This window comes from Emticicia sp. TH156 (assembly GCF_002855535.1).
Taxonomy (GTDB): Bacteria; Bacteroidota; Bacteroidia; order Cytophagales; family Spirosomataceae; genus Emticicia; species Emticicia fluvialis.
Window position 1 is genome coordinate 230,687 of record NZ_PKRS01000008.1, and the last position, 55,756, is coordinate 286,442.

General features: G+C 40.5%; 63 protein-coding genes (2 of these 63 cut by a window edge). 45 read left to right on the plus strand and 18 right to left on the minus strand.

Annotation, left to right across the window (positions count from 1 at the left end; genetic code table 11):
* Both C0V77_RS16220 and C0V77_RS16225 read left to right on the plus strand, forming a co-directional pair.
* A protein-coding gene (locus C0V77_RS16220) for a PVC-type heme-binding CxxCH protein (protein ID WP_101727392.1) crosses the window boundary here: on the plus strand, positions 1–269 show its 3' end. The gene continues 2,638 nt to the left of window position 1, outside the view; only the last 269 of its 2,907 coding nucleotides appear in the window; its start codon lies off the left edge, out of view; the stop codon is at positions 267–269.
* Positions 270–296: 27 nt separating this feature from the next.
* Positions 297–1,481 carry a VCBS repeat-containing protein gene (locus C0V77_RS16225; RefSeq protein ID WP_101727393.1) on the plus strand — a complete coding sequence of 395 codons (1,185 nt, stop codon included), beginning with the start codon at positions 297–299 and terminating at the stop codon, positions 1,479–1,481.
* 59 nt (positions 1,482–1,540) lie between these two features.
* Here the strand turns inward: C0V77_RS16225 and C0V77_RS16230 are convergent, their stop codons facing one another.
* From C0V77_RS16230 to C0V77_RS16245, 4 genes are read right to left on the minus strand one after another with little or no spacing between them, the layout of a single operon-like run.
* Positions 1,541–1,972, minus strand: coding sequence for a lasso peptide biosynthesis B2 protein (locus C0V77_RS16230; protein WP_101727394.1), 432 nt, complete (start codon positions 1,970–1,972; stop codon positions 1,541–1,543).
* Complete coding sequence (locus tag C0V77_RS16235) at positions 1,960–2,226, minus strand: PqqD family protein (RefSeq protein ID WP_101727395.1); 267 nt, start codon at positions 2,224–2,226, stop codon at positions 1,960–1,962. Before C0V77_RS16235 ends, C0V77_RS16230 begins: the two co-directional genes overlap by 13 nt.
* Positions 2,227–2,247: 21 nt before the next feature.
* Positions 2,248–3,126 carry a sulfotransferase domain-containing protein gene (locus C0V77_RS16240; RefSeq protein WP_101727396.1) on the minus strand — a complete coding sequence of 293 codons (879 nt, stop codon included), beginning with the start codon at positions 3,124–3,126 and terminating at the stop codon, positions 2,248–2,250.
* Complete coding sequence (locus tag C0V77_RS16245; protein ID WP_101727397.1) at positions 3,126–4,070, minus strand: hypothetical protein; 945 nt, start codon at positions 4,068–4,070, stop codon at positions 3,126–3,128. The genes C0V77_RS16240 and C0V77_RS16245 overlap by 1 nt, the downstream gene beginning before the upstream one ends.
* Before the next feature lie 88 nt (positions 4,071–4,158).
* Here C0V77_RS16245 and C0V77_RS16250 point away from each other — a divergent pair, with 88 nt between their 5' ends.
* Complete coding sequence (locus C0V77_RS16250; RefSeq protein WP_101727398.1) at positions 4,159–6,060, plus strand: asparagine synthase-related protein; 1,902 nt, start codon at positions 4,159–4,161, stop codon at positions 6,058–6,060.
* A 130-nt stretch (positions 6,061–6,190) separates the two neighbouring features.
* Here C0V77_RS16250 and C0V77_RS16255 read toward each other — a convergent pair whose 3' ends face one another.
* The 7 genes from C0V77_RS16255 to C0V77_RS16285 all read right to left on the minus strand — a co-directional run bounded on the left by C0V77_RS16255 (position 6,191) and on the right by C0V77_RS16285 (position 13,467).
* Positions 6,191–6,718 (minus strand): phage tail protein, encoded by a 528-nt coding sequence (locus C0V77_RS16255; RefSeq protein ID WP_101727399.1) that lies wholly within the window; start codon positions 6,716–6,718, stop codon positions 6,191–6,193.
* A 180-nt stretch (positions 6,719–6,898) separates the two neighbouring features.
* On the minus strand, positions 6,899–7,420 hold the full coding sequence (locus tag C0V77_RS16260; RefSeq protein WP_101727400.1) for a phage tail protein: 522 nt from the start codon (positions 7,418–7,420) through the stop codon (positions 6,899–6,901).
* 57 nt (positions 7,421–7,477) lie between these two features.
* The gene (locus tag C0V77_RS16265) at positions 7,478–8,005 is read right to left on the minus strand and encodes a phage tail protein (protein ID WP_101727401.1); all 528 of its coding nucleotides are present in this window, start codon (positions 8,003–8,005) and stop codon (positions 7,478–7,480) included.
* Positions 8,006–8,174: 169 nt separating this feature from the next.
* The gene (locus C0V77_RS16270; protein WP_101727402.1) at positions 8,175–8,702 is read right to left on the minus strand and encodes a phage tail protein; all 528 of its coding nucleotides are present in this window, start codon (positions 8,700–8,702) and stop codon (positions 8,175–8,177) included.
* Positions 8,703–8,890: 188 nt separating this feature from the next.
* Entirely contained in the window at positions 8,891–9,412 is a 522-nt protein-coding gene (locus tag C0V77_RS16275; RefSeq protein ID WP_101727403.1) for a phage tail protein, read from the minus strand.
* 55 nt (positions 9,413–9,467) lie between these two features.
* Positions 9,468–9,995 carry a phage tail protein gene (locus C0V77_RS16280; protein WP_101727404.1) on the minus strand — a complete coding sequence of 176 codons (528 nt, stop codon included), beginning with the start codon at positions 9,993–9,995 and terminating at the stop codon, positions 9,468–9,470.
* Between the two features lie 913 nt (positions 9,996–10,908).
* Positions 10,909–13,467 carry a TonB-dependent receptor gene (locus C0V77_RS16285; RefSeq protein WP_101727500.1) on the minus strand — a complete coding sequence of 853 codons (2,559 nt, stop codon included), beginning with the start codon at positions 13,465–13,467 and terminating at the stop codon, positions 10,909–10,911.
* A 313-nt stretch (positions 13,468–13,780) separates the two neighbouring features.
* On the opposite strand from C0V77_RS16285, the gene C0V77_RS16290 reads away from it, so the two are divergent.
* The 4 genes from C0V77_RS16290 to pstB are packed head-to-tail and all read left to right on the plus strand — an operon-like array spanning position 13,781 to position 17,099.
* Complete coding sequence (locus C0V77_RS16290) at positions 13,781–14,620, plus strand: PstS family phosphate ABC transporter substrate-binding protein (RefSeq protein WP_101727405.1); 840 nt, start codon at positions 13,781–13,783, stop codon at positions 14,618–14,620.
* Between the two features lie 5 nt (positions 14,621–14,625).
* Positions 14,626–15,498 carry a phosphate ABC transporter permease subunit PstC gene (pstC, locus tag C0V77_RS16295; RefSeq protein ID WP_101727406.1) on the plus strand — a complete coding sequence of 291 codons (873 nt, stop codon included), beginning with the start codon at positions 14,626–14,628 and terminating at the stop codon, positions 15,496–15,498.
* Positions 15,495–16,340, plus strand: coding sequence for a phosphate ABC transporter permease PstA (gene pstA, locus C0V77_RS16300; protein WP_101727407.1), 846 nt, complete (start codon positions 15,495–15,497; stop codon positions 16,338–16,340). The genes pstC and pstA overlap by 4 nt, the downstream gene beginning before the upstream one ends.
* 3 nt (positions 16,341–16,343) lie before the next feature.
* On the plus strand, positions 16,344–17,099 hold the full coding sequence (pstB, locus tag C0V77_RS16305) for a phosphate ABC transporter ATP-binding protein PstB (protein ID WP_101727408.1): 756 nt from the start codon (positions 16,344–16,346) through the stop codon (positions 17,097–17,099).
* 11 nt (positions 17,100–17,110) lie between these two features.
* On the opposite strand, the gene mnmE is transcribed toward pstB, so the two are convergent.
* Entirely contained in the window at positions 17,111–18,556 is a 1,446-nt protein-coding gene (mnmE, locus tag C0V77_RS16310; RefSeq protein ID WP_101727409.1) for a tRNA uridine-5-carboxymethylaminomethyl(34) synthesis GTPase MnmE, read from the minus strand.
* Positions 18,557–18,729: 173 nt separating this feature from the next.
* On the opposite strand from mnmE, the gene C0V77_RS16315 reads away from it, so the two are divergent.
* The 31 genes from C0V77_RS16315 (at position 18,730) to C0V77_RS16465 (ending at position 39,984) form a co-directional block, all read left to right on the plus strand.
* Positions 18,730–21,447 carry a hypothetical protein gene (locus tag C0V77_RS16315; protein WP_101727410.1) on the plus strand — a complete coding sequence of 906 codons (2,718 nt, stop codon included), beginning with the start codon at positions 18,730–18,732 and terminating at the stop codon, positions 21,445–21,447.
* A gap of 765 nt (positions 21,448–22,212) precedes the next feature.
* Positions 22,213–22,833 carry a 50S ribosomal protein L3 gene (gene rplC / locus C0V77_RS16320; RefSeq protein ID WP_101727411.1) on the plus strand — a complete coding sequence of 207 codons (621 nt, stop codon included), beginning with the start codon at positions 22,213–22,215 and terminating at the stop codon, positions 22,831–22,833.
* A 116-nt stretch (positions 22,834–22,949) separates the two neighbouring features.
* Positions 22,950–23,576: a 50S ribosomal protein L4 gene (gene rplD / locus C0V77_RS16325; RefSeq protein ID WP_101727412.1), complete on the plus strand. Its 627-nt coding sequence runs from the start codon at positions 22,950–22,952 to the stop codon at positions 23,574–23,576.
* A gap of 34 nt (positions 23,577–23,610) precedes the next feature.
* Positions 23,611–23,898, plus strand: a complete 288-nt coding sequence (rplW, locus tag C0V77_RS16330; RefSeq protein ID WP_101727413.1) for a 50S ribosomal protein L23 — start codon at positions 23,611–23,613, stop codon at positions 23,896–23,898.
* Positions 23,899–23,980: 82 nt separating this feature from the next.
* The gene (gene rplB / locus C0V77_RS16335) at positions 23,981–24,805 is read left to right on the plus strand and encodes a 50S ribosomal protein L2 (protein ID WP_101727414.1); all 825 of its coding nucleotides are present in this window, start codon (positions 23,981–23,983) and stop codon (positions 24,803–24,805) included.
* A 28-nt stretch (positions 24,806–24,833) separates the two neighbouring features.
* Positions 24,834–25,112 carry a 30S ribosomal protein S19 gene (gene rpsS, locus C0V77_RS16340; protein ID WP_101727415.1) on the plus strand — a complete coding sequence of 93 codons (279 nt, stop codon included), beginning with the start codon at positions 24,834–24,836 and terminating at the stop codon, positions 25,110–25,112.
* Between the two features lie 20 nt (positions 25,113–25,132).
* On the plus strand, positions 25,133–25,477 hold the full coding sequence (rplV, locus tag C0V77_RS16345; protein ID WP_101727416.1) for a 50S ribosomal protein L22: 345 nt from the start codon (positions 25,133–25,135) through the stop codon (positions 25,475–25,477).
* Between the two features lie 81 nt (positions 25,478–25,558).
* Complete coding sequence (gene rpsC / locus C0V77_RS16350) at positions 25,559–26,425, plus strand: 30S ribosomal protein S3 (RefSeq protein WP_101727417.1); 867 nt, start codon at positions 25,559–25,561, stop codon at positions 26,423–26,425.
* 109 nt (positions 26,426–26,534) lie between these two features.
* Positions 26,535–26,963 carry a 50S ribosomal protein L16 gene (gene rplP, locus C0V77_RS16355; protein WP_101727418.1) on the plus strand — a complete coding sequence of 143 codons (429 nt, stop codon included), beginning with the start codon at positions 26,535–26,537 and terminating at the stop codon, positions 26,961–26,963.
* 67 nt (positions 26,964–27,030) lie between these two features.
* A complete protein-coding gene (gene rpmC, locus C0V77_RS16360) occupies positions 27,031–27,213 on the plus strand; it encodes a 50S ribosomal protein L29 (protein WP_101727501.1) in 183 nt (60 codons plus the stop codon).
* Positions 27,214–27,254: 41 nt separating this feature from the next.
* Positions 27,255–27,509 carry a 30S ribosomal protein S17 gene (gene rpsQ / locus C0V77_RS16365; protein ID WP_101727419.1) on the plus strand — a complete coding sequence of 85 codons (255 nt, stop codon included), beginning with the start codon at positions 27,255–27,257 and terminating at the stop codon, positions 27,507–27,509.
* Positions 27,510–27,560: 51 nt separating this feature from the next.
* Positions 27,561–27,929, plus strand: coding sequence for a 50S ribosomal protein L14 (gene rplN / locus C0V77_RS16370; protein WP_101727420.1), 369 nt, complete (start codon positions 27,561–27,563; stop codon positions 27,927–27,929).
* Positions 27,930–28,032: 103 nt separating this feature from the next.
* Entirely contained in the window at positions 28,033–28,371 is a 339-nt protein-coding gene (gene rplX, locus C0V77_RS16375; RefSeq protein WP_101727421.1) for a 50S ribosomal protein L24, read from the plus strand.
* A 72-nt stretch (positions 28,372–28,443) separates the two neighbouring features.
* Positions 28,444–28,992 carry a 50S ribosomal protein L5 gene (gene rplE, locus C0V77_RS16380; RefSeq protein WP_101727422.1) on the plus strand — a complete coding sequence of 183 codons (549 nt, stop codon included), beginning with the start codon at positions 28,444–28,446 and terminating at the stop codon, positions 28,990–28,992.
* A 50-nt stretch (positions 28,993–29,042) separates the two neighbouring features.
* A complete protein-coding gene (gene rpsN / locus C0V77_RS16385; protein ID WP_101727423.1) occupies positions 29,043–29,312 on the plus strand; it encodes a 30S ribosomal protein S14 in 270 nt (89 codons plus the stop codon).
* A 191-nt stretch (positions 29,313–29,503) separates the two neighbouring features.
* Positions 29,504–29,905: a 30S ribosomal protein S8 gene (rpsH, locus tag C0V77_RS16390; RefSeq protein WP_173830556.1), complete on the plus strand. Its 402-nt coding sequence runs from the start codon at positions 29,504–29,506 to the stop codon at positions 29,903–29,905.
* 129 nt (positions 29,906–30,034) lie between these two features.
* A complete protein-coding gene (gene rplF / locus C0V77_RS16395) occupies positions 30,035–30,595 on the plus strand; it encodes a 50S ribosomal protein L6 (RefSeq protein WP_101727424.1) in 561 nt (186 codons plus the stop codon).
* 56 nt (positions 30,596–30,651) lie between these two features.
* On the plus strand, positions 30,652–30,999 hold the full coding sequence (gene rplR / locus C0V77_RS16400; RefSeq protein ID WP_101727425.1) for a 50S ribosomal protein L18: 348 nt from the start codon (positions 30,652–30,654) through the stop codon (positions 30,997–30,999).
* Positions 31,000–31,017: 18 nt separating this feature from the next.
* A complete protein-coding gene (gene rpsE, locus C0V77_RS16405) occupies positions 31,018–31,521 on the plus strand; it encodes a 30S ribosomal protein S5 (protein ID WP_101727426.1) in 504 nt (167 codons plus the stop codon).
* 84 nt (positions 31,522–31,605) lie between these two features.
* Positions 31,606–31,785, plus strand: a complete 180-nt coding sequence (rpmD, locus tag C0V77_RS16410) for a 50S ribosomal protein L30 (protein WP_101727427.1) — start codon at positions 31,606–31,608, stop codon at positions 31,783–31,785.
* 93 nt (positions 31,786–31,878) lie between these two features.
* The gene (rplO, locus tag C0V77_RS16415; protein ID WP_101727428.1) at positions 31,879–32,361 is read left to right on the plus strand and encodes a 50S ribosomal protein L15; all 483 of its coding nucleotides are present in this window, start codon (positions 31,879–31,881) and stop codon (positions 32,359–32,361) included.
* A gap of 300 nt (positions 32,362–32,661) precedes the next feature.
* Positions 32,662–33,996 (plus strand): preprotein translocase subunit SecY, encoded by a 1,335-nt coding sequence (gene secY / locus C0V77_RS16420; RefSeq protein WP_101727429.1) that lies wholly within the window; start codon positions 32,662–32,664, stop codon positions 33,994–33,996.
* A 15-nt stretch (positions 33,997–34,011) separates the two neighbouring features.
* Positions 34,012–34,833 (plus strand): type I methionyl aminopeptidase, encoded by an 822-nt coding sequence (gene map, locus C0V77_RS16425; RefSeq protein ID WP_173830557.1) that lies wholly within the window; start codon positions 34,012–34,014, stop codon positions 34,831–34,833.
* 47 nt (positions 34,834–34,880) lie between these two features.
* Positions 34,881–35,099 (plus strand): translation initiation factor IF-1, encoded by a 219-nt coding sequence (infA, locus tag C0V77_RS16430; RefSeq protein WP_101727430.1) that lies wholly within the window; start codon positions 34,881–34,883, stop codon positions 35,097–35,099.
* A gap of 145 nt (positions 35,100–35,244) precedes the next feature.
* Entirely contained in the window at positions 35,245–35,361 is a 117-nt protein-coding gene (gene rpmJ / locus C0V77_RS16435) for a 50S ribosomal protein L36 (protein WP_015027349.1), read from the plus strand.
* A 6-nt stretch (positions 35,362–35,367) separates the two neighbouring features.
* Positions 35,368–35,742 (plus strand): 30S ribosomal protein S13, encoded by a 375-nt coding sequence (gene rpsM, locus C0V77_RS16440; RefSeq protein WP_101727431.1) that lies wholly within the window; start codon positions 35,368–35,370, stop codon positions 35,740–35,742.
* 126 nt (positions 35,743–35,868) lie between these two features.
* Positions 35,869–36,264 (plus strand): 30S ribosomal protein S11, encoded by a 396-nt coding sequence (gene rpsK / locus C0V77_RS16445; protein ID WP_101727432.1) that lies wholly within the window; start codon positions 35,869–35,871, stop codon positions 36,262–36,264.
* A gap of 210 nt (positions 36,265–36,474) precedes the next feature.
* Positions 36,475–37,080 carry a 30S ribosomal protein S4 gene (gene rpsD / locus C0V77_RS16450; RefSeq protein ID WP_101727433.1) on the plus strand — a complete coding sequence of 202 codons (606 nt, stop codon included), beginning with the start codon at positions 36,475–36,477 and terminating at the stop codon, positions 37,078–37,080.
* A gap of 119 nt (positions 37,081–37,199) precedes the next feature.
* Positions 37,200–38,189 (plus strand): DNA-directed RNA polymerase subunit alpha, encoded by a 990-nt coding sequence (locus tag C0V77_RS16455; protein ID WP_101727434.1) that lies wholly within the window; start codon positions 37,200–37,202, stop codon positions 38,187–38,189.
* Between the two features lie 157 nt (positions 38,190–38,346).
* The gene (gene rplQ, locus C0V77_RS16460) at positions 38,347–38,937 is read left to right on the plus strand and encodes a 50S ribosomal protein L17 (protein WP_101727435.1); all 591 of its coding nucleotides are present in this window, start codon (positions 38,347–38,349) and stop codon (positions 38,935–38,937) included.
* Between the two features lie 177 nt (positions 38,938–39,114).
* Complete coding sequence (locus C0V77_RS16465) at positions 39,115–39,984, plus strand: glycosyltransferase family 2 protein (protein ID WP_101727436.1); 870 nt, start codon at positions 39,115–39,117, stop codon at positions 39,982–39,984.
* Here C0V77_RS16465 and C0V77_RS16470 read toward each other — a convergent pair.
* Positions 39,981–41,222 (minus strand): hypothetical protein, encoded by a 1,242-nt coding sequence (locus tag C0V77_RS16470; RefSeq protein ID WP_101727437.1) that lies wholly within the window; start codon positions 41,220–41,222, stop codon positions 39,981–39,983. The two genes, C0V77_RS16465 and C0V77_RS16470, sit on opposite strands and share 4 nt — an antisense overlap.
* 266 nt (positions 41,223–41,488) lie before the next feature.
* Between C0V77_RS16470 and C0V77_RS16475 the strand changes: the two genes are divergently transcribed.
* The 4 genes from C0V77_RS16475 (at position 41,489) to C0V77_RS16490 (ending at position 45,258) form a co-directional block, all read left to right on the plus strand.
* Positions 41,489–42,133 (plus strand): Ig-like domain-containing protein, encoded by a 645-nt coding sequence (locus C0V77_RS16475; RefSeq protein ID WP_143706115.1) that lies wholly within the window; start codon positions 41,489–41,491, stop codon positions 42,131–42,133.
* A gap of 151 nt (positions 42,134–42,284) precedes the next feature.
* Positions 42,285–42,833, plus strand: a complete 549-nt coding sequence (locus tag C0V77_RS16480) for an RNA polymerase sigma factor (RefSeq protein ID WP_158237969.1) — start codon at positions 42,285–42,287, stop codon at positions 42,831–42,833.
* 10 nt (positions 42,834–42,843) lie between these two features.
* Positions 42,844–44,094: an outer membrane beta-barrel protein gene (locus C0V77_RS16485; protein ID WP_101727440.1), complete on the plus strand. Its 1,251-nt coding sequence runs from the start codon at positions 42,844–42,846 to the stop codon at positions 44,092–44,094.
* A 219-nt stretch (positions 44,095–44,313) separates the two neighbouring features.
* Complete coding sequence (locus C0V77_RS16490; protein WP_101727441.1) at positions 44,314–45,258, plus strand: DUF1080 domain-containing protein; 945 nt, start codon at positions 44,314–44,316, stop codon at positions 45,256–45,258.
* A 65-nt stretch (positions 45,259–45,323) separates the two neighbouring features.
* Here C0V77_RS16490 and C0V77_RS16495 read toward each other — a convergent pair whose 3' ends face one another.
* Positions 45,324–46,364, minus strand: coding sequence for a serine hydrolase (locus tag C0V77_RS16495; RefSeq protein ID WP_101727442.1), 1,041 nt, complete (start codon positions 46,362–46,364; stop codon positions 45,324–45,326).
* 248 nt (positions 46,365–46,612) lie between these two features.
* Here C0V77_RS16495 and C0V77_RS16500 point away from each other — a divergent pair, with 248 nt between their 5' ends.
* On the plus strand, positions 46,613–47,359 hold the full coding sequence (locus C0V77_RS16500; protein WP_101727443.1) for a toll/interleukin-1 receptor domain-containing protein: 747 nt from the start codon (positions 46,613–46,615) through the stop codon (positions 47,357–47,359).
* 210 nt (positions 47,360–47,569) lie between these two features.
* Here the strand turns inward: C0V77_RS16500 and C0V77_RS16505 are convergent, their stop codons facing one another.
* The 3 genes from C0V77_RS16505 to C0V77_RS16515 form a co-directional block, all read right to left on the minus strand.
* A complete protein-coding gene (locus tag C0V77_RS16505) occupies positions 47,570–50,140 on the minus strand; it encodes a TonB-dependent receptor domain-containing protein (RefSeq protein WP_101727444.1) in 2,571 nt (856 codons plus the stop codon).
* A 425-nt stretch (positions 50,141–50,565) separates the two neighbouring features.
* Complete coding sequence (locus tag C0V77_RS16510; protein ID WP_101727445.1) at positions 50,566–50,784, minus strand: helix-turn-helix transcriptional regulator; 219 nt, start codon at positions 50,782–50,784, stop codon at positions 50,566–50,568.
* A 28-nt stretch (positions 50,785–50,812) separates the two neighbouring features.
* Positions 50,813–51,370 carry a DUF2975 domain-containing protein gene (locus C0V77_RS16515; RefSeq protein ID WP_101727446.1) on the minus strand — a complete coding sequence of 186 codons (558 nt, stop codon included), beginning with the start codon at positions 51,368–51,370 and terminating at the stop codon, positions 50,813–50,815.
* 258 nt (positions 51,371–51,628) lie between these two features.
* Here C0V77_RS16515 and nadE point away from each other — a divergent pair, with 258 nt between their 5' ends.
* Complete coding sequence (nadE, locus tag C0V77_RS16520) at positions 51,629–53,656, plus strand: NAD(+) synthase (RefSeq protein ID WP_101727447.1); 2,028 nt, start codon at positions 51,629–51,631, stop codon at positions 53,654–53,656.
* Between the two features lie 472 nt (positions 53,657–54,128).
* Entirely contained in the window at positions 54,129–55,406 is a 1,278-nt protein-coding gene (locus C0V77_RS16525; RefSeq protein WP_101727448.1) for a citrate synthase, read from the plus strand.
* A 53-nt stretch (positions 55,407–55,459) separates the two neighbouring features.
* Here C0V77_RS16525 and C0V77_RS16530 read toward each other — a convergent pair whose 3' ends face one another.
* A protein-coding gene (locus tag C0V77_RS16530) for a riboflavin synthase (protein WP_101727449.1) crosses the window boundary here: on the minus strand, positions 55,460–55,756 show its 3' portion. It continues 333 nt past the right edge of the window; 297 of the gene's 630 nt are visible here — the last part of the coding sequence; its start codon lies off the right edge, out of view; the stop codon is at positions 55,460–55,462.

Here is a 55,756-nt window from a genome sequence, read left to right on the forward strand (position 1 = left end):
TTTGGTACGCAGCCGAGCCATTAGCGGCAGTTGATGCCAGAAGATTTGTTCAGATGGCAGAAAGAAGCAGATTGCCCAAGTTTCTGAACTATGCCATTCAACGCACTGGCGCCCTGAATACCGCCGAATCAAAAGCGCTTCTGAAAGAACTGGATAGTAAACTGGCCAGAGTACAAACAAAAGCCAGTCAGGAAAACCATCAGTTAATCAATAAAGTGCTAAACCCCGCACAGGTGCATCAGCATGAAAGTGAAGAGGCGTCTCATTAATTTTACCATTCATAAAACAGTAAGAATATGCAATTAAAACAAAATATAAAGTATTGGGTATATTGGCTGGCAGGTGTGGTTTTTATAGGGAATGCCTCAGCCCAAAGCTTTACCTCAACTGATTTCAAGAAAACCAAAATCACGTCAGACTTTATTTCAGAGGGTGTGGCAGTAGCCGATTTAAACAAAGACGGCAAGCTGGATATTATAGCCGGGTATTACTGGTTTGAAGCGCCAGACTGGAAACGCCATGAAATGGCCCCATCTCGTGCTTTTGACCCCAGAAAAGAATACAGTGAATCTTTTCTTAATCTGGGTATGGATGTGAATCTGGATGGCTGGGATGATGTAGTAATTATTGATTTTCCAGGGAAAGCCGGTTTTTGGTTCGAAAACCCCAAAAACAGACCTGGCCAATGGGAAAAGCATATCATTGCCGACTCTATGGGTATTGCAAACGAATCGCCCGGATTTATTGATATAGATAACGACGGCAGGCTGGATATTCTTTGCGGAGACAAAACCAAAAAGCAGATTGTATGGCTACAAGCCCCAACCAGAAAGGGAGAAACCGCCTGGAAGCGCCATGCCATCAGTAAAGAAAATGTTCCGGGTACTGAAATTTTCTCGCATGGTATAGGCTTTGGCGATATCAATAATGACGGTATCAAAGATGTGGTAATACGTGAAGGCTGGTTTGAAGGAACAAAAGACAACAAGGCAGGTAACTGGAGGTTTCATCCGGCTAATCTGGGCGAACCCTGCTCGCACATGCAGGTATTAGATGTAAACGGCGATGGCCGGAATGATGTAGTGAGCGCCTCTGCCCATGCACTGGGTATATGGTTTCATGAGCAGGTAGAAAAAGACGGCAAGATTGATTTTATTACACACCTTATGAGTACCACAACTGCGCAAACGCATTCTTCTATCATGGCAGATTTGAATGGCGACGGCCGTGCAGAGTATATCACAGGTAAGAGATTTCTGGCGCACCATGGCCGTGACCCCGGCGATGCCGACGCTCCGTTTTTGCTCTGGTTTGAGTTTACCCCCGGTAAAGCGCCATACTGGAAAGAACATGTAATTGATAATGATTCTGGTGCAGGGCTGAATATAGTAGCCCGCGACATGAACAACGATAAGAAGGTTGACCTGGTGGTTGCGAATAAAAACGGAGTTTTTTTGTTTGAAAACAAAATGAAGAAATAAGGTAGGCAAGCGAGAAGGGTATTAATCCTTTCTCGCTTTTCTTATGAAGGCAGTTTAAATCAGGCAAATGTGCTATGTACTACATAATCTTCAACTACACAAAAGCCGGTTACAAATTGGCCGTTTACCGTTGTCCAGGCATGGCCTTCTATGGCGCCTGCTTCATTCTTCTTAAAACCCACATAAATTTTATAGGGTATGCCATATAGCCGGCAAAGTACTTTTGCCTGATAAGCCTGATGCCTGCAGACGTTGTTCCAGAAGCTATATTTGGCTACAACTTTAATAACAATGCTGATGTCTCTCACCAATTGCATATCAACGTTATTATCTATATCAACAGGCTTGTTTCTTTCTCCGAATCTGGCGTTTGACTGAAAAAAACGGAAAAGAAAAAAGCTGTAGAGAGACAGAGGGACAGTAAATGCCAACAATAGTTTACGCCTCAGGCTCCAACGGAAAAATGCTCTTGTTTTTTTTAAGAAACGCATTTAACAATATAAGTTTTTGCTTCCAGTTCTGTCAGAGCCAGATTAACATCAGCACGGCAATCAGCTTCAGACACCTGAAATTCATTACATAACTGCTCAATAATAGCATCAATATTATTTCCTTGTTCTATTCCCTTCATTATTTTGAAAAGGGTTTCATTCAAAGATACATAATCATTGGTTTGAAGGTCAAATAAAATCCCCTCGTCACCGAGTTCAGTCAATAAAATTCTGTTTTCGTTTATTGCGTACATAATATTAGTGTTGGCAGAGCGCTACCAATAACCAAAATGTTCCATCATGGGCTGGTTTGCTTCTCTTATTTTTTCTATCTGTTTAGTGCTTAATTCTTCTTTCCATCGACCTGATTCTCCTTTAAAAAAGAAACTTTTGTCAGGCACTTGCTTTTCTTTAAATCCGCTTTGTTCTTCCTGTTTCTTTAATTTTTCGAACTTCGTCAATTCAATGGCCTCCTGTATTTTTTCATCAGTTACCTGCAGCCCTATAGCGGTTACTGCGGCTTTAAAGGTTTCAAACGGCCTGATTTTTAAATCTTCATAACGTATAAAATGGACCGGGAATGACGGGTGTTTCAGCCAGCTTTCTACATGCCCGGACCACGTACCCAATGGCTGATAAAATTGTTTTATACCCAGGTTTTTTGTTGTGCCAAATGAGCTTTTCTGATTTGTCAGAAATTTTTCGATGGCATTATCGATAGAATCATCAAGATGATTGGCCAGGGATACAGCAATATCAAGGGGGTTTCTGATTAAATAAATTGCCATTTTTGTAGGTTCTTCAGGAACCAATGGCAGTTTGTCAAATTCTGAATATGTAAAGGCATCATGGATTTTGACATACAATAATCTGCAGTTTTCGGCAGATAAATATCTGAATGCAATTCTCTTGTAATTCTCAGCTTCTTTCTGGTTAATGTAGTCAGAATCAATATCTAATGCCATTTCAAGGTTATTCTTGCCAGAGAAGATACCATCTGTTTCCAGATTATTTATGTCTAGTTCTCTGGTACCAATAAGTGCAGATAGAAAAGACCTGAACCAGGTATTGCCTGACTTGGGATAAGAGGCCAGCCATACTATTTTTGGATTCATTTCGGATTCAGAGCCTGAGTTCATAACTTTAAAGTTCATTAGCTTAAAATAAGGGCATCATGCTTTAATGGTTCCAGAATTTCAGATTCTATTGCATCGGCAAAGGTAGAAAAAGTGGGTTTATTTTTAGGTCTTAAGGCGTTCCATGATGGCAAAACCTTTGTAACGCCGGTTAAATGTCTGAACTTAACCAGTTCTTTTTTCATGCCATTCACCCATTGTTTTCTGTAAATATTATTTGAAAGCGCTTCTATTGCATCAGCCAGAACCAGACGTTTAATCTTTATGTCATTACCTTCGATATTCATGTTTACAATTCCGGCAACTTCAACTTTTTCTGTAACAAAGCGGTCATGAAACGAAAACGCAAATTTATCGATGGAAACCTCACTTCTTATCAATTGTTTTTCAGATTCATTCAGGATGTGTTGATGTTTTAGCGTGTTTTCCCATAAGCGCATAACCGGATACGAAGCATAGGCAAAGCATTTGCCGTTTTCTATATTCAATATGGCGGTGTCGTCAGTAAAAGGAGCGTATCCTTTTTGCTGAAGCATCAATGAGGTTGTTGACTTGCCAATACGAGACGGAGCCGCAAAAAGGACAACTCTGGCGGCATCAATAAACACACCGGATACATGAAAAGGAATCAGATTGCGTTGATACAATGCTGCTGCCAGGCAATTAGAGTAAAAATAGAGCAGAATGTCATTCTGCAGGTTACATTCTGGTTCAATTATTATTTCTTCTCCATCATGTACGTAATAACGGGCCAAGTCTGGCATTGTTAGAAGATACTCCGTTTCGTTGAAGGTAGAAAAAGGCTTTTTTACTGTTGGCTCATTTTTCAGTTTAACAGGTACTTTGCCAATTTTAACAACTAATGGTTTGTGCGGGTTGTTTGTATCAGAAAGCGGTACAAACCCTGGTAAATCAATTTCAGAAACAATGGGTAGTCCGTAAGCTATATAATTAATAGTCATTGAGCGTGGTTGCGTTTTATTTACAAATTACGTAATTTTAGTTTAAAATTAGAATTCTTTCTATAACTAATTGCTGCGACTAACCGATATGTCACAATTTTTTGGCTGTTTAAGTCTCGATGATACAATGATTGTTTCTGAGATTGGATTGAAGATGTATCAAGCCATGAATTTTTTCAGAGGTGACGCCGAGGGTGTTTATCAGTCTGATGAAATTTATATATGTAATAAGTTTCTTTTTAATACTCCCGAATCTTTTAACACATCAGTCATAGTTCAGAACGACCGCTATGTAATGGCTGCCAGTTGCAGAATTGATAACCGGGAAAAACTGGCTTCAGAATTAAAAATTAATGACCCCCTAAAGGCTTCTGACCACGAATATATATTGGCTGCTTACACAGCGTATCAGAATGATTGTGTAAAGCATCTTATAGGCGATTTTGCTTTTGTGGTTTGGGATAAACAACAAAAAGCGCTTTTTATGGCCAGAGACCATCTGGGTGTAAAGCCCATGTTTTATACGTGCCAGCAGAATCTTATTCTTTTTACGAGTGATCTGAACGCTTTCCTTCAATTGCCATTTATTGATTTAAGCTATAAGAAATCTTACGTTGCCGGGTTGCTTCATGGTTCATATATCTTAAAATATCTAAATGTAAAGCATACGTGCTATCATGATGTTTACCGCTTAGAACCAAGTCATTATCTTTTTTATTTTAATGAGAGAGTTCAGATTACAAAGTACTGGGAGCTAAAGCCGTGTTTCCCTGAAAAACCGGTAGATGAAGAACTAGCTTACCGCGAATTTTATCAATTGTTTTTTGAAGCTGTCAGATGCCGGTTACGTGGGATAGAATCTTTTGGCGTTGGGCTTGAACTAAGTGGAGGGCTTGACTCTTCAACAATTGCCTGTATGGCCAATGTGGTACTTTCTGCCAAAAAATCTCTTTTTGAAAACCTGTATTCTTTCTCTCTGGTACAATCAGATGAGGGGCGTGTCCTTGCTGAGAAGGAGATAGTGGAGGAAGAATACATTCAGAATCAACTTTTAGATTCATTCGGGTTCAATAAAAAGAACATTTTTAAGTTAAACAGGCATCCGTTTACTAATTATCAGGATGAATTACAGGAGACCATTCGCGTACATGGGGGGCTGAACAAGCAATATACTACCTGGCAGAATGCTATTTATGAAGCAATGCAAAGCGTCGGTTGCCGGGTAAAACTCAGTGGTTTTTCGGGAGATGAATTTGTAACCGATTATGGAACCCGATGGATGTGGGATATCTGGTATAGTTGCAGGCCTGCCAGGGTGATGAAAGAACTTCTGAAATTTGACATAGCTGTTTACAAATCGTTGTTCAGGTATTTGCAGGGCAGATTGTTTGGTTTTAAGATGAATAAGGCGTCTATAGCCAAAGAAATTGATTCAGATTTTCTCAAGGCCGAGCGCTTGAAAGATCTACCCGCCAAAGAATATAGCATTGATGTAAAATCATATAAACACTTCATGATTTCAAGAATCATGAGGCCTTTTACTTCATTGCGGTTTGAGTCAGAGAATCTGCATGCTTTGAGAGCTAACAGCGAGTGCCGTTACCCGATGGCCGATATCAGATTATTAGAGTTTATGATACAATTGCCTGCTGAAATGTTCAGACCCGGAGAAGTAAAACGTAATTTCATCAGGAAATCTTTACATAGTATATTGCCAAAGTACGTAATCTCAAGGGACGACAAAACCGGGGCAGTCATACCATATTTAAGATATAAAAACAAAGTTTTTATTAATCAACTTCTGGAGGATGGCCTGCCTGCAGATATTGAATGCGATTTGGTGGATGTAAAAAAAATATTAGATAGACTTAAGACGCCTGAAAGCCTAAAAAGGGAGACTGATGTAATCTCCCTTTTAACTGCTGCTTACCTGGTTAAGATGGAACACCAGTACCGCCTTCACTATCTCCTGTGCCAAAACCGTTTATAGTAGTATTAAGTGCTCGCATGGCAGGTGTTACCCATGTTTTTTTTACCTGCACTTCATTTTCCGGTTTTTCTGGTTGGATTTCCAATTGATTTTCCATGGTTTTTCTGTATTTATAAATTTATTTTGATTTTCAGTCTGGTCTGTCAGGATAAATCCCATCAACGCAAATGCCATAAGTAATGCATAAGAAAGGAGCCATATTATTATGCGGTTGGTAGTCACCCGGCGCTGCCCCAATCATTTTATCGTTCATTTTTATCAGGGTGTCTGTAGCATCTTTTCTGGCATAGAAGTTTCCCCCTGCGGTACCGATGTAGTTGTTGGTGGGGTCTTTGCTTTCTCTGGGGCCGGTTATCGCATAGTATGGGTGAGTATGCGGGGGTAATTCATTCTGAGTCAACCTAACCATTTCTTCACCACCAGCTTGCCCGGGTTCTCTAGATGTTTTACCTAATTGGCCTGCACCAATAATTGAGCGACCTTTTAAATCAGGCAGATTAAAGTAAGTCTTTCCATCTCCACCATAAGTTGTACCGATTAGGGTGAAAAGGGCGGCATACTGGGAGTTTATTGTAAGTTTTCTGCCGTCGCATTCCAGATAGCCTACTGGTACGTAGCGACCTGGAAATGCTTTAATCATTCCTATGTATTCATCCATGTTTTTAAATAGTTTAAAGTGATTCCGTAATTATTACTTATATGAACCCTGTTTTATGTTAAGTAGCCAGGTAATTATCTGTTAGAAAAATCTTAAGCTGTTCGTAATCATATTTTGTTGAGAGCCTTCCAGAAGGCTGATAATTTCCGGATGATTTGAAAATGGATTTAAAAAAAATGGTTATGACATTGGAGGATATAATCCAGTAGTGCAAATAATGTAGTTAAGGGCTATAAAGGGTGGCATATTCTCGTGCGCTTGCCCTCCAATGGTGCCTACTGCCCCTGCTGCCATAGCTACTAAATTATCAGCTGGGGCTTTTTGTGCATAAAAAATACTGGTAGTATTACCCAGGTAATTATCTTGAGGGTTAGGAGATTCTCGATTGCCTGATAGCGCGCTGTACGTATGCGTATGAGGTGGGATGTTACTAAGGGTAAGCGTTACCTTTTCTTCACCTCCTTTTTCACCCCGTTGTCTGTACTTAGGGCTTTCACGCGATGGTCCCGTATCAACGATTAGCCGGCCTCTCAGGTCGGGCAGCATAAATGTAGTTCTGCCATCACCGCCATAAGTTGTTCCTAATACAGCAAAAAGAGCCTGATATTTCTGTATAGGCAGTATCTGGCCTTCGCATTTTAAATAATATTTGGGGGTAAAATCGCCAACGAAAATTTTTACAGTTCCTATGTACTCTTCCATTTCAATTAATCTGTTAAGGGTGGTTAATAACAAAGCTGAAAGATGTTGCTCAATATGTTATGCGTGTTCTGGATAAATACCCTCTACACAAATGATGTAATTGATTGCCATGTATGGAGGCATATTTTCATGAGGGAGGTTCCCACCCGGAGCGGTAGAAATGATATCATTTCCCATTTTTACTTCCGTATCGGTGCCTTGTTTTATGCAATATCGGTCATTGGGGGTCTTGGTTAAAAAACGATCGGAAGGGTTACTGGAATCAGCATCAACAGTAAGTGCATAGGAGGCATGTGTATGCGCAGGATATGTACTTGGAGTGATTGTTACATTTTCAACGCCTCCTGTCTGACCAAGAGTCCTGTTTGTTAGATCCGGACCTTGTCCGGTGCCTATAACAACCCGGCATTGTAAGTTAGGCAAGGCAAAGTTGGTTACGCCATCGCCGCCAAATCTAAAGCCTATAATTGAGAACAGAGCCTGGTAGTTTGAAATGGATAGTATTCTTCCATCGCAAGGTAGCCAGAACCTTGGTGTAAACGTAACACCTGCAAAAGGTTTAATAACACCTATATATTCATCCATATTTTAAGTATCTAAGATGGTTGTTTAATTATATTTTGCTTAAATGCAATTGCTTAAGTGAAAGGCATTCAGTTGTCCATTAATAGGCTGTTGGTAAATGAGCGCTTTTAAATCGCATACAATCTCTGTTTTTACGAGTTTCCAATTGAGCCGATTCTAACGAACCTCGTTATGGCCTTGGCGGATACACCCCGTTAGCACAAATGCCATAAGTTATACCTAAGAAAGGAGCCATATTATTATGCGGTTGGCTGCCACCCGGTGCTGCTTCAAGCATTAGATTGTTCATTTTTATCAGGGTGTCAGCGGGGTCTTTTTTGGCATAGAAGTTTCCGCCCGCGGTGCCAATGTAGTTGTTTTTGGGGTCTTTACTTTCTCTAGGGCCAGTTAGCGCATTATACGGGTGATTATGCGAGGGTAATTGCATCTGAGTAAGCGTTACCATTTCTGTTCCACCAGTTTGCCCGGGTTTATGTGAAGTTAAACCTGCCGCGCTCCCGGCACCAATAATAGAGCGGCCCCTTAAATCAGGGACATTAAAAATTTGTTTATTAACGTCGCCTCCATAATAAGTGCCAATTAAAGAATAGAGTGCTTGAAACTGTGATATGGGAAGTGACTGCCCGTTACATTCAATAAAACCTTCTGGTACGTAGTAGCCAGGAAAAGCCACTATCATTCCTATGTATTCTTCCATGTTTTTAAATAGTTTAAAGTGATTCCGTAATTATTACTAACATGCACCCTGTTTTAATCTTAAGTAGCCAGGTATTTATCTGTTAGAAATATCATCAAGCTGTTTTTAATCAAATGATATTCAGATTCTTGAGGAAAGTTGATAATTTCCGAACGATTTAATAATGGTTTAAAAGAGTAATGGTTACGTTATGGTCTTGGAGGGTAGAATCCATAGGTGCATATAATATAATTAAGTACTATGAAGGGTGGCATATTCTCGTGAGGTTGCCCTCCAATGGTGCCTACTGCCCCTGGTGCCATAGCTACTAAATTATCAGCTGGGGCTTTTTGTGCATAAAAAGCACTGGCAGTATTACCCAGGTAATTATCTAGAGGGTTAGGAGATTCGCGATTGCCTGATAGCGCGCTGTAAGTATGCGTATGAGGTGGGATGTTACTAAGGGTAAGGGTTACCTTTTCTTGACCTCCTTTTTCACCACGTTGTCTGTTATTAGGGCTGCCGGGCATTTTTCCCGTTTGAACGATTAGGCGGCCTCTCAGGTCGGGCAGCATAAAGGTATTTCTGCCATCGCCGCCATAGGTAGTTCCTAATAAAGCAAAAAGAGCCTGATATGTCATTATAGGCAGCGTCTGGCCTTCGCATTTCATATAGTTCCTGGGCGCATAGTCGCCTGCAAAAATTTTTATAGTTCCAACGTACTCTTCCATTTGATTTAATCTGTTAAGGGAGCTTAATTATGTATTGATTTTGCTGTACAATTAGTTACGGACGCTCAGGATAGATACCCTGTACGCAAATGATGTAATTGATAGCCATGAATGGAGGCATATTATCATGAGGAAGGTTCCCGCCAGGGGCTGTAGAAATGATATCATTTCCCATTTTTACTTCCGTATCGGTGCCTTGTTGTATGCAATATCTGTCAACGAGGGTTTTGGTTAAAAAACGATCGGAAGGGTTACTGGAATCAGCATCAACATTAAGTGCAAAAGAAGTATGTGTATGCGCTGGGAATGTACTTTGAGTGATTGCCACATTTTCAGCGCCTCCTATCTGTCCAATAGCTCTGTTAGTTAGCCCTTGTCCTTGTCCGGGTCCTATAACTGCCCGGCATTGTAAGTTAGGCAAGGCAAATTTGGTCTTGCCATCGCCACCGTATGTATAGCCAATAATTGCAAATAGCGCTTCATTGCCAGAAATGGGCAACTGTGTTCCGTCGCAAAGATGCCAGCCAACAGGTACATAACTGAGACCTGCAAACGGTTTGATAACACCTAAGAATTCATCCATATTTCAACAAAAGTTTAAGGTTAAAAAAATAAAAACAGCTATATTTAGAATTATCCATGCAGCAATGTTGGAAGAAAACGATGATAAATTTTCCTGAAACTCATTCAGACTTACCCTGGTATTTAAAAAATACTTATTCTTCCAATTAGAAATTTGCTCTTGGTGGATATGAGCCAGCATACATTTTTATAGATCCTGTGTATTCCTCCATTTTTCTATTCAGGTTAACTTACAAAAAAGTTAATTATCGGTATTTATTGAAATTGGCGGAGTTTTCAGTAGTAAAACTAATACTTGGTAAACCTTTCACGTTCTTGCGGAATATCATTCATTGGTTGTTGATAGTTATTTTCAATCCTGATAATCCATCGCTAAGCCTTTGGTCAGTTCTAATGAAAATTAAGTGTTCTGGTTGATTCCGGCATAGCACATTCAATCACAGCTTCATAGAAACGAGTGAGTAGTTGAAGGCGTAATGGGAAGAGCCAAATATGATTGAGAAATTATAATTAGTTCAACAAAAGTTTATAGGTTAAAATAAATACAGCGATATTTTTGTAATTCAAATTAATTTCCCGGTTCTAATAATAGTTAGCTTCCGGTTTTATGATGTGTAATTTGCAAGAGTAAAAGAAAAGATAACTCTGAAGATATTATCAATTATAGTCTCTCAGCTAAGTGTAATTCAAAGAAAATAAAATGTGATTATTTTGCAAAATATTTGAACTTTATTTTGTGGTTTTTTTATTTAACGGCACCAGATTTTAGCAAATGCGCTTTTAAATAGTTGATTTGCATGGATTTCAAAAGCTTTTGAAACTATCGCTAAAATGTAAAATAGCAGAAGGGGATACGGCAGCGCCGTATCCCCTTCTGTGCCAGAATACTGGCATCGATTATTTTATTTTTTATATCAATAAGTGTATCGCAATGTAACTCCATAGGTTCGTTGGTCGCCCACAATACCGGCGTAATTACCAGCGCTGCCCGGGGCCGCTAGCAGTTGCTCGTAGTAGTCAACATTAAACAGGTTTCTGCCCCATACAAAGAATGTGATTCCGTTAGATGCTCTGAAACCCACCCGACCATTGGTTAGTGTGTATCCTTCAATATTCAGGTATTGTGATGGAGACGGGCTAGATGAGAATTTTGAACGGTAGTAGGCATCAAGCCCTAAAAAATAATTGCCTTTTAAGCCTAGTAATCTACCTTTTGTTGTAGCCTCGCCACCTAATGAACCTGCCCATTTAGAGATACCCGGCAGCTGGCCTCCGGAAACATCTTTAAATGCCTGAGGGCCACCAACCTCTTCTAAAGGCACAGGCGCATTTTTGAAAGAGATGTATTTGCCGTCGGTATAGGCAAAGGCGCCATTAATTGTGAAATGATTATTAAGTCTGATGTTTCCATCTAACTCAACACCAATAACTCTTACTTTTTCGGCATTTGCCAGATACCCTCTGTTTACGCCTGGCTCGGGTGTCTGTACCTGTGTCTGATAGTCTTTAATGTCGGTATCATGAAATACGAGGTTCAAAATTGAATTGGCTGACGGTTTGGTTTTGATACCTATCTCTTTGTGAGAAACAAATTCTGGCTTTACCTTGGCCAGGTCTATCAGCACCTGCCCACTTGCAGTTGGCAAACCTCCAATGTTTACACCAACCGGTTTGTAACTGACAGAGTAAGTAGCAAACGCATTGAGTTTTTCGCTGGCTCTGTATTGCAAAGTTAGCTGGCCTGAAAAGTTATCTTCGTTTACTGTTGTATTAAATGCCTGATTGGTATAAATACCATTTTTTAGGGCAACCAAGGCAGGGTCTGTTGTTTGTAAACCACCGTAAGTTTCACGTTTGTAGTCTGCTATTTTTTTATCGTAGTTCCATCTTACGCCGGGCAATACATGGATTTTGCTGGTAATGGCCCAGTCAACCTGGCTAAAAATAGCCAGACTGGTGCTTTGAATACGATTGGTTGTTCTGATTCCGAAATTATCAAACAATCCCGGTGTTTTCCATAAGTTACTGGTAGAGTTTTGGGCAAAACGCCATTGAGCTGAACCAGCTTCTTCGGTTTGTACAGGGTCAGACTTCAGGTCCTGCCAAAGTCCGAATGCACCGATTACCCCACTTAATTTTGAAGAGATTTGTCCGGAGTATCTGATTTCCTGAGACCACTGTTTGTGTACCGAGTTGCCAGAAGAAATAGTAAAGATAGGCAGACCAGTATAGTCTCGGTCGTTCAAAGGCACCCACTTCCAGTAGCGGTATGCTGTGGTTGAGGTAAGCGTTCCTTTACCGATTTTGATGTCTGCATTGGCAGAAACACCGTCAAATTTATTATCAGCCTTCGATTGCGTATCCAGGTCAACTTTTCTTTCAAAAGCACTTGAATAAGGCAACTTGTAATTCAAATCGGCAATGATGGCATTAAACTGGCGGTATGCCGGTCTTTTGGTTGTAACAACACCTGCCACAGCCCAGCCATAGCCATTGGGTTTTTGTTCGGTCAGGTCTCCGATAAAGGTTATTTTTACATTATCGCTGGGCGCGTAAAGCAACTGCGCCCGCAGCCCGATGTTATTGATATCGTTTATATATTGTTGCTTGCTTACATTAAAAAGCAACCCGTCGCGCTGGGTACCGGTAAATGATACTCTGGCTGCCAATTTCTTGCTTAACGGCCCTGTTATTGAGCCTTTTGCCTGAATATAGCCAAAGTTACCATAGCTTAACTCAAAGCTGGCGCCGGGTGTAAAACTTGCCTGGCGTGTAGTAATGTTAAAAGCGCCTGCGGTAGTGTTTTTACCAAAGAGCGTACCCTGTGGGCCTCTGAGTACTTCTACCTGCTCTATGTCAATGAAATCGAGGGCAGTAGCGGCCGGCCGTGCGTAATAGACGCCATCTACATAGAAACCTACGCCGGGGTCTATACCATCGTTAGTCAGGCCAAAGGTTGAGCCTAAACCACGGATGTTTAAAGTAGTGTTACGGGCGTTAGAAGCATATAGCTGAACCGTCGGTACTAATTCTTTCAGGCGGTTTACATTAAATGCACCTGCGTCCTCAACGGTTACACCTCTTACAATAGATATAGGTATGGGTACTGACTGCGCTGACTCCTGACGACGGCGAGAGGTAATTACCACATCTGATAGTTGATTTGCCGTAGCATCGAGTCTGATTTCCACCGTAGGCTCGGTAATTACCACTTCTTTTTTCTGATAGCCGATATAGCTGACAACTAGTGTAAAAGGTAGCTTTTGCCCGGTTATTAACTTAAACTCTCCGTTGGCGTCTGTCTGTGCGCCATTGGTTGTGCCTTTGATAGACACCGTGGCGCCAATAAGGGGGTCGTTAGTAACGGCATCTATCACCTTACCAGTTACATTGGCATTAATGGTGGGGTTATCTTGCGCAATTGTTTGCACTGAAAAGATAACTCCAAAAACTAGTAATAGAATTTTCTGCATAGTAGAATTGTTTTGTGTTTGCATAAAATGCTTTTAAGAATAAGGATTGGCAAATATATACTAGTTCTATTTAATCTACCAAATTAGTAGATTAATAATCTGTAATATTGTTGTTTTAATGCAATTGATTATTTAAAAAGGTATATTTTAAAGTATTGGGATAATACTTGATGAAGAAAAACTGATGGTATGTGCCACTAAACCAAACCAATTAACACTTATATAGGTTCGGGTATCTTTGTTTTACGCAAAATATAACAAACAGTTAATCCGGAAGAATTGTCAATAGTAGATAATTAATTCAACTTTGTAGATGCGCAAGTTGATTTTTCTCGTCATACTGATCATTTCTGGCTGTGCAGAGCATGACAATACAATTAAAGTGAAAGGCTCTGATACAGAAGTTAATCTTGCCGTTGTGCTGGCTGAAAACTTCCACTACGGGTATCCTGAATTGCTGGTCTCCATATCCGGAGGAGGGTCTGGGCTGGGAATAGCATCGTTGCTCAACGGAACTGCTGATATTGCTAATTCTTCAAGAGATATTAACGAAAAGGAGCTGGCTCTTTTCAAGGCAAAAAACCTGGAAATATCATCATTTATTTTTGCCCAGGACGCCATCGCTTTTGTTGTATCTGACCAATTACCTATTGACTCAATCAGTACACAAGCACTGGCCAGAGTACTTAGTGGTGAATGGAATAACTGGAACAGGCTGACTTCTTCAGATATTCCGATTAACATTTACGGGCGCCAAAGTAATTCAGGAACACATGAGTACATACAGAAATCGCTAAAAATACGGTTTTCTCCCTTGGCCAAACAGATGAATGGCAATGCCCAGATTCTTGAAGGCATTAAAGTTGACCCCTCAGGTATAGGTTATGTAGGCGCAGGGTATATGAAGCAAAAGAGTGGATCAGGCTTAAAAGTATTAAAAATCTATACTTCTGATGGCGGTGAAGCTGTTTCACCGCTGGATGCAAAGAAAATTATTTCCGGAAAGTACTTTTTTCAACGACCATTATATCAGTTCTTCAAAAAAAAGGACTATCAGAAAGTGAAGCCTTTTCTTGATTATGAAAAGACAAAAGAGGGCCTGGCTATCATAATGAAGTCGGGATATTATCCGGCAAAACTTATCAACGATTGAAAAATATGAATCGAAGAGAAAGAATCGACTGGTGTTTCAGGCAGCTTTTTAAAGCAACCGGTCTCATTACAATTATGTTATTGGTAAGTATATTTTTTATGCTTTTAATAAATAGCATCTCTTTTTTTCTGAACATCAGTCCGGTAGATTTTTTCACAGGCTCCCAATGGGACCCCGACAATCAGTATAGTATTTTTCCACTCATCATCAGTACCATTTTTGTAGCCTTTGGGTCAATGATTATTGCCGTTCCGTTAGGAATTTTTACAGCTGCTTTTTTATCAGAGTTTGCTCCAAAAAAACTACAGTTGATTTTAAGGCCTGTTGTTGAGCTATTGGCAGCCATTCCGTCGGTGGCCATAGGCTTTCTGGGAATAGTATTGGTAGGGCCAAATATCTCAAAGATTTTTGCAATTCAGAATGGCCTGAATGCCCTGAATGGGTCTATTCTGCTGGCTTTTATGGCACTACCTACTATTATAACTATTAGTGAAGATGCAATTAATGCGGTTCCTCAAGGTCACAGAGAAGCTTCAATCTCTTTAGGAGCAAACAAATGGCAAACCCTTTTCAGAGTAACCATACCTGCTGCAACCCCGGGGCTGATTGCTGCCGTAATGCTCGGGTTGGGTCGGGCTTTGGGTGAGACTATGACTGTGCTGATGGCTACAGGCAATGTATCGGTAGCGCCTAAGAGCTTTCTGGATTCTGTTCGAACTATTACTGCTACCATTGCTATTGAAATGGGGGAGGTTCCATACCAAACAACCCATTACTTTGCATTGTTTGCAATAGCTATGGTGCTTTTTATGATGACACTCAGCATTAACCTGATGGGCGAATACCTGGCCAATCGATTAAGAAAATTTCAGGGATGAATAAGAAGATTGTCAATTTTATTAACTGGTTGTTTCTTTTAGGAAGCACCGTTCTGGTTTGTATGTTTCTGGGTATAATTCTTTGGGATATCTTCAGTAAAGGTTTACCTGCTGTTTCGTGGGGTTTTATATCAGAATATCCAACCAACGGGATGACACAAGGCGGTGTTTTTCCTGCTATAGCCGGCACTGTTTTGCTTACCTTTATTACCACGTTATTTGCTGTGCCTTTGGGTATCACCTGCGCCGTTTACTTAAATGAATATGCCAGGTTAAATCTGATGACCAATATTATCCGTGCCTCAATAAGGAATCTGGCCGGTATACCCTCCATCATTTACGGACTCTTTGGCTTGGCTTTGTTTGTTCAATCAATGCATTTGGGTACATCTGTATTGTCGGCAGGGTTAACACTTGGCCTGCTTTCTTTACCATATATTATCACAACCACCGAAGAGTCGCTCAAGACTGTACCCAACAGTATGCGCGAAGCCACCTTGGCTTTAGGCGCCACACAGTTTGAGACCATCAGAGATGTGGTGATACCCAAGGCGCTCTCAGGAATTATTACAGGGATTATTCTTACTTTGTCGAGGGCCGCAGGTGAAACCGCCCCTATTCTATTTACAGGGGCTGCTTTTTATATCAATGGTGTTTCTACCAGTTTAAATCAGGAATTTATGGCCTTGCCCTACCATTTGTATATGCTCTCTACCCAGCATCATGCCATTGAGCAGGTAAGACTATTAGCTTATGCCACCTCAGTTGTATTGATTTTACTAATTTTTGCAATGAATATACTTGCATTTGTCATCCGATTCAGAAACAGAACCAAAGACTAAGCTATGAATATTGCTAAATTGTCAAGTCAACATTTGAACTTGTACTTCGGTTCAAAACATGTACTCAAAGATGTTGATATAGCGTTTCCTGAAAATCAGGTTACTTCTTTAATCGGACCGTCGGGGTGTGGTAAATCTACGCTATTACGGGCATTTAACCGGATGCACGATTTATCGCCTGATGCAAAGATTGAAGGCGATTTATATCTGGATGATTTGAATTTGTATAAATCAAAGGTATCGGTTACTGAAATCAGAAAGAGGATTGGTATGGTTTTCCAGAAACCTAATCCCTTGCCCAAGAGCATTTATGATAATCTGGCTTATGCACTTCATATTCATAAATTTCCTAAGCAGCAGATTCCTCACCTGATTGAAAATGCCTTGAAAGAGAGTTATCTGTGGGATGCCGTAAAAGATGAACTGAAAAAACCTGCCGTAAAACTATCCGGCGGAGAGCAACAAAGATTATGTATAGCCCGCGCTGTTGTGCTTCGGCCGGAAGTTATTCTGATGGATGAACCTTGCTCTGCTTTAGACCCAATCAGCACCGGTAAGATTGAGGAATTAATTCTGAGGCTAAGGGAAAACTATACAATAATAATTGTAACACACAATATGCAGCAAGCGCAAAGGATTTCAGACAAAGTGGCCTTTATGTATTTAGGTCAAGTGATTGAATATGACACCTGCGATATGATCTTTAATCAACCAAAACAAGAGCTTACAAAAAATTATATCAGAGGTAGTTTTGGCTGACAGCTTGGTTCTTACTTCCCGATACAAAATTTACTGAAAATATTGGCCAGTAAATCGTCGGTGGTAATCTGGCCTGTTATTTCTCCTAAATGATAGAGTGACAGCCGGATATCCTGAGCCAGAAAGTCTCCGGTTATTCCAAGGCTTAATCCCTTCAATACTTCATCTAATGCTTCATGTGCTTTGGCCAGGTGTTCATAATGCCGCAGGTTTGTTAACATGGTATCGGCCTGTTTTTTTAGTTTAGTTTGGTCTGCCAGCGTATTTTTCAGAATGTCGATGCCTGTATTGTTTTTGGCGGAAATGTTGATGTTTACTTGCGTGCCTGTCAGCTCGCCCAGCCCTTTCTTTATCGAAGAGGGTTTTTCTTCACTTTCCCCCCCTTCATGATGAGGGGTAGGGGCTGCTACCATAGCGAAGGATTCATCATTCACCAGATCAATTTTATTCCTTACCCAAATGGCGGTTTTGCCGGTGAGCATATCGGCAAATGTGTCAGCTAGAAACTGTCTGTCCGGCTCATTTTCAAAAAGCATAATTGCTATTTCTGCCTTTTCCAATGCTTGTTTAGACCTTTCAATGCCTATGCTTTCTACCACATCTTTTGTTTCGCGTATGCCGGCGGTATCAATGATACGAAACTTGGTGCCACCTATAAAAAGGATGTCTTCAATTACATCGCGGGTGGTGCCGGCTATGTCGGTTACAATGGCTTTTTCTTCATTCAGCAGGGCGTTCAACAGGGTAGACTTACCTGCATTGGGTGGGCCAATGATAGCTACAGGTATCCCTTCTTTGATTACATTGCCGGAGTCGAACGAGTCAATTAGTTTTTTCAGAAAATTCTGAATTTTCAATATCAATTTCCTTAAATCATCTCTTCCGGCAAATTCCACATCTTCTTCTCCGAAATCCAGTTCAAGCTCTACCAGCGAGGCAAAATGTACCAGTTCCTCACGAAGCGCTTTTAACTGGGTAGAAAAACCTCCGCGCATCTGATTGAGAGCCGTTTTATGTGCTGCTTCCGAGTCAGCCGCTATCAGGTCAGCCACTGCTTCGGCCTGCACTAAATCAAACTGCCCGTTCAAAAAAGCCCTCTGCGTAAATTCACCGGGTTTGGCCATCCGGCAACCGTTTTGTATCAGCAGTTTTAGTATATATTTTATAATGTAGTCGCTTCCGTGGCACGATATCTCAATTACATCTTCTTTGGTAAAGCTTCGGGGGTTTTTAAAGACCGATACCAATACTTCATCAATTATCTTACCTTCCGGCGCATCGGCATAATCTCTGATGGTACCAAAATGAATGGTGTGTGACTCTACCTTCATGAGGTCTTTTCCTTTGAAAACCTTATTGACAATTTCAAATGTCCGTTCGCCGGAAACTCTGATAACCCCGATGGCGCCAATACCCTGAGGCGTGGCTAATGCACATATTGTGTCTGACTGAACCATGTCTTGTGTTGAAGTTTGACCATTTAATCGTTTTTGCCTCTCAAAAATGGGGTTGGCTCCAAAAAAATTGAATTAAATTTATTTACTTTTGCAAATCTACCTGTAAACTTCTGTAATTGGAAGTTGCACAGCAAGATAACCCGGCTGATAATTGAATTTACGTAGCTTTCAATATGATAAAACCTAAATACCTGTGGTATATCAATGCCTTTTTGGGTTTAATTGCCTTGTTTCTGGTTTACCGTATCTGGCTTGCCCCCAAAAGCGATGCCTGGAATTATATTCCGGATAACGCCTTTTTGATAGTTGAAAGTTCGCAGATTCACCACTCGCTGTTCAGCAGAGACGGTATTGATTCAACGCAACTGGCCGACATCCCGTTTTTCTACGACGCCCTGCAACCGCTGAAACTAATAGGAGAAAATGTAGATACAAACACCACAGCGCAGAAATTCCTTAATAAAAAGCTGATTACTTACTCGCTGCACCGCGAAACCAAAAAGAATCTGGAATACATAGTTTATATACCGGCCGGAGCTTTTGGTGATGCGGAATTTCTTAATCAGCTTCTAAAACCAGACCCCACTAAAAGAAAAGTATACGGAAGAACCTACAAGGGTATCAGAATTGAAGAACTGTATAACGTAAACAACCGGCTGCTTTTTAATTTTTTAATTCATGATGATTATCTTATTTGTAGCGGTTCTAAAATTTTGCTTGAAGAAGTGGTAAACAGAATCAGGTCTGGCGGGGCGCTTGAGAACTCACCATTTAAAGAAACCCGGCGGGGCATAGCGCATATTTATTACAAAAGTAAAAACCTTCGCGATGTTGCCGATATTCTACCGTCGCAACTTTCGCCGAATCTGATAGAGTTCTTCAGCAACATTACGCCGCGCAATCCTGATGTGGTATTTGAAAAGCCGGTAAGCCCTAATACGGTTTCGGCTTATATATATTCAAAAGGAACCAGCACCATTCCGTTCTTAGGTATTTTTGGCCAGCAGATGCCCCAACCACTTACCTGTACTGATTTAATACCTGTTAATACGTCAATTACTTTCCGTCTGAGTTTTCATAACCCGGCAAAGCTGGAGAAAGACCTAAACAACTATTTTCGGGCCAATGAGCAAGAGCTTCTGGCTGAAAAAGATAGTCTTAACCGGCTTTTGAATGTAAACCTGGGCAGTTTGTATCGGGTACTAAAGAATGAACTGGTACTGTGTGAAATGGAAACCTCTACAGACGAAGCATCACGAAAAATACTTCTGATAAAAACAAAAGACCAGGCAGAAGCCATGAATATGTTTGATGACCTGGCCGCAAATGCAGAAAAGCTCTCGTCTTACTTTAAACCCAAACCCTTTAGCTACCTGAATAACTATGTACGTAAAATTCAGATAAGTCAGCTTCCTGCTTTGCTCTTTGGCTCACTCTTCCGGGGATTTCCTGATTGCTATTATACCCAGATTGGAGATTACATAGTGCTGGCCAGCGATGACGAAGCCATGCGGGAGTATCTGAACAATCTGAACACGGGACAAACCTGGGCGAGGTCTGGCGTGTATACAGACTTTGTAAAGAAACTCCGCCCTCAGGCGCAGGTAACAGCTATCATCAGTCCGCAGAGAATCTGGAACAACTTTTATTTTTCTCTGCCTCAGAAGTGGCGTAACTCCGTGATAAAACATGAGCAGCGTGCCAAGTCTTTAAGGTTTATTGCCTTTGAAAACTTTGTTATCAATAACACTTTCGGCACAAAGGTGCTGATTGAGAAAATCCCGCAGACGCAGAAAGAGGTTTTGGTCAATCGTTTTTTCTTGCAGGATAGCCTGAACATGAGCGCCAGATTTAAGGGCAAACCGTTTGTTATAAACAACGCCGCCAGTGCTTCAGAAGAGATAATGCTGCAGCAGGAAGATAACCAGGTTGTGCTGGTGAGCAGTTCAGCCACAGAAATTAATAAAGTGCCAATTGGACAGGCAATTACCAGCCCTTATTTATTGCCTACTGACTATTTCCAGAACGGTACATTGCATTACCTGGCTACTACGCCGGGGCAACTGGTATTTTTTACCCGCGAAAACCAGAAAGGGCTTGTTGCCAATTATGCCGACATTCAATTTAAGGGAGAAATTAAGGCGGTAACATCTAGTGAAACTAAAATTTATGTAGCTGATGAGGGAGGCAATATTTATATAATAAATGAAGAAACCCAGCGCATAAGCCGTTTGAATACCCCGGCGAATTTGTACGATATTATACAGATACAGACCGTTAAATATAAAAATAACACGTATCTGGCAGTGTTGCAGCAAGACGGTACACTTACTGTATTTTATGAGCAGGGCCCAATTCTGAGCGGTTTCCCGAGGGTTCCGCTGAGTTCAAGGCCTTTGGAAATGATAGTTGAAGAAGGGCCGGGGAGACAATCGCTAATAACGCTGGTTTCGGTAACCGGCGAGATAATAAAAGTAAATATGACAGGCAACTCGTTGAATGGGTCGGGCATTCAATTGGAGAGACCAAACAAAGCAACCGTTTTTGAAGTCATTTTCGACCAGAACCATAAAGACTGGTTGATAGCCAGAAGAACGCCTACCTCTTTAATGATAAACAATAAGCAGGGCAACCCGGTGTTGGAAATAGGCAGTACCAATTTCATGCAGTCGCAGCTTCGTTATTTCGATTTAGGTAATGACCTGCGATTCATTGCCATATTCGACGGAAAGAACAACACCCTCTTCAACCTGAAAGGCCAAATGCTGGGCGATAAACCTCTACCTGCCAGTGCCCTGCCGGCGCTGTCATACTCCGAGGCTTATAATAAGTTATTCATCTATAACACCAACCAAACAAGGTTTGAGGTCTGGACGGTGAAGTTGAAGTAGCAGGATAGGGGCAGGAGGTTATCAAACCCCTATTTTTCTCTGTCATTATTAATGCCTCATTTATTTTTCCATCTGCAATCTCAAGTTTTTTAAGAGACCCAGGCTTTAGTTTTTCGATATTTAAAACAATTATTTTTTTGCTGCTTTTTAGCATTGAATTTTAAACTGTGGGCTCGATAAACATTACGTATGCACTACTTTGGATAAAAAAATCACGGGTCTGTATTGGGCCTCTTTAACAGCAGTATTGTAATAGGGTTGGCAAAAAGGCTTTTAATAACCTAAATACCTGATAACAAGAAAAATAATTGAAAAACTTTTAGGATATATTTTGCAGGCTGAAAAAAATCTGTACCTTTGCACCTCAATTAAAAACGGAGCACTTCTCATTTGGTTAAACGAAGTCTCGAATCATTCGGGAAACCAGTTTAACTTTGACTGTAAGAATAACCGAACTCGTTCGTAAATATTAATTCAGAACAGTCTCCGAAAGCTATGAATTTTACAGGAATCGCTGCAAGGTAACAAGGAATCGTCCTGCACCTTAAGTTTTTAGGCCTTACCGGAACGGATTCGTCCAACGGTTTGCAGTGTAATGAACAAGTTGGTTTGGCCAACCTCTGGAAAAGTAAATAATTTATTGGCCGATGTTTGGTTTAGTGCACTTTTTTTAGGAATTTTGCACCCCCGTTTGGACGCCGGATTTCGATTTGGCTGAAGAAGAATCAAATTAGGTTATAATAGCAAAATAAAGCGTAAAATACCATGTCTGGAATTATCGGAAAGAAAGTTGGCATGACCACTATCTTCAACGCAGATGGCCAAGCAGTACCTTGTACTTTGATTGAGGCAGGTCCTTGTGTTGTAACTCAGGTTCGTACCGAAGAAAAAGATGGCTACAAAGCTATCCAATTAGGTTACGGCGAAAAGAAAGAAAAAAACACGAGCCGTCCGTTGGTAGGTCATTTCAAAAAAGCAGGCACAACGCCTAAGCGTAAATTAGTTGAGTTTAAAGAGTTCGAAAAAGAATATAGCCTTGGCGACACTATTCGTATAGAAGATGTTTTTGCAGAAGGCGATTTCTTGGATGCAACCGGTAACTCAAAAGGTCGTGGTTTCCAGGGTGTTGTAAAACGTCACGGATTCGGCGGTGTGGGTGGTCAAACGCACGGTCAGCACAACCGTGGTCGTCACCCCGGTTCAATCGGAGCCTGCTCGTTCCCATCACGCGTTTTTAAAGGTCTTCGTATGGCCGGCCGTATGGGTAACACACGTACAACTGTACAAAATCTTAAAGTATTGAAAGTTTTATCAGACCAGAATCTGATCGTTATCAGCGGTTCAATTCCGGGTGCTAAAAACGGTTTCATTACTTTGCACAAATAAAATAACCCCCAGCCCCTAAAGGGGAGTTATTGGTTGATTTTTAATAAGCTGTCTTTAGGGCGGGCAGCAAATCTTCAGGTCGACACCGTACGACATCGAAAAAAACGGTAGTAACAATGGAATTATCAGTATTAAGCAAAGACGGAAAAGATTTGGGTCGTAAGGCAGTTTTGTCTGACGATGTTTTCGGAATCGAGCCAAATACACATGTGGTTTACCTGGATGTAAAACACTATTTGGCAAATCAACGCCAAGGCACGCACAAAGCCAAGCAAAGAGCCGAGATAGCGCGTTCAACTAAGAAAATTGTTCGTCAAAAAGGTTCTGGCGGTGCTCGTCATGGTTCTACCAAAGCTCCAACCTTCGTAGGTGGTGGTCGTGTATTCGGACCTGTTCCACGTGATTACGACTTCAAATTGAATAAGAAAGTAAAAGTTCTGGCTCGTAAATCAGTTCTTTCAGCAAGAGCCAAAGAAAATAACATCTCAGTTATTGAAGATTTTACTTTTGAGTCTCCAAAAACAAAATCATACTTAGCATTTCTTAGTGCATTGTCATTGACAGGCAGCAAGACTCTCTTCATTTTGCCTGATTATGATAGCAATGTGTATTTATCAGCTCGTAACATTCCGAAAACAAGAGTTTTGAGTGCAGACGAAGTAAGTACTTATGACTTAATCAATGCTGATAAGTTAATCATTAGCGAAGGTGCTTTGTCGAAAATAGAATCAATATTGAACTAAAAGCTGCGAACAGCTTTGCTAATAAATTAAGAACATGAGTGTACTTAAAAGACCAATCATCACTGAAAAAACGCAAAAGAGCACTGCAAAAGGCAAGTTTGTGTTTGAAGTGGCTATGGATGCGAACAAAATTCAAATCGCAAAAGCCGTAGAGAAGATGTATGGCGTTTCAGTTACTGACGTAAACACGATTCGTCAAATCGGTAAAAAGAAATCAAGAATGACTCGTAGCAGAGCATCTTCAGGTGTTACATCAACTTTTAAAAAGGCGATTGTAACCTTGAAAGAAGGCGAAATGATTGATTTCTACGAAAATTTATAAGAAAGGTTAAGCGGGTATCCGCCAATCGTTCCATCATTAAATTTCAGGTATAGCCTTACAGGCTGCAAAAGATTAAGTAAAAATGGGTATCAAGAAATTAAAACCAATCACCCCGGGGCAACGTCATCGTGTAGCGCCTGATTTCTCAGAGATTACCGCAAGCAAACCTGAGAAAAGCCTTACAACCACGATTAAAAGAACCGGTGGTCGTAATAATGAAGGACACCGTACCGCACGTTACATCGGTGGTGGCCACAAACGTAAATATCGTATCATAGATTTCAAAAGAAGCAAAGTAGATGTTTCTGCTGAAGTAAAAACTATTGAGTACGATCCAAACCGTTCTGCACGTATCGCGCTTGTAGAATACACAGACGGTGAAAAGGCTTACATCATTGCCCCGCAAGGCTTGAAAGTTGGCCAGGTAATTATTGCCGGCAAAACAGTTGCTCCTGAAATCGGTAATGCTCTTCCATTAGGAAGCATGCCGCTTGGTACAATTGTGCACAACATTGAGTTGCATCCTGGAAAAGGTGCCCAGATGGCACGTAGCGCAGGTACTTATGCACAGGTGTTGGCAAAAGACGGCAAATATGTAACATTAAAGATGCCTTCAGGTGAAATGAGAATGGTACTTGCTACTTGTATTGCTACGGTAGGTACAGTTTCGAATGCAGACCACATGAACGTTACTTACGGTAAAGCCGGTCGTAAACGTTGGTTGGGTGTTCGTCCACGTGTAAGAGGTGTAGCTATGAACCCGGTTGATCACCCGATGGGTGGTGGTGAAGGCCGTGCGTCAGGAGGTCATCCTCGTTCGCGTAATGGCTTATTGGCTAAAGGTAAGAAGACTCGTGATAAAACTAAGCCTTCAAGTAAGCTAATCATTTCAAGAAGAAGTAAATAATCAAAATAAAGAATCTAGATAAGTATTTATGGCACGCTCACTAAAAAAAGGACCATATATTGATTACCGCCTTGAGAAAAAAGTTGTTGATATGAACAACTCAGGTAAAAAGTCAGTCATCAAAACATGGTCGCGTCGCTCAATGATTTCTCCTGATTTCATTGGACATACTTTCGCAGTACATAACGGCAATAAATTTATTCCGGTATATGTAACTGATAACATGGTAGGGCACAAATTGGGAGAGTTCTCTCCAACGCGTAACTTCCGTGGTCACATAGCAAAGAAAGATAAAGGAAAAAGATAATAATTGTACATTTGTAAAAAATGGAAGCAGTAGCAAAATTAAGTGATTATCCTACCTCGCCACGTAAGGCAAGACTGGTTGCAGACCTGATCAGAGGTAAAAAGGTGAGCCAAGCGCTGGGTATATTGAGCTTTCAACCTCAACATGCCTCACCTGTTATCAAGAAGGTCTTGTTATCAGCGGTAGCTAACTGGCAACAAAAGAACGAAGACCAGAAAATTGAAGATGCAGAACTTGTTGTTAAGTCAATCTTCATTGATGGTGGACGTATGATTAAACGTTTAAGACCGGCACCTCAAGGGCGTGCATACAGAGTTCGTAAACGTTCTCATCACCTTACTATTGTAGTTGATAGTGCAGTTTAATTATTAATAAGCGAACGATATACTACTCGTATCGCACCAAAATGAATATGGCGTAATGCCATAATAAGCAAATAATAACTAATGGGACAAAAAGTTAATCCTGTCGGTCTAAGACTTGGCTACATCAGAGGTTGGGAATCTAACTGGTATGGTGGCAAAACATTCGCTGAGAAGCTTGTCGAAGACCAAGAAATCCGTAAATACGTGGCAGCACGTATCCCTAAAGGAGCGATCTCGAAAGTAGTTATCGAGCGTACCTTGAAACGTATCACTCTTACTATCCATACGGCCCGTCCGGGTGTTGTAATCGGAAAAGGTGGTAACGAAGTTGATAAGATTAAAGAAGAGTTGAAAAAACTGACCGGCAAAGACGTTCAGATCAACATCTACGAAATCAAACGCCCTGAGTTGGATGCCAAATTGATTGGCGAATCTATTGCTCAACAATTAGAGGCTCGTATTTCTTACCGTCGTGCCATGAAACAAGCCATTCAGGCCGCTGTTCGTGTAGGTGCGCAAGGTATTAAAGTAAAATTAGGTGGTCGTTTGGCAGGTGCTGAAATGGCCCGTAATGAGATGTATAAAGAAGGACGTATCCCGCTTCATACACTTCGTGCTGATATTGATTATGCAGTATCAGAAGCCCTTACGGTATATGGTAAAATCGGTATCAAAGTTTGGGTATTCAAAGGCGAAGTATTTGGTAAGCGTGATTTAACTCCGGCAGGAGGTGCAGCATCATCAGCTAACGAAAGAGGTGGCGAAGGTGCATCAGCCGGTGGACGTGGCGGACGCGACGACCGTAGAGGTGGCGGACGTGATGACAGAAGAGGTGGCGGACGTGACGATAACAGAGGAGGTGGAGACAGAGACCGCAACCGTAACAACAATCGTGGTGGCGGAAACCGCAACAATAACAATAACAGAGGTAATAACAACAGAAGATAAATAGTTTTGAGTTTCAGGTTTTAGGTTTCTTTACGGAAATATGATTCTTGAAACTTAAAATATTTGAAACTTGAAACTAAGCACATAGTGCTGATAACATAATAGCGTCATGTTACAACCAAGAAGAACCAAATTCCGTAAGCAGCAGAAAGGCAGAATCAAGGGTCTCGCAACACGCGGACACGAGATTGCATTCGGAACATTCGCTATCAAATCTCTAGAGCCGGGTCGAATCACCTCGCGTCAGATTGAGGCAGCTCGTATCGGGGTTACCCGTGCAATGAAACGTGAAGGTCAGGTATGGATTCGTATTTTCCCTGATAAACCTATCACCAAAAAACCTCTTGAGGTACGTATGGGTAAAGGTAAAGGTGCTCCTGAGTACTGGGTTGCCAGTGTAAAACCAGGTACCATTCTTTTCGAAGCAACCGGTGTGCCTTTGGCAGTAGCCAATGAAGCTCTTCGTCTGGCAGCTCAGAAATTGCCAGTACAAACCAAGTTTGTGGTACGTAGAGATTATCAGGAAGATGCAGAATAATTCGCAGTGAGTTAATACTGTGATGATAACCTGAATGAGGCAACTCATTCATTCATTCAATAATCAAATGAAAAAGTCAGAAATCCAAGCATTGTCAGTTGAGCAATTGCAGCAAAGCATATCAGTTGAGAAAGACAGAATCAACAAGTTGAAGTTTGCTCATGCTATCACGCCTATCGAAAATCCGATGCGTATTCGTCAATCTCGCAGATTGATTGCTCAAATGTTGACAGAATTGAATGCCCGTTAATAATCAAATACCCTGTATTGCAGGAATTAAGTATAAGAACAATGGAAAGAAATCTTAGAAAAGAGCGTATCGGAACGGTAGTTAGCAACAAGATGGATAAATCGGGCGTTGTAGCTGTAGTTCGTAAATTGAAACATCCGAAATACGGAAAGTTCATGCTCAAAACCAAGAAGTTCATGTTCCATGACGAGAAAAATGAAGCTGGTATCGGTGATACCGTGAAGATTCAGGAGACTCGCCCATTGAGCAAGAACAAGAATTGGAGATTAGTAGAAATCGTAGAAAAAGCGAAGTAATTTAAAGCTAATAGCTATTGGCTTATACGCCTGTAGCCAAAAATTAAGACAATGTTACAGCAAGAATCAAGAGCAGGTGTTGCCGATAATAGTGGAGCAAAAGAAGTGCTTGTGATCCGTGTATTGGGCGGAACAGGTAAGCGTTATGCTTCAATTGGTGACAAAGTTGTCGTGTCCGTAAAATCGGCCTTATCTTCTTCAAGCATGAAGAAAGGAACAGTATCAAAAGCTGTCGTAGTTAGAACCACTAAAGAGGTTCGTCGCAAAGACGGTTCGTACATACGTTTTGAAGACAACGCAGTAGTATTATTAAACAACCAAGACGAGCCACGCGGTACTCGTATTTTCGGACCTGTTGCACGTGAATTACGTGAGAAACAATTCATGAAAATCGTTTCTTTGGCTCCTGAAGTTCTTTAATTTGAAAGCGGTTTACTAAGCTGAAACTTAGCCCGCCATTGTGACAGAGAGCTTTAGTTCTTTGGCCAATGCTTAACTATTCAAATTTTCAAATTTAAAAGTAATGGAAAGAAAATTCAATAAGCAACAGAAACTTCATGTACGCTCTGGCGACACAGTTGAGGTGATTGCAGGTAATTCGAAAGGAAAACGCGGTAAAATTACTGATATTAACACCGAGAAACAACGTGTGGTTGTAGAAGGTGTAAATATTCAGAAAAGACACGTGAAACCTTCGGCACAAAATCCTCAAGGTGAAATCCGTGAGTTTGCAGGTTCTATTCATATCAGCAATGTAGCGTTGGTTGACCCTGCCACAGGCGAAACTACCCGCACAGGCCGTAAAGAGAACGACAATGGCAAACTGCAACGTTTCTCTAAAAAGACCGGTAAGTTTATTTAATAACTCAGGGTCGGCTGTAATGCCGGCGCTAAAGAAGAGGGTCGGAAATCCTCCCAAAAGCAAATCACAAAAATGGCACGCTTAAGAGAAAAATATTCAAAAGAAGTAGTACCAGCTTTGAAAACAAAGTTTGGTTACAAATCTATCATGCAGGTTCCAACCTTGCAGAAAATCGTTATTAACCGTGGTGTGGGTGCTGCAACAGGCGACAAGAAATTGATCGACAGCAGCTTGGAAGAGATATCAAACATCACAGGTCAGAAAGCCGTAGCAACTTTATCTAAGAAAGCGGTTTCGAACTTCAAACTTCGTGAAAACATGCCGATTGGTGTGAAAGTAACACTTCGCGGAGAGAAAATGTACGAATTCCTTGACCGTCTTTGTGCTATTGCGCTTCCACGTGTGAGAGACTTCAAAGGTATCAGTGATAAAGGTTTTGATGGTCGTGGAAATTATACCTTTGGTATTAAGGAGCAAATTATTTTCCCTGAGATATCGATTGATAAAATTTCGAAAATCCAGGGTATGGATATAACTTTCGTTACTTCGGCGCCAACCGATACTGAAGCTTACGAATTATTAAAAGAAATGGGTCTTCCATTTGCAAGCAGCAAAAAATAATCTTAACAGAGATTTAAGTCTTTGAAATCAGCTTAATCAAAAGTCTTACAATGGCAAAAGAATCAATTAAAGCAAGAGATAGAAAAAAAGAGGCTACAGTAGCAAGATATGCCGCCAAACGTGCCGCTTTAAAAGAAGCTAATGACTATGCCGCTTTGGATAAATTACCTCGTAATGCTTCACCGGTTAGATTACATAACCGTTGTAAGTTAACTGGTCGTCCAAGAGGTTATATGCGCAAATTCGGTATTAACCGTGTTACCTTCCGCGAGATGGCATCAAAAGGTTTAATTCCGGGTGTTACAAAAGCATCTTGGTAAGCAATGAAGTTGTTTGGTAGAATTTCCTGAATAAATACTAATTATTCAGGAATATTAATTTTGCCAGATAATATTTTCTTGCATACATATCATTATATAAAAAATATTTTCTAATTTTGCAGCCCAATTGAGAAAGTCGCGCTCGCGATACTGCTCAATGTTGGCTTAGGTATCCAAAATTAAACAGCAAAATGATTACAACGGATCCAATAGCAGACTTCCTTACCAGAATCAGAAATGCCATCAAGGCGCGTCATAGAGTGGTAGAAATTCCTGCTTCGAACATCAAAAAAGCGATTACACAAGTACTGTACGATAAAGGTTTTATTCAAAGCTATAAATTTGAAGAAACAGGCCCGCAGGGCGTTATCAAAATTGCGTTGAAGTATAATCCGGTAACGAAACAGTCAGCAATTGTTGAACTGAAACGTGTTTCTAAACCAGGTTTACGTAAATACGCCGGTACAACTGATATTCCACGCGTTCTTAACGGATTAGGCGTTGCTATCCTTTCAACTTCGAAAGGTGTAATGACCGACAAAGAAGCCCGTTCATTGAAAGTAGGGGGTGAAGTATTGTGCTACGTATATTAATAAGTACCAGTACTTGTTATTATACCCAATCTATTTGCAGTTTTCTGCAAGCTAATTAAATTAATTGTTGACCGCTCTTGATAACTCGCTTCTCAGCGAAAGTGTCATGAAGCCTTAAACTTAAAAAAAATGTCAAGAATTGGTAAAAAGCCAGTTGCTATTCCAAGCGGTGTAAGCATCACGGTGGATGACTCTAACGTGGTAACAGTAAAAGGACCGAAAGGAACTCTCACTCAAAAAGTTGACCCCGATATTACAATAGGGGTAGAAAACAACGAACTGAAAGTTGAAAGACCAACCGAACAGAAACGTCATAAAGCCTTACATGGACTGTATCGTTCATTGCTTAACAACATGGTAATTGGTGTAAGCACAGGATACAAAACTTCAATGGAGATTGTCGGTGTAGGTTATAAGGCTGCTAACAACGGAAACGTACTAGACCTTAGCTTAGGATTCTCGCACAATGTTTATTTTGTGGTTCCTGAAGAGTTGAAAGTAACAACCGCTATGGAGAAAGGTAAAAACCCGCTTGTTACACTGGAAGGTACTGACAAGCAGTTGATTGGTCTGGTTGCTTCAAAAATCAGATCTCTGCGTAAGGTTGAGCCTTACAAAGGAAAAGGTGTACGTTTTGTTGGTGAAGTGGTTCGTCGCAAAGCTGGTAAAACCTCTGGTAAGAAGAAATAATCATTAGACATCTCAGACGGCGAAATGCGTTTCAAGGTCTCAAAATATTTATAACAATGTCAAGTGTTAAAACTGATAGAAGACAAAAAATTAAGTGGAGCATCCGCAGTAAAGTTTCAGGTACACCTGAAAGACCGCGTTTGTCGGTGTTTCGCTCAAATACAGCCATATACGCTCAGTTGATTGACGATACTAAAGGTGTAACTTTAGCTTCTGCATCTACTTCGGGTTTAGGATTGAAGGGTGTGAAAGTTGATAACTCTAAAGAAGTAGGTAAAAAACTAGCTGAAATCGCTACTGAAAAAGGTATCGAAGCCTGTGTGTTTGACCGTAATGGTTATTTGTATCATGGTAACATTAAAGCCTTGGCAGAAGGTGCCAGAGAAGGCGGTTTGAAATTCTAATCTTGCAATTCTGAATCAATGAATAAAGCAAAAGTAAACGAGGCAGAACTCAAAGAAAGAGTAGTAGCCATCAACCGTGTAGCCAAGGTGGTGAAAGGGGGTCGTCGTTTTAGTTTCTCGGCAATCGTTGTGTTAGGCGACGGTAAAGGTGTTGTAGGACAAGGCCTTGGTAAAGCAAATGAAGTAACAGATGCGATTGCTAAAGCTATTGAAGACGCTAAGAAAAATCTGGTATCTGTGCCTGTAATCAATGACACCGTTCCTCACGAAATTCACGGTAAATTCTCAGGTGGTTTTGTGTTTGTTAAACCTGCAGCGCCTGGTACCGGTATTATTGCCGGCGGTGCGATGCGTGCCGTATTAGAAGCAGCCGGTATACATAATGTATTGGCAAAATCTAAAGGTTCATCAAACCCTCACAACGTGGTTAAGGCAACTATTGATGCTTTAAGCCAGATGCGCGCACCTCATGCCGTGGCGTTCCAGCGTAGTGTTAAAATGACAAAAGTATTTAACGGATAATAGCGCCCAGCTTATTGTGGTAGGTAAAAGTTTGTTTACTTATGCTTACTGCTTCAAGTGAAAAGCTTATAGCTCATAACAAAAATGGCAAAGGTAAAAATTACTCAGGTAAGAAGTACTATTGGCAGACCAGAAGTACAAAAGCGTACTATCGCGGCTTTAGGTCTAGGCAAACTTAATCGTACTGTAGAAAAAGAATTAAACCCTGCTATGCAAGGCATGATTAACAAGGTTCAACACTTGTTAGTGATTGAAGAAGCATAATTAATTCTCCCTTTATGGGTTTTGGGTAGGCGTAGCCGAGTGATTCCGAAAGTCGGAATTGCGTATTTTTAACCGATTAATAGTCGAATTACAATGAAATTAAGTTCATTACAACCTGCAAAAGGTTCAGTTAAAGCAAACGACAGAGTAGGTCGCGGACATGGTTCAGGCGGTGGCGGTACTGCTAAACGTGGTCATAAAGGTGCAAAATCTCGTTCAGGTTACAGCCAGAAGCGTGGTTTTGAGGGTGGTCAGATGCCATTGCAACGCCGTGTTCCTAAATTTGGCTTTAAAAATATAAACAGAGTAGAGTACAAAGCCATCAACCTTGATACCATTCAGGCTTTGGTTGAAAAAACTGGTTCTACCAAAATCGATTTAGGTTTCTTGTACAATAATGGATTGACGTCCAAGTCTGATCTTGTTAAAATCCTGGGTCGTGGTGAGTTGACAGCAAAGGTTGATTTGAAGGCTAACGCGTTCTCGGCAACAGCTATTGCAGCTATCGAGAAAGCAGGTGGTTCGGCAACTGTGGATGCTACATTTAACCCTGCCGGCTCTGAAGTGGCTGCCTAAGGTATAAGTCTTAATTAATGCTGCACAGGTGTCAAAGCAATTGAAGGAAACTATTAATTAGTAATCTGGGTTTAAGAATCCTAAAATACTGATTTGCTTTATAACAATAGAATCGTTAGCTTTGCAGATTTAGCAGCGATTCTATTTAAGTTAAATAACCTAATTGGTTGATTTTCAGTTAGTTGTCATTTAAGCCAGATACAACTGGCAGTAATTAGTTTGATTAAACGTAGCTGAAGTACTCATATACCCTGAAGGAACTAAGCAATTTCAACCTTAAGCCTTGTTTTTCCTAACAAAATGAACAAATTTTTAACAACACTCAAGAACATTTGGTCAATAGAAGAATTGAGGAAGCGTATTCTTCAGACTCTCTTGATAATAGTTATTTTCCGTGTCGGTTCCCACGTAGTTTTACCGGGTGTTGATGTAGCGAAGCTAAAAGATTTAACAGCAAATAACGGTTTGTTAGGTCTTTTAAATACATTGGTTGGTGGTGCATTCAAAAATGCTTCAATTATGGCACTAGGTATTATGCCATATATTTCAGCTTCTATTGCTATTCAGTTATTAACATTAGCACTTCCTTATTTCAGCAAATTGCAGAAAGAGGGCGAGTCAGGTAGAAGAAAATTAAACCAGATAACACGCTGGGTAACCATAGCGGTAGCAGCGGCTCAGGGTTTTACTTATGTTCAGACTACTATACCGACAGATGCAATATTGGTAGGCCAGGGGCTATTCTACATTAGTTCTGTCTTGTTGATAGTAGCAGGTACTGTCATGTGTATGTGGCTAGGTGAGCGTATGACTGAAAAGGGTATTGGCAACGGCATATCAATGATGATTATGATTGGTATCGTTTCAAGACTTCCCGGTGCTATTTTTGGTGAAGCTACCTCAAGAGCCGGAAGCGGCCAGGTCTTATTCTTTGTTATTGAGATTGTAGCGTTGTTTATGGTTGTTTTGTTTGCAGTGGCTATCACGCAGGCAACTCGTCGTATACCCGTACAATATGCCAAGCAAATAGTAGGTAACAAAGTAGTTACAGGTCAGCGCCAATATTTACCATTAAAATTAAATATTGCCGGAGTAATGCCCATCATTTTTGGTCAGGCCTTGATGTTTATCCCGGGGTTAATACTTAATTATCTGGCGGAAAGCACAAAAAATGATACTTTTCAAGACTGGGCTATCATTATGAACAGTCCAACTTCATGGCAGTATTGTTTAATATACGCAGTACTTATCATTGGTTTCACATTCTTTTATACTGCCATTTCGATTAATCCTAATCAGATTGCAGATGATATGAGACGTGGTGGTGGGTTTATTCCGGGGGTTAAGCCTGGTCAGCCAACATCTGATTTTATTGCCAATGTGCTAGATCGAATCACATTGCCTGGGGGAGTTCTTTTAGCAGTAATTGCCATCTTGCCTGCACTTGCCGGTTTGTTAGGAATGACCCAGAATTTTGCTTCATTCTTTGGTGGTACATCGCTTCTGATTCTGGTTGGTGTTGTGCTTGATACCCTGCAGCAAATTGAAAGTTATTTGTTAATGAAACGATATGAAGGTCTGATGCAATCAGGACGTATTCAGGGTCGTCAGGCTGTTTCAACCGTATCTATCTGATAGGAGATTTAAGCCATGAGCAAAAGGGATAGAATTATATATATTAAATCGGACGAAGAGTTAGAAATTATCCGTAATAACGGCCAGATTTTAGGCAAGGCTCAGGCAGAAGTAGCAAAGTTAATTGCACCTGGTGTAACAACTAAGGAACTTGATAAAGTAGCTTACGATTATATTAAAGACCATAAGGCTCACCCTTCTTTTTTAGGTTATGATGTAGGAGGTCTTAAGTTTCCTTCTTCGCTCTGTATTTCTGTAAATGATGTTGTTGTTCACGGCATACCGAGTAACAGAGCATTAAAAGAGGGTGATATCGTTTCGGTTGATTGTGGCGTTTATAAAGATGGATATCATGCAGACAGCGCCTATACTTATGCTGTTGGTAATATAGCTAAAGAAGTTGCTGACCTATTGAAACATACTTGCGAATCGCTTTACAAAGGTATAGAACAAGCTAAAACGGGTAACAGAGTAGGAGATATTAGTTTTGCAGTACAAGATTATAGTGAAAAACTTGGTTATGGTGTTGTACGCGAATTAGTAGGGCATGGTGTGGGTAAGTTCTTACACGAGGCTCCGGAAGTACCAAACTTTGGTAAACGTGGCAATGGTCCGAAACTGCAGGAAGGAATGGTACTGGCAATAGAACCAATGATTACCCTGGGGCGCAGGTCGGTTGTTCAGGAGAACGATGGCTGGACCATCAGAACCGAAGACCGTAAACAGGCAGCTCACTTTGAGCATACTATTGTAGTCAGAAAGGGAGCGGGTGAAATCCTCACTACCTTTGAATACATAGAAGAAGTATTAGCCAAGAAAAAATTACAAGTTGCATAAGGTACCAGCGTTCATAACAATAAAGTTTTTGACGCAATTGAAAGCATATGGCAAAACAAGCAAATATTGAAGTAGACGGCATCATCACAGAGGCTCTATCCAACGCCATGTTCCGTGTGCGTCTGGAGAACAAGCACGAACTGGTTGCCCATATCTCAGGAAAGATGAGAATGAATTACATTCGGATTCTTCCAGGCGATAAGGTAAGGTTAGAGATGTCTCCTTATGATTTGACTAAAGCACGAATTACTTATCGTTATAAGTAGCACCGGGCCTAAATGGGGTTAAGGAACTAAAGGCGATAATTTTATAGTTTTATAATGAAAGTTTCATGTATTGTAAATAACCCCAAAGCATGAAAACTTCTAACAAAGTTCCCCTTATGGGGTTAGGGGTGGTTTTAAATTCATTATGAAAGTTAAAGCATCAGTAAAGAAGCGCAGTGCTGAATGTAAAGTTATCCGTCGTAAGGGTAAAATTTACGTTATTAACAAAAAAAATCCGAAGTTTAAACAAAGACAAGGTTAATTATCTATGAGGATTGCAGGTGTTGACATCCCAGACAAGAAAAGAGGCGAGATCGCCCTTACGTACATCTACGGTATTGGTCGTAGTTCATCACAGAAAATTTTAGAAAAAGCTAATGTTAGCTTTGATAAAAAAGCAGGTGAGTGGAACGACGCAGAAGCAAATGCCATTCGTGGTATTATCAGTGAGGAACTAACTGTTGAAGGACAGTTGCGTTCTGAGGTACAGCTTGCCATTAAACGTTTGATGGACATTGGTTGCTACCGTGGCGTTCGTCACCGTAAAGGTCTTCCATTACGCGGACAACGTACCAAGAACAACTCACGTACCCGTAAAGGTAAACGTAAGACTGTAGCAAACAAGAAGAAAGCTACGAAGTAATCCCTCTTAGGGTATTCCCCGGGTATCCTGAACAGATACGAATCCGGATTTTACGAGTAACGGGGGTAAAATCGAACAGAATACAGGTATTTCTGTATTGCCTATCATTTAACACTGTTTGTCACAATGGCACAAGCTAAAAGAAAAGATAAAGCAAAAAAAAGAGTAGTGATTGTGGAGCCTGTTGGTCAGGTTCACGTTAGGGCTTCTTTCAATAATATTATTATCTCTATTACCAATAGCCAGGGTCAGGTAATTTCCTGGGCTTCTGCTGGTAAGATGGGTTTTAAGGGTTCTAAGAAAAATACCCCTTATGCAGCACAGATGGCAGCACAAAACTGTGCTCAGGTAGCTTATGATGCCGGTATGCGTAAGGCTGAAGTATTCGTAAAAGGCCCTGGCGCTGGTCGTGAGTCAGCTATTCGTACGGTACAGAGTTCAGGTATTGAGGTTACTTCAATAACTGACGTAACTCCACTACCGCACAACGGCTGTCGTCCTCCAAAACGCAGAAGAGTTTAGTACTTGGCAGAAGAATGGAAATTTATTAAATTATCTGATTTTTTCAGTATTGATTTGAAATTTTCATTCTTCTGTTTATTAATTTTTATATTTATCAATTGGCCTGCAGCACAGGCATCCGAAGTAATAAAATAGTCGTGAAATACTATATCGATTGATAGTTTGGACATTGGGGCTAATCAATCTTTACTTCGCTTAAATCAATCACAAATGGCAAGATACACAGGTCCGAAAGTTAGAATTTCAAGAAAGTTTGGTGAACCGGTAATGGGCGCCAGCAAAGCATTAAGCAAAAAGAATTACGCTCCTGGCCAACATGGTAAAGGACGTAAAGGTAAAAAATCAGAGTACGGCCAACAGCTAATAGAAAAGCAAAAAGTTAAGTACACTTATGGTATCTTAGAGCGTCAGTTTGCTCGTTTTTTCCATTTAGCATCAGTAAAACAAGGGCGTACAGGTGAAAACCTTCTTAAATTGTGCGAAGCACGTCTTGACAACACCGTATATCGTTTAGGTATAGCTCCTACACGTCGTGCTGCCCGTCAGTTGGTTACTCACCGTCATATTATTGTAGATGGTGAAGTTCTTAATATCCCGTCGCTAATATTGAAACCGGGTCAATTGGTAGGTGTGCGTGAAAAATCAAAAGCTCTTGAAGCAATCTCTGAAAGTTTGAAAGCTCGTAATGCCAAACGTTATAACTGGTTGGAGTGGGATAGCGCTGAAATGGTTGGTAAATTTATCAACTTCCCTGAGCGTGATCAGATTCCTGAAAACTTCAACGAACAGGCCATCGTCGAGTTGTATAACAAATAATATTTGTATAATAGTTGTGCCATTGCCGACAAAATCGGTGGTGGCACAGCTACGTTTTTTTATTGGTGGGTATAGCTAACCACCCTTTTCGTTAACGAAAACAAACACACTGCATACGTATGTCAATATTAGCATTTCAAATGCCTGACAAGGTAGTCATGGAAAAAGCAGACGACTTCCATGGCTTTTTCGAGTTTAAGCCACTTGAAAGAGGGTATGGTGTGACCATCGGGAACGCCCTACGTCGTATTTTGTTATCCTCTCTTGAAGGTTACGCAATCACGGCTGTAAGATTTCCCGGGGTATTACACGAATTTTCGAGCATTGAAGGGGTTGTAGATGATGTGACGGAAATCATCTTAAACCTTAAAATGGTTCGTTTCAAGAAAGTCTCAGATTATGTAGATAATAAGTTCACCGTCAGAGTAAAAAATCAAAGTATACTAACTGCTGGCGACCTGGGCAAATTTACACAAAGTTTTCAGATTCTGAATCCTGATTTGGTTATTGCCCGTTTGGACGATCAAAGAGAAATAGAAGTTGAAATTATAGTAGATAAAGGACGTGGTTATGTTTCTGCTGAAGAGCACAAACAAACTGATTTACCAATTGGTTTTATATCGGTTGATTCAATCTATACCCCCATCAAAAATGTGAAGTATAGCATTGAAAATACCCGTGTTGAACAGCGGACTGACTACGAAAAACTTTTGCTTGAAATCAAAACCGATGGTTCTATCCACCCGGAAAGAGCTTTGCAGGAAGCTGCACATATTCTGATTCAGCACTTCTTGAAGTTCACTGACGAGAATATGGTGTTTGATACCAAGAAAGATGATGAAGACAATATTGTTGATGAAGAATTCTTGCACATGCGTAAGCTGTTGAAGACTTCTCTACAGGATTTGGATTTGTCGGTTCGTGCATACAACTGTTTGAAATCGGCGGATATTCGTACGTTAGGCGACCTTGCAAGACTGGAAGTAGCCGACATGATGAAGTTCCGCAATTTCGGTAAGAAGTCGTTGACTGAGTTAGAGCAACTGGTTGCCGACAAAGGTCTTCACTTTGGTATGGACGTAACGAAATACAAATTAGACGAAGATTGATTCTGATTTTTCCCCTTCTGATGTTTATTCATCCTAAGGGGAATTTTTGTATATCCTCGAAACCGCAGTATTCGAATTTAAATTTTATCAATCGTAATAGGTGGAGTAACCAAGACTGCGTAGGTTATTTTGACCGTTACTTACGAAATATACTACAATGAGACACGGTAACAAAACCAATCACTTAGGCAGAACCCATTCGCACAGAGATGCCTTGTTAAAAAACCTTGCCATTTCTTTAATTCAGCACAAACGTATTGAAACAACTTTAGCTAAAGCCAAAGAATTGCGTAAATATGTAGAGCCTATTATTACAAAGGCAAAAAATGATACAACTCACTCACGTCGTATGGTATTCTCTTATTTGCAAGATAAAGAGTCTATCAAAACTCTTTTTGGTGAGATTGCAGAAAAAGTAGCTAACCGTAACGGTGGTTATACTCGTATCATTAAATTAGGAACTCGTTTTGGTGACAACGCCGAAGTGGCTCTGATTGAGTTGGTTGATTACAACGAAGCTCTATTAACAGCCGTTGAGGAAAAATCTGCTAAAACACGTCGTAGCCGTCGTGGTGGTAAAAAATCTACCGACACAGCTGAAGTAGCTCCAGTAGCAACAGCAGATGAGTCATCGGCTGAAGTAGTTGAAGAAACTCCTGCAGTAGTAGCTGAAGCTGAACCAACAGCAGAAGCAGCGCCTGCGCAAGAGGAAACTCCGGCTGCTGGCGAAGAGAATAAAGAAGCTTAAGATGCTCAATCTTATAAAGAAGGCCTCCGGAAATTCCGGGGGCTTTTTTATTGCCTATACAGTATGCGGCTTTAAGGTGGTTCTGCCAATGGCTTAATATTGTTTGGTTTTGCAGTATGATATTTGCTAATTTTACCGCTTGGTTTTATAATCATTTGTTCCTTGTATTCTTTAACTATGAGCGATATTTCATTTATTATTCTCACCTACAACGAGTCCGTTCATTTAAGAAGGTTGTTATCGAAAGTCGTTGGTATCAATGCTCCCGTTTTTGTGATAGACTCTGGCAGTACTGATGATACGGTGGCAATAGCAGAAGAATACGGTGCAGTGGTGAAAGTAAATACATTTGAGAACCATCCGAAACAATGGGACTTTGCGTTAAAAAATTGTCTCATTTCAACTCCCTGGATTATCGGCCTTGACGCTGACCAGTATCCCTCAGAAGAATTGCTTCATAAGCTAAGAACATTTTCTGATAAAGATGTACCTGCTGGCGTAAATGGTATCTATTTTAACCGGCATAATTATTTTCAGGGCGAAAGGTTGAAGTACGGAGGTTACAGGAATTTTTATATGTTGAAGATGTTCAGAAATGGGAAGGGATGGTCTGACTTAAACGAGAATATGGATCATCGGTTTATTGTTGAGGGTAAATCAATTATCTGGAAGAACGAGGTGCTGATTGAAGACAACCTGAAAGAACATGATATTGATTTCTGGCTTACCAAACAAATACGCTATAGTAATCTGACAGCCCAGGAGGAGTTTCAACGCAAAAAAGGGCTGCGCGAACAAACACTGACACCAAATTTGCTGGGTAACCCAGACGAACGCACCGCGTTTTTAAAAAAAATCTGGTGGAATCTGCCATTATTTATACGGCCAATGATTTATTTCTTTTACCGTTTCGTAATCAGACTAGGATTCCTTGAAACTACATCTGGTCGCCTTTTCCACTTCCTGCAAGGCTTTTGGTTCAGGTTTCTGGTAGATGCCAAGATAAGAGAGTTAGAGAAGCAGGAGAAGCTGAAAGCAAAGGCTTAGTCTTGCGGTAGCAAGGCTTTTACTTCACCGTCTGAAATACGGCTGAAGAAGTAAGCAAAATAGATACAAACACCCAGATAGATTATCTGCAGGCAATATTCTACCCAATTCATTAAAGAAAGACTACCAAATGAGTCGTAGTAGGCACCTCCCAGACAATACCAGAACGAGGGCTGAACGGCTCCTGTAATATTCAGTAATATCATTAAGGCCCATTGTCTGGGTTTGAATGTCTCACCAAAAAAGTATATAACCGGTAACAAGATAGTGTAAAGATAATTCGGCAGCGAATTCTTATGTACAATAATGGTTATCATATTGGTGATTATGAACGCAAATATCAACAGTTTAGACTCGCTATAAGGTTTCAGATTACGCAGGCAGTAGGCTGCCACAGCAATAATAATACCTAGCCCTCCCCAGTTGAGCAATGTGTTATCGGGCTTAAACCCACCAATAAAAGGGCTTAGGATGCTCATCAGGTTGGGTGCAAATGGTAGGTCGCCTAGCTGTAATGGAGCCAGGATTTTATCGCCGGCCAGATAAAACATGATGGCAATAGCTGGAATGCCAATAATTAGTAAACCTGAGAGTAATTTTAAACGTGCCTTTGAAAATATAAGTAAAAGAATTACAGGTATAATGAGCAGAATTTTGGTACATGCTATACCAATACCCAGCACAATGCCTGCATAGAGGGCATTGTTGTATTTTTTATAACACCATAGCGCTAATGCGATAAATAGCCATAGAAAGATGTCTTCCTGCCCACCAAAGATGAGGAAAATGAGTGGTGCGGGAAGAGAAAAATACAAGATAATGTAAAAGGCCGAATAACGATAGTTAACCAAAGGCCTGGTGACATACACCGCCAGTAATTCGTATATCATCATTAAAAAAATGATAGACTCCGGGGCGTCAATTATGGCCAGTGCCAAGGCATTAAAATAAGGGAACAACGGCGAGTATGGCTGCCAGAAGTCGCGGTATACAATGAGGCCATCTAAAGCCTGTTTGGCTGTGTTATAAAAGAAAACAACATCAGATTTAACTGTATATCCTAAAACCCAGTAAACCAACGCAAACGGAAGCAGGCGAAGAAGTACCCAACTACCCAAAATGGCAAATTGGCTGTTATTGGCAATAAAATCATTTAGTTTCTCTTTCCAGAAAAGCAATGCGGTTGTTATTAAACTCAGCAATAGTGATATGGCTAATTTACCCAAAACAACAGTCATCAATATCAGCGGTTTTTTACATTAATTAGTTTTCATTAAAAGGCTCAGGTAGCCAAATTGCGCAGAAACCATAAAGCGAAGCTCAGCTGTGCAAAGGCACAAAGTTACAATTGAATTATTAAATTTACCATACTAAACACCACTCCGGGCCTGAAAATCTTGAACCGATACCTGGTTGAAAGCCTTATATAAAAACATTTAAAATTTAGTTGCGCTTTACAACCATTTTACTTGCTTAGCAGTCAGTACAATACTTAACCAGAACAATGCTTCGAAAATTATACATATTGGTTTTATCAGCAGCAATGATGGCTTGTGATCTGGCCAAAGAAGATATGCTGGCGCCAGGGGCACCGGTAGAGAATCCAGATAATGCTTTCTTTGCCTTGCAGGGAGAAACCTGTACCATAAATCCCGCAGCTTTTGACAGGCTCAGAGGGGTTACTTCTATTATTATCAGTAAAACACCACAATATGGCGAGGCAAAATTTATAGAAAATGGTTTTATTTTTTACAAACCGGCAGATAACCGCATAACGTCTGATTATTTCAGTATTGATGGACAGAGCCAGGCAGGAACTAAAATAACACAGGAAATACAGATAACCTTTGTGCCGGATGCCTCAGGTTTGCCTTGCTTTGCCGGAGCCGTGAGCGATAAGGCCGAAACTACAAAAGATAAACCCGTAGAGATTGATGTTTTGGCTAATGATAAAGCCTGTAGTACAATAGATCGTAATTCAATCAGCATTGAGTTGCCGCCCAGAAACGGCAGGGCAGAGGTAGTGAACCAGAAAGTTTTATACACACCCGATAAAAATTATGTGGGAGACGACATTTTCTTTTATCGCGTAAATGTCAATAACAGGAGGAATCCGGTGGCGGCGGTTGAGGTAAAAACAAACCGGTAAGGTGATTTGAACTGAAGAAACACTCGCTAGAAAATTTCCTCAATACGCATAAGTGGCTATTTTAATAAAAGCAGGAGGTCTGTTTTTGAATATTTAGAATTATAGTAACCGAAAATTAGTATTCAATATAGACTCGATTTTTACCAAATCTGTGCTCTTTAAAACTGATTCTGAATTATTAGACGGATGCCTCAGAAGAGATTCTAAGGCTCAGGCGGCTCTTTACCAAAAGTATAAGGGACGCTTTTTTGGCATTTGCCGACGATATACCCCTAATAAAGAAGAAGCAGAAGATATTTTTCAGGATGCCTTTGTGAAGGTATTTCTGAATCTGAAAGAACTCCGAAGTGCAGACCAGCTAAGCGCCTGGATTAGGCGAGTGGTAGTAAATGTATGCATTGATTATTACCACAAGCGTATCAATTTTGTAGATTTAACCGAGGTACCAGAGGTGGCTCCGGCCGACTGGCAAAATGAGTCAATCATTTCAGCAATGAACAATCAGGAGCTTCTGAGCATGGTAAATGAGTTGCCGGATGGCGCCCGTATGGTATTCAACCTGTTTGTAATTGATGGATACAGCCACCAGGAAATAGCACAAATGCTGGGTATCTCGGAAGGTACCTCTAAATCGCAGCTCTTCTTCGCCAAGAAACTGCTTAAAAAAAAATTACTGACAACTGGAATAACCATTGATTAGCCGATAAAAGATGGAAAATTTTGATGATAACATAGAGAACGAATACCGGAGCCGCTTTGAAGATTTTGAAGAGATGCCCGATGATTTGCTATGGAACAAAATTCAGTCGAGAATTACGCCTGAAAAAGAGCGTCCTTTTATTATATGGTTGCGTACACCGGTGCGCACCATAGGTTTAGCGGTTTCTTTATTGATAGCCCTCGGATTTGGCACCTATTTTATGTTTAAAACAGATACCCAAATACAGGGAAGCCGTTTGAATGAGAAGCAGGTTAACCACAACCCGGGTAGTGTTACAAAAACGGGAAACTCCAAAGAAAGTAAACGGGATGTGATTGAACAGACTCTGAAACAGCAAAGCCCAGTGGCTGGGGTGCTTAAAGAAATGAGTAACAAGGTAACTGGTATGGCAAAACACACATCAGGCCTGATGGCTGGCCATCAACAAGCAAAGCGCAATAAGGAGGATTCAGATTTACAGCAGATAAATAAAGAATTACCTGTTACCCTTGTTTCAGAAGAAATAAGAACACCTGTTTTAAAAGATGTATATGCCCTTACAGGAAAAGGAGCGAACATTTTTTTGGTTAATAAGCGCTTAAATGCGCCCGATTTATATACCGAAGCAATGGCCATAGAAGTAGAAGAAAAGCACGCACGGTTTTTTTTGCCGCCTAGTGAAATGTTCATTAATGTAAACCCTACTTTGAGTTATTATATGTTTTCGCCGAACAAGGGCGACAACGTTCTGGTGAGTGATTTCAGTAATAGCTCTCAGCGGCTTGGTTTTGGTGCGCAAATCGGATTCGTGTATCCGCTTACCAGGAAATTTGACTTAAGAACGGGTGTGAGCTATTTTACAAGGAAGTCGAGCATCAGCTATGATATAACCGACGAAACGAAGAAGAATGTAGTAGTGGTAGACAACAACTCCATTCAGATTAATCCGGGTAGTTCGGCCATGAATGAAACCAGAAACTGGCACTATCTTGAGCTGCAAAGTGATGTGTTGTATGCCATCAAGGCAATGCAGGCAGTATCAGTAGGGTTTAAAGTTGGCATGCATACGTCGTCAATGAATGCGCCTTTAGTACAGGGGCGGCTTGGTTACCGAATTTCCAGACCAGTTAATAACCGCTGGGCTTTGTGGCTTGAGCCAGCCGTATCAGTTTCATTGTCTTCTCAGAATTCGGCACAAAACCTTTTTATGTACCGCACTACTGGTTTTGGTTTGAATCTGGGGGTGAGCCTATTAAAATAATGTGCAATTGAGTGAATTTTTGAATGAAGAATAAGGCGCTTTAGAGATAACCTCTGAAGCTTTTTTTGTTGGATATGCTCTGATAAGCCGCACTATGAATTTATTTAATGCACCTGATTGGTCCCATTTCTGAATTTATTGCTATTTTGCCGTTAAAAACCAGTTGCTGCAACAGAAAATACATTAACATAAATTTTATTCAACCAAAAAACACCTGAAATGATAACTACATTAAAAAAATGTATCAGCGTTTTTAGCCTTATTGTTCTTGCAGGCACCACAGTATTTGCTCAACTCGCACCCATCAAAAGTATAGAAGGCCGATGGGATCTCACCATTAATCACGGAAGCAGAACTGCGCCGTCATGGTTAGAAGTAAACCACTCGGGTACCAAATTCCTGAACGGGTCTTTTGTAGGTGAGGGTGGAAGCGCCAGACCTATATCGCGCATTAGTTTTGCAGATGGTAAAGTTTCGTTTTCGGTTCCCCCGCAATGGGACGCCCTCGACAAAGATTATGTGGTAGAAGGCGTTTTAAAGGATGATAAACTGAGCGGTACCATTACTACTCCTAAAGGTGAGGTTCTGAATTGGGTGGGTGTAAGAGCGCCTAAATTAAACAGCACCAGAACACCCGTTTGGGGCACGCCAATTAAACTTTTTAACGGCAAAAATCTGGACGGCTGGGAAGCCACAGGTACCAATAACCAATGGGTGGTAGAAAATGGTGTTTTAAAAAGTCCGAAATCAGGTTCTAACCTGCGCAGTGTTCGTACTTTCAACGACTTTAAACTGCATGTGGAGTTCAGATACCCGAAAGAAAGTAACAGTGGTGTGTATCTGAGAGGCAGATATGAAGTGCAGGTAACCGACAGCGAGGGTAGAGAGCCTTCTAAAGACCAACTGGGAGCCATTTATGGTTTCATTACACCACTTGAACTACCGTTGAAGTCGGCAGGTGAGTGGCAAAGTTTTGACATTACCTTAGTAGGAAGAGTAGTTACGGTAGCCCTGAACGGCAAGACCATTATCTACAAAAACGAGATTCCGGGTATAACAGGTGGTGCCTTAGATAGCAATGAAGGTGAGCCTGGCCCGATTTTCTTTCAGGGAGACCACGGCCCCATTGAGTATAGAAATATCGTGATTACGCCTGCAAAATAAATATTTTTAGTCCTGAAACATGTATGAGAACTTGTTTCAGGACTAATTCCCCTTTACCTGCCGTTCTACTTTTTAACTGCAGGAATAATATATTTCAGAAGCATTTCGAAAGGAAGTTTACCTCTCCAGTTACCATAATTACTACCTGTAAACACTGCCGTTAGTTTATATTCCGGAAGATACATCAGATATTGCCCACCATTGCCGGATGCAAACAGCACTTCTGTATTGATGTCTTTGTATTTCAGGTTTTCTCTGTACCAAAAGAAGCCATAACGAGCACTCTCATATTGGGCATTGGGCATTCTGGAGAATCGGGTAAATGAAAAATCAATAACAATGTGGCAATCGGTAGATTTTTTTATCCAGTCTTTACTTATAATTTGCTTGCCTTTCCAGTTGCCGTCATTCTTGACCATATCAATAATCTTGAGCATATCTGCAGGCAGCATATAAAATGAACCGGCTGTCATACCCTGACCCTTTGGCGAGAGAGTCCATTTATAATCGGTGATTCCCAGCGGCAGAAAAAGGTTTTGTTTGGCAAATTCCATGACACTCATTCCGCTGGCTCTTGCTATAATCTCTCCCATAATCATAGGTTCGTTGGAGTTGTAAGACCAGTTGAGTCCCGGCTCTCTGATTAAGTCAACCCCCAGACAAAAGGCAACCCAGTCTTGTGTTTTAACCATTTCTACCTCACATTCGGGGCCTATATCATAATACTCTTCGCAATTTAATCCCGACCGCATTTCCAGTAAATTTCTGACAGTGATTTTGCGTTTGCCTTCGTGTTTCAATTCCGGAAAAAAGCGCCCCAAATTATCATCCAAAGACATCAACTTTTTGTCGATGGCGATTCCTGCCAGCAGACTAGTGATAGATTTGAAAGACGAGCGAGTATCATGCTTCGTCTCTTTGGTGAAACCATTAAAATATTCTTCTACGATAATCTTATCCCCTTGCGTAACTAAAATGGCATCAATTTTAGGATAAGTTTTATCAGCGACTTTATCTTTTAGTTCTTTAATGAGTGGGTTGTCTTGCTGCTGCGCCTGGCAGTTGGTTAATAGTAAGATAGATAGGGCGAAGAATAGGTTTTTCATGAATTGTTGGTAGAGGGTGAATAGCTTTATTTAGTAAACGTATATGTGTTATAAAGATATGTAAGTCCTCTTTTTATTTTTTGGTTTAGACTAAAATTACGAAATTAATTGCAACCATTTTAGATTGATTACTTTAAATAGCAATTATGCAAATTAGCAACTGTTTTATTTAATTAAACCGCGAAATAAATTATTTGTATTTCATTATTGTTTCTTTGATATTTGGGCAAAATTACTTTTTAATACTTATGAAAGACGAAGAAATTATACAAAATGCAGCACAAGAGTTTTATGATAATGAATGGTCATTTAGGTGGTCTGTACCCAACAGGTCTGTCCTAGATATAATAGAAATCTTAAAGAGTCAATTAGGTAATTTTTATACTCCAGAATTTAAAGCAATATTTCTGGATAAATTGTTTTCTATATTTTCAAAAGATAATGATGAAAGTAAGGATAAGGAAAGAATGTTATTCCATATTAAACAAGAATTAAGTATACTCCCTGCAATTGTCCATCCTAAAAAACTTGACCAAACAATGTCAGATAGAGTCAAAATATTTATTAGCTATAGTCATATAGATAAAGATTATGTGAATAAAATGAAAAGGCATTTTGTCCCTTTTAGAGACAAATTGGATCTTTGGGATGATACTAAAATTGAAGTTGGACAGAATTGGAAAGTAGAAATCAAAAAAGCTATCGATGCAGCGAAGGTGGCTATTCTATTTATTAGTGCTGATTTTTTTGCTTCTAAATTTATAGCAGAAAACGAATTGCCTCCACTATTGAAAGCAGCAGATATTGAAGGTGCTACAATTATTTCAATAATAGTAAAACCGTGCCTTTTTGATGAATTCCCTCAATTAAGTCAATACCAAGCAATGAATGATCCTCAGAAATCACTTATCAAAATGCAGGAAGATGAAACTGAGGAACTATGGACAAATGTTGTACGACAAACAAAGAAAATATTGGAATCAAATAATACATAGATATTATTTTCTTTGCTTTGATAAATTAACATTAGGACGATTTTAAATAGTTAAAAGTGTTGATTACTTTAATTTTCCCCAAATCTATTCAGGGTTACTTATTTTTTGGTCTATTTACGCAGGGTTGAATCATTTAGAGTTACACTCCTACAAAAAAACGCCCCAAAGCATCAGCTCTAGGACGTTTCTGTATTTATGGACTATCCAATTTTAGTTTCCACCACCGGTACGTCTTTGTTCGGCTTCTGTAGCGGTGCTGCGGTTGCGGGCGTTTTTCACGTTCTGGTTACCGAATTTGTATGAGAACGAGAAACGAACGGTTCTGCTATCCCAACGGTTGTTCAAGAGCATGTTAACACCTGCAAAGTTGGTTTTGCCCGACCAGAAACTGGTTAAGAAAATATCGTTGATATTCAGTCTCAAAGTAGCCTTTTTGTTCCAGATACTTTTTTGCAAACCTGCATTAACGGCATACTGAGATTTTCCCTGCATGATACCATACACATTAGGTGAGTTGTACCACATCGAAATTTCGGCTGACAAATTCTTAGGCAATTTAATGCTATGGCTTGTATAGAAGTTATACGCCCATTGGCCTACGTTCAGGTTCTGGTCAGATACCTCTCCTTTAAATTTGTTATAGTAAACCGATACGTTGTTCTGTGCATTCCACCATTTGGTAATCGGAATCGGCACGCTAAAGTTAACATTGATATTTTCAAATCTGGCAATGTTTTCCTGCGTTGCAAACGTGATTTTCTCAGGGTCAATGCCTTGTATGTTATTGTATTTTTTCAGTTTCTCCAAAACAGCCGGTACGCTTACAGCATTTTTAATCACCTCAGCCATGTAATCGTTGGTAACGCTGTAACCTATGCTTGTTACAAATGCTTGTTTAAAGCTGTGTGTTAATTCAAACGAGTTGGTGTATTGCGGCATCAGGTATTCGTTTCCAAGCTGATAAGTATATGGGTCAAGGAAATAAATGAACGGATTCAGCGAGTTATAATCCGGGCGGTCAATGCGTCGGCTGTATGAATACGTCAGTTGATTGTCCTTATTAATAGTCTGTGTCAAAAACAAACTCGGGAACAGTTTTACATAATTGCGTTCACGAGATTCGTTCAGGGTTACCGATTTACCTTCTGAGTGCGTATGCTCCATACGCAAACCAGCCTGTAAATTAAATTTCTTGCTCAGCTCTTTGTTAAAGTTGGCATACGCCGCGTTGATGTTCTCGGTATAGATAAAGTAGTTGGTACGTCCTTTATCTACTGCGCCATTCTGATAGAATCTGATGTCGTTGTCAGAGGTCACCCAGCTGCTTTTCACACCGAACTCCAGTTTGCCTTTAATTTTGGGCAGCGGATTCACATAATCAGCCTTTACTGCAAAAATGTTGTATTTGTTTGGCGCATTGCTGGTAATGTTTAGCGGTGTGCTGTATTCGGTTTCTACTTTATCAATATACTTATAGAATCTCGAAACCATGCCTCTTTCCATTCCCTGGTTGTTATAAACTGAATAATCTACGTCGGCAGTTAATTCTTTTCCGGTCGAATCGAAAGTATGTTTAAAGTTGGCGTTGAAAGTGGTGTTTGTCCAGGTTCTCAGATTACTCGAGGTTGTCACCAGACTTGAATCGGGCGTAACCGAGCCAATCTTTTTCATATATGTTATGTTACGGTTTGGGTTTGAACTCTCCCACGAACCCACATTACCAGTTATCAGCACACCCAGTGTGGTTTTTTTAGTTGCGTAATAATCTGTACCTAATTTATAGCTGAAATTCTGGTTTAACTGATAACGATACGCATATTGTTCAAACGTCTGGCCGCCAATTTCTCTTGAAAACGCATTGTTGTTGAAACGCTGGTTGTCAGAAAACGTAAGATTCGTAAACGTATTGAACTTGCCCTGACGGTTGTTTAGATTGAGGCTGGTATTGTATTTTGGCATCAGACCGGGCTTCATTTGCTCTACAGCGGTAAGGTCTTTGTTTAGCCCGGTTTTTAGAAAAGGGGGCAAACTGATAGCCATACCTACCGACACGCTTCCGTTGGTGCCATAGTTTTTGTTTTTCTTGGTAACGATATTGATAACCGCTTTACCGGCTGCATCGTAGCGCGATGATGGGTTTGAGATAATTTCGATTTTTTCAATCTGGTCGCTATTCATGTTTTTTAGCTGATTAGCCAAATCACTCTGCGACATATAGGTAGGTTTACCGTCCATCAGAATCAAAACGCCTTGTTTACCTTTCACGCTGATGTTATCGTTGTTGTCAACGGTAACGCCCGGCGACTTCTGCAAAACCTCTAAGGCTGTGTTACCATTGGCAACAATACTACCTTCCACATTTACAACCAGCTTGTCGGCTTGTTGTTCTACAAAAGGTTTCTTGGCTGATACCGTTACTTCTCTCAGGCTTTGAGTATCTTGTTCAAGATGAATATTCGATAATTTTACATCAGGGTTTTCAGCGCTCAGAACAATTTTCGGAGAATAGTATTTCTTGTACCCAACCATTGAAACCGACACGATGAACTGGTTCTGTACGCCTGAAGTTAAAAACTGTTCCAGTTCAAATTTACCTTCTGCGTCGCTTACACCACCTTTTACAAGTGTAGAGTCCTGGGCACGTAGTAGTAGCACATTGGCAAACGGAAGTGCCTGTTTTTTTTCATCAAAGAGGCTTCCAGATATCTTTCCTTTGTTAATTTGGGCAAAAGAAATTAAACCCGCTCCTGCAAGCAGGAGTGTAAGTAATAGCTTTTTCATTGCTTTTTAATTGTAATTAGTAATAGCTTTGTGTTGAGTGAGTATCTTTAAATCAGCTTTTAAGTTCAGGTAAAGTCTGTTTTAAAGATGCGGGTCTGCTACCAATGCTGGTGTTTATTAACTGTTTTATTAAATGCTTTTCATAATTTTCTAAATTTACTCTTTCAATGCTTTATTAGATGCGAAAGAATGTTCCAGGTTACATCTGGCCTCCTAAAAAACTGCCCCTAAAGCCTGAGACAGTTTTACTCATTAATTAACCTAGTCAAATTTAATGTTGTTAGCTCTTTCATAATTTTCTTGTACAAACTTATAGTACTTTGTAATGCAAGGTAACTTATATTACATAAGTGGCTTTAAATTTTGATGAGTGGCAAAACCCTGCATTTGTATTGTAGATGCAGCTTTTTGCCGTTGGGTTGCACTTAAATTTTGTTTTTTTCAGGCAAATATTCCAGAATATCGCCCGGCTGGCACGCAAGTGCCTCACAGATAGCCTCTAAGGTTGAGAATCGCACGGCCTTGGCTTTGCCTGTTTTTAGTATAGAAAGGTTAGGCAGAGTAATGTCTACTTTCTCGGCCAGTTCAGAAAGAGGCATCTTTCTTCGGGCCAGCATTACATCAAGATTTACAATGATAGGCATGGTTTTTATAAGTTTAAGTGGATTGGTACTAAACAGTTAATTCGTTCTCTTCCTGCAGTTCAACGCCCCGTTTAAAGATTTGCGCCATTACGTAAACTACACCTGCCGAAAACAGGTATTGAAAGTTTGAGTTGAACATGCCTCCGTCTATTCCGGTTATGTGTTTGGCCAAATGATGCGCATAGCTATCTGCTGCAAAGTACACGATACCTAAACCAAGAATGGTATAGCTCATGTTTTCAATCAATGCCGCCACTTTCTTTGAGAACGGTGAATGCAGGTTTATTTCTTGCAAAATATTTCTCAGTTTTTCCCAAACCTGTATTTTCAGAACAGCAATGGCTATAACTAAAGACATAAGCGCCAGATACGGAAATATATCATGATTGTTTTTCAGGTGGTCAAGACCTGTTCCGGTATTAAATGTGAACGTAACGTTTACGTCACTGAATCTTCTCAGTAAGTCGGCAACATGGATTCCGATAAACGGAATGATAACTCTCGCTGTACTAATAATGGCTCCTATATAGCCTATCAGGGCAACGATTTTAATCATGCTTAGGATACTTTGTGTTCTTGTTTTCATAATAATGTTTGTTATTTGATTGGTTTGATGGTGTAAATATATTAGGTGTATTATTGATAAACAATAAATATATATTAATAAAAGGAAAAATATTTATGAATAACGGGTTTTTAAGGATGAGTGGATGAGTGGCTGTGCGTGGCACACCATTAATCATGCAACGTGCGCTTAAAGGGTTGGGGTTGGCAGATTTTCTTATATTTGTAATTAGAAATCAGTTGGTTCGGTTGAACAGACGCGAGTTAATAAATAATAACAATGAAATTAGTAAAAGTTGCAGCAGGCACGCTTAACCAGACGCCGTTAGACTGGGAGCAGAACCGGAAAAATATTATAGATTGTATAAGAGAGGCAGACAAGCAGAACGTAAGCCTGCTTTGCCTGCCAGAACTATGCATAACAGGCTATGGCTGCGACGATGCTTTTTATTCGACAGACCTAATTGAGCAGGCCAAAGAGAGTTTGAACGAAATAGTGTTGCATACATCTGGCATCATTGTGTCGGTGGGGTTGCCGGTTCGGTTCAATAACAAGATATATAATACGTCATGCCTGATAGCCAACAAGCGGATACTCGGTTTTGTTTGCAAGCAGCACCTGCCTAATTATGGTGTGTTTTATGAAGACCGCTGGTTTCATCGCTGGCCTGCCGGTGTACGCGATGAAATTGAAATTGATGAATTTAAGTACCCCATAGGAGACCTGGTTTTTGATTTGAGCGGCGTGCGTATTGGTTTTGAAATATGTGAAGATGCCTGGGTGGCAAACAGGCCCGGCAGAACGCTATTTGACAGGGGCGTAGATATTATACTTAATCCAAGCGCCAGCCCGTTCTCGTTTGCTAAATTTATAACCCGTGAGCGGTTTGTTATTGACGGAAGCCGTTCTTTTGCCTGTAGTTATATTTATACCAACTTGCTTGGGAATGAGTCTGGCCGATTGATTTTTGACGGCGATGCTATGATTGCTTCAGATGGCAACCTGCTGGTGTCGTCGCCACGGTTTGGTTATGGCGATTTTTATGTAACCAGTGCAGTTATTGATATAGAAGGCCCAAGGGTGAATCATTCTCAGATTAAATCATCTTTAGCTACCGGTAACTGGAAAGTAGCTGCCCTTTTTGATTTTCCGGATATAAGGCCTGTGGCGAATCAGCATGCCGAATTAGAGAGATTTGAAAGAGGCGGATACCTGAAAGAAGAAGAATTTGCCCGTGCGGTATCGCTGGCCTTGTTCGATTATCTGCGCAAGTCACATTCTCAGGGTTTTACTGTTTCGCTTTCAGGTGGAGCCGATTCTTGCGCCTGCGTGGCATTGTGTGGCTTAATGATTCGCCTGGCCGACGAAAGCATCGGTCTGGATGCCTTCAAAAAGAAACTTTCGTATATTAAAAAGATACAGCCTTGCACAACCGTAGAAGAGGTAACCAAAGAGCTGATACACAGTATTTATCAGGGTACCGAAAACAGTTCAACAGATACTTTTACGTCGGCCGAGAGTCTGGCCAATTCAATTGGCGCTACTTTTTATAATGTCAATATCAATGGCTTGGTTGACGCTTATACGGGCATGATTGAGGAGCAGATTGGCAGGAATCTTTCATGGGAAACGGATGATCTGGCCTTACAGAATATTCAGGCCCGGGTTAGGGCTCCGGGTGTGTGGTTGCTGGCTAATTTAAATAATCATTTATTACTGGCTACGTCTAATCGTTCAGAGGTAGCGGTCGGCTATTGTACGATGGATGGCGACACTGCCGGAAGTATCAACCCTATATCAGGCATTGAAAAATTCTGGTTAAGAGGCTGGCTGGTATGGCTGGAAACCGTGGGATGTGACGTAAAAGGCAGGCACATCAGAATTGAGGGACTTAATAAAGTAAATAACCTGCAGCCGACAGCTGAACTTCGCCCACTTGATAAAAAGCAGACTGATGAAAAGGACCTGATGCCTTATGAGGTGCTGAATGAAATAGAGAAGGTGGCCATCAGAGATAAAAAGCCTCCTTTGGAGTGCCTTTTGTTTATGGAAGCACAATTTGCTGACCGTTTCGACAGGGATACACTTGCCGGATGGGTAGAGCGGTTTTTCAGGCTCTGGAGCCGGAACCAATGGAAGCGCGAACGCTACGCGCCGGGGTTTCATCTGGATACCCACAACCTTGACCCCCGTAGCTGGTGCCGGTTTCCGATTTTAAGTGGTGGCTTTGAAAAAGAACTGACCGATATGCAGGAGTATCTGGCCAAGGGAGACCGCAAAAAAGTAAAAGGAAGGATTGGATTCTGACAGACGAAGGCCCGGCGAAACCCGGGCTTTCGTCTGTTGCTGGTTTAAAGTGCAGCATTTCAATTGTAAAAATGAGCGGGTATATACAGCATTAAGATGCTGATTATTGTTGTTTCGTAAGTACAAAGAAAAATTTAATCATTTTTATAGAATAATGCTTTTTAGGTGGGGTTTCAGCATTATCTTTGTGTTTTCGCGCACTATAATAACTGCTTATTAAGTATTAAATTTCCTTTAAGTTTTTGCATGTTTTTATGCTTTTACAAACTTTTTTGGTTACAGAGGGGTTATAAAGTTAAAGAATTATAAGTTTCGCTACCCTGTTTTTACGGGTCATGTTAAATTTTAGTTGCTTTAACAAATATTTATCTGTATATGGATATTTTTACGCTTTTTTTGTTATTATTGCAACTGAATTTGCGAAATAATTCATCAATAAAATTGATAACCACAAAATAATCTAAATGTTTTTATGGCTGGTACAGCAGAATTAATACTTGACGGTAAGTCATACCAATACCCTACCATAGAAGGTTCGGAAGGAGAGAAAGCAATTGATATTGCTAAGCTCCGTGATGAAACAGGTTACATAACAATCGATAGCGGCTATAAAAATACTGGGGCTACTAAAAGTGCCATTACTTTCTTAGATGGCGAAGAAGGAATACTGCGCTACCGTGGCTATGCCATAGAAGACCTGGCTGAGAAAGCCAATTTCTTAAGTGTAGCTTATTTGCTTATCTACGGTGAATTACCAACCAAAGAGCAATACAATAAGTTTGATAACGATATCCGCAGACACACACTGGTTAACGAAGATATGCGTCGCATTTTTGACGGATTTCCGGTGAATGCGCATCCAATGGGTGTGATGTCGTCTTTGATAAGTGCCATGAGTGGATTTTACCCTGATTCGTATGATGACAAATCGCCGGATCATACCGATACCCACATCATTCGTTTATTGGCTAAGTTCCCTACGCTGGCTACCTGGTGCTATAAGAAATCAAACGGCCACCCAATTAATTATCCAAAAAACTCATTAGATTATTGTTCTAATTTTTTACACATGATGTTTTCACTGCCGGTTGAAGAGTATTCGGTTGACCCTGTGGTTTCGGCAGCATTAAATAAATTATTGATTCTTCATGCAGACCACGAGCAAAACTGCTCAACATCAACGGTTCGCCTGGTAGGTTCTTCAAAAGCCAACATTTATTCTTCTATTTCAGCCGGTATATCAGCTCTTTGGGGGCCACTTCATGGTGGTGCAAATCAGGAAGTAATTGAGATGTTGGAAGATATCAAGGCTGATGGCGGAGATGTAAATAAATTTGTAAATAAAGCTAAAGATAAAAACTCTGGTTTCCGTCTGATGGGCTTTGGCCACAGAGTTTATAAAAACTTTGACCCTCGTGCCAAAATCATTAAAAAAGCGGCAGATGATATTTTAGGTAAATTGGGTGTGAATGACCCTGTACTTGAAATTGCCAAAGGTCTTGAGGAAGCAGCTCTGCATGACGATTACTTCATTGCAAGAAAACTGTATCCGAACGTTGATTTCTACTCGGGTATTATTTACCGTGCCTTGGGTATTCCTACCAATATGTTTACTGTCATGTTTGCATTAGGACGCCTACCCGGCTGGATTGCGCAATGGAAAGAAATGAGAGCGAACAAAGAGCCTATTGGCCGTCCGCGTCAGATTTACACAGGCTCAACACTTCGCCCGTTCCAATCGTTCGAATAAAAAATTAGGCCTTACAGCTATATTAAAAGCCTTAGCAGTTTCCTGCTAGGGCTTTATCTTTTTTGAAGAATGCGTTGCATGTATTTGCCAAGTATATCAAACTCAAGGTTCACCAACTTACCAACGGTCAATTGATGGAAATTGGTGTGTTCCCAGGTGAATGGAATAATAGCAACACTAAATCCATTATCTTTTGAATTAACCACTGTCAGACTTACGCCATTTACACAAATAGAGCCCTTTTCAACAGTTATATTATTAGTTGAAGCATCATATTCAAATGATATAAGCCAGCTTCCGTTCTGGTCTTCCAGAGCTGTGCAGACGCCTGTCTGGTCTACGTGCCCTTG

What these genes read in the sequence shown, in the direction of transcription:
- C0V77_RS16225 (WP_101727393.1), top strand. Translation starts at nt 297, where the DNA reads ATGCAATTAAAACAAAATATAAAGTATTGGGTATATTGGCTGGCAGGT.
- C0V77_RS16230 (WP_101727394.1), bottom strand. Translation starts at nt 1,972, where the DNA reads ATGCGTTTCTTAAAAAAAACAAGAGCATTTTTCCGTTGGAGCCTGAGG.
- C0V77_RS16235 (WP_101727395.1), bottom strand. Translation starts at nt 2,226, where the DNA reads ATGTACGCAATAAACGAAAACAGAATTTTATTGACTGAACTCGGTGAC.
- C0V77_RS16240 (WP_101727396.1), bottom strand. Translation starts at nt 3,126, where the DNA reads ATGAACTTTAAAGTTATGAACTCAGGCTCTGAATCCGAAATGAATCCA.
- C0V77_RS16245 (WP_101727397.1), bottom strand. Translation starts at nt 4,070, where the DNA reads ATGACTATTAATTATATAGCTTACGGACTACCCATTGTTTCTGAAATT.
- C0V77_RS16250 (WP_101727398.1), top strand. Translation starts at nt 4,159, where the DNA reads ATGTCACAATTTTTTGGCTGTTTAAGTCTCGATGATACAATGATTGTT.
- C0V77_RS16255 (WP_101727399.1), bottom strand. Translation starts at nt 6,718, where the DNA reads ATGGATGAATACATAGGAATGATTAAAGCATTTCCAGGTCGCTACGTA.
- C0V77_RS16260 (WP_101727400.1), bottom strand. Translation starts at nt 7,420, where the DNA reads ATGGAAGAGTACATAGGAACTGTAAAAATTTTCGTTGGCGATTTTACC.
- C0V77_RS16265 (WP_101727401.1), bottom strand. Translation starts at nt 8,005, where the DNA reads ATGGATGAATATATAGGTGTTATTAAACCTTTTGCAGGTGTTACGTTT.
- C0V77_RS16270 (WP_101727402.1), bottom strand. Translation starts at nt 8,702, where the DNA reads ATGGAAGAATACATAGGAATGATAGTGGCTTTTCCTGGCTACTACGTA.
- C0V77_RS16275 (WP_101727403.1), bottom strand. Translation starts at nt 9,412, where the DNA reads ATGGAAGAGTACGTTGGAACTATAAAAATTTTTGCAGGCGACTATGCG.
- C0V77_RS16280 (WP_101727404.1), bottom strand. Translation starts at nt 9,995, where the DNA reads ATGGATGAATTCTTAGGTGTTATCAAACCGTTTGCAGGTCTCAGTTAT.
- C0V77_RS16285 (WP_101727500.1), bottom strand. Translation starts at nt 13,467, where the DNA reads ATGCAGAAAATTCTATTACTAGTTTTTGGAGTTATCTTTTCAGTGCAA.
- C0V77_RS16290 (WP_101727405.1), top strand. Translation starts at nt 13,781, where the DNA reads ATGCGCAAGTTGATTTTTCTCGTCATACTGATCATTTCTGGCTGTGCA.
- pstC (WP_101727406.1), top strand. Translation starts at nt 14,626, where the DNA reads ATGAATCGAAGAGAAAGAATCGACTGGTGTTTCAGGCAGCTTTTTAAA.
- pstA (WP_101727407.1), top strand. Translation starts at nt 15,495, where the DNA reads ATGAATAAGAAGATTGTCAATTTTATTAACTGGTTGTTTCTTTTAGGA.
- pstB (WP_101727408.1), top strand. Translation starts at nt 16,344, where the DNA reads ATGAATATTGCTAAATTGTCAAGTCAACATTTGAACTTGTACTTCGGT.
- mnmE (WP_101727409.1), bottom strand. Translation starts at nt 18,556, where the DNA reads ATGGTTCAGTCAGACACAATATGTGCATTAGCCACGCCTCAGGGTATT.
- C0V77_RS16315 (WP_101727410.1), top strand. Translation starts at nt 18,730, where the DNA reads ATGATAAAACCTAAATACCTGTGGTATATCAATGCCTTTTTGGGTTTA.
- rplC (WP_101727411.1), top strand. Translation starts at nt 22,213, where the DNA reads ATGTCTGGAATTATCGGAAAGAAAGTTGGCATGACCACTATCTTCAAC.
- rplD (WP_101727412.1), top strand. Translation starts at nt 22,950, where the DNA reads ATGGAATTATCAGTATTAAGCAAAGACGGAAAAGATTTGGGTCGTAAG.
- rplW (WP_101727413.1), top strand. Translation starts at nt 23,611, where the DNA reads ATGAGTGTACTTAAAAGACCAATCATCACTGAAAAAACGCAAAAGAGC.
- rplB (WP_101727414.1), top strand. Translation starts at nt 23,981, where the DNA reads ATGGGTATCAAGAAATTAAAACCAATCACCCCGGGGCAACGTCATCGT.
- rpsS (WP_101727415.1), top strand. Translation starts at nt 24,834, where the DNA reads ATGGCACGCTCACTAAAAAAAGGACCATATATTGATTACCGCCTTGAG.
- rplV (WP_101727416.1), top strand. Translation starts at nt 25,133, where the DNA reads ATGGAAGCAGTAGCAAAATTAAGTGATTATCCTACCTCGCCACGTAAG.
- rpsC (WP_101727417.1), top strand. Translation starts at nt 25,559, where the DNA reads ATGGGACAAAAAGTTAATCCTGTCGGTCTAAGACTTGGCTACATCAGA.
- rplP (WP_101727418.1), top strand. Translation starts at nt 26,535, where the DNA reads ATGTTACAACCAAGAAGAACCAAATTCCGTAAGCAGCAGAAAGGCAGA.
- rpmC (WP_101727501.1), top strand. Translation starts at nt 27,031, where the DNA reads ATGAAAAAGTCAGAAATCCAAGCATTGTCAGTTGAGCAATTGCAGCAA.
- rpsQ (WP_101727419.1), top strand. Translation starts at nt 27,255, where the DNA reads ATGGAAAGAAATCTTAGAAAAGAGCGTATCGGAACGGTAGTTAGCAAC.
- rplN (WP_101727420.1), top strand. Translation starts at nt 27,561, where the DNA reads ATGTTACAGCAAGAATCAAGAGCAGGTGTTGCCGATAATAGTGGAGCA.
- rplX (WP_101727421.1), top strand. Translation starts at nt 28,033, where the DNA reads ATGGAAAGAAAATTCAATAAGCAACAGAAACTTCATGTACGCTCTGGC.
- rplE (WP_101727422.1), top strand. Translation starts at nt 28,444, where the DNA reads ATGGCACGCTTAAGAGAAAAATATTCAAAAGAAGTAGTACCAGCTTTG.
- rpsN (WP_101727423.1), top strand. Translation starts at nt 29,043, where the DNA reads ATGGCAAAAGAATCAATTAAAGCAAGAGATAGAAAAAAAGAGGCTACA.
- rpsH (WP_173830556.1), top strand. Translation starts at nt 29,504, where the DNA reads ATGATTACAACGGATCCAATAGCAGACTTCCTTACCAGAATCAGAAAT.
- rplF (WP_101727424.1), top strand. Translation starts at nt 30,035, where the DNA reads ATGTCAAGAATTGGTAAAAAGCCAGTTGCTATTCCAAGCGGTGTAAGC.
- rplR (WP_101727425.1), top strand. Translation starts at nt 30,652, where the DNA reads ATGTCAAGTGTTAAAACTGATAGAAGACAAAAAATTAAGTGGAGCATC.
- rpsE (WP_101727426.1), top strand. Translation starts at nt 31,018, where the DNA reads ATGAATAAAGCAAAAGTAAACGAGGCAGAACTCAAAGAAAGAGTAGTA.
- rpmD (WP_101727427.1), top strand. Translation starts at nt 31,606, where the DNA reads ATGGCAAAGGTAAAAATTACTCAGGTAAGAAGTACTATTGGCAGACCA.
- rplO (WP_101727428.1), top strand. Translation starts at nt 31,879, where the DNA reads ATGAAATTAAGTTCATTACAACCTGCAAAAGGTTCAGTTAAAGCAAAC.
- secY (WP_101727429.1), top strand. Translation starts at nt 32,662, where the DNA reads ATGAACAAATTTTTAACAACACTCAAGAACATTTGGTCAATAGAAGAA.
- map (WP_173830557.1), top strand. Translation starts at nt 34,012, where the DNA reads ATGAGCAAAAGGGATAGAATTATATATATTAAATCGGACGAAGAGTTA.
- infA (WP_101727430.1), top strand. Translation starts at nt 34,881, where the DNA reads ATGGCAAAACAAGCAAATATTGAAGTAGACGGCATCATCACAGAGGCT.
- rpmJ (WP_015027349.1), top strand. Translation starts at nt 35,245, where the DNA reads ATGAAAGTTAAAGCATCAGTAAAGAAGCGCAGTGCTGAATGTAAAGTT.
- rpsM (WP_101727431.1), top strand. Translation starts at nt 35,368, where the DNA reads ATGAGGATTGCAGGTGTTGACATCCCAGACAAGAAAAGAGGCGAGATC.
- rpsK (WP_101727432.1), top strand. Translation starts at nt 35,869, where the DNA reads ATGGCACAAGCTAAAAGAAAAGATAAAGCAAAAAAAAGAGTAGTGATT.
- rpsD (WP_101727433.1), top strand. Translation starts at nt 36,475, where the DNA reads ATGGCAAGATACACAGGTCCGAAAGTTAGAATTTCAAGAAAGTTTGGT.
- C0V77_RS16455 (WP_101727434.1), top strand. Translation starts at nt 37,200, where the DNA reads ATGTCAATATTAGCATTTCAAATGCCTGACAAGGTAGTCATGGAAAAA.
- rplQ (WP_101727435.1), top strand. Translation starts at nt 38,347, where the DNA reads ATGAGACACGGTAACAAAACCAATCACTTAGGCAGAACCCATTCGCAC.
- C0V77_RS16465 (WP_101727436.1), top strand. Translation starts at nt 39,115, where the DNA reads ATGAGCGATATTTCATTTATTATTCTCACCTACAACGAGTCCGTTCAT.
- C0V77_RS16470 (WP_101727437.1), bottom strand. Translation starts at nt 41,222, where the DNA reads ATGACTGTTGTTTTGGGTAAATTAGCCATATCACTATTGCTGAGTTTA.
- C0V77_RS16475 (WP_143706115.1), top strand. Translation starts at nt 41,489, where the DNA reads ATGCTTCGAAAATTATACATATTGGTTTTATCAGCAGCAATGATGGCT.
- C0V77_RS16485 (WP_101727440.1), top strand. Translation starts at nt 42,844, where the DNA reads ATGGAAAATTTTGATGATAACATAGAGAACGAATACCGGAGCCGCTTT.
- C0V77_RS16490 (WP_101727441.1), top strand. Translation starts at nt 44,314, where the DNA reads ATGATAACTACATTAAAAAAATGTATCAGCGTTTTTAGCCTTATTGTT.
- C0V77_RS16495 (WP_101727442.1), bottom strand. Translation starts at nt 46,364, where the DNA reads ATGAAAAACCTATTCTTCGCCCTATCTATCTTACTATTAACCAACTGC.
- C0V77_RS16500 (WP_101727443.1), top strand. Translation starts at nt 46,613, where the DNA reads ATGAAAGACGAAGAAATTATACAAAATGCAGCACAAGAGTTTTATGAT.
- C0V77_RS16505 (WP_101727444.1), bottom strand. Translation starts at nt 50,140, where the DNA reads ATGAAAAAGCTATTACTTACACTCCTGCTTGCAGGAGCGGGTTTAATT.
- C0V77_RS16510 (WP_101727445.1), bottom strand. Translation starts at nt 50,784, where the DNA reads ATGCCTATCATTGTAAATCTTGATGTAATGCTGGCCCGAAGAAAGATG.
- C0V77_RS16515 (WP_101727446.1), bottom strand. Translation starts at nt 51,370, where the DNA reads ATGAAAACAAGAACACAAAGTATCCTAAGCATGATTAAAATCGTTGCC.
- nadE (WP_101727447.1), top strand. Translation starts at nt 51,629, where the DNA reads ATGAAATTAGTAAAAGTTGCAGCAGGCACGCTTAACCAGACGCCGTTA.
- C0V77_RS16525 (WP_101727448.1), top strand. Translation starts at nt 54,129, where the DNA reads ATGGCTGGTACAGCAGAATTAATACTTGACGGTAAGTCATACCAATAC.